Genomic DNA, 57,671 nt, shown 5'->3' with positions numbered 1-57,671 from the left:
TATGAATCCTTATATGAAGTTGTAATCGAGATGGGAACTGAGGCCCCGTCCGGCGCTGTTATGCTGATATTTTTAAGAGTTTCTTCCGGCGAAACATAATTACTGAATTTTATGTATCCGGTAATGCGGACTTTTTTAGCTGATCCGGGGACAGGTTCGGTCCTGAGCTCTGATTTTAATATGGAAAAATGGCCTGTTCTGATTTTAAAAGATTTTTTACCGCCAAGTCGCTGTTCTTTACCCAGAAAAGTTTCGGGCTTCATAGTTATTTCAAACTGGGTATCGGGAGGAAAGGACGGCTCTGCGGTAAATTTCAGGCCATAAGGATTTATCCATATCCATTGTCCTTTTATATCCGGTGAAATTGTTGCCGGAACCGAAACAGGAGTTATCAGCGAACCCGGTCCTACTGGTTTATCAAAGGCTATCAGCAGATGGTTGTATCCTTGTGAATCAAGACTGACTTCCGTTACATTTATGGTTGCATTTGCTCCGCCGAGAGCAGTGGAACGCTCATATTTGTTTTTCATGAGAGCTGCGGCCTGAATAATACAAAGCATAAGCAGCAGGGCTATAATGATATTTTTTTTGTCTTTAAGAGGCGTGGGAGTCTGATTCATCTATGATGTTTCCTTTCAGAAAATATGGGGAAGTAATAATTGTTGTGCCATGTGATTATTTTTATCAGGATTCATTTCCGACAGTTGAAACCTGCGGGGCACAAGCAGTACAGGTATACGCTTTTTTGAGAAAAAATAAAATATCTCCTGCAGGCTGTTTTTATATACCATCCTTGAAATAAGGGCTGATCTGGAATAGGTAGTTGTACAGGAATATTCTTTTCAGTCATCATGTTGAATCAGTAAGTCTACAGCTAAAGGAAGGAAGCAATGTCCATAGATACTCATAATGTTGCCATTGTCGGTCTTGGAAGGGTCGGCTCCATATTTCTGCAAAAAATTTCTGATGATTCTGACGCTTGTCTGCGAATAAAGTGTGTTGTTGAAATTGGTGATACTCCGGGTAAAAAATTAGCCCTCGAAAAAGGTATACCGGTTGTTTCACTGGATGGTGTTGTGGAGATGGGAACAGATGTGGATGTTATATTCAATTTCACCGGTGATCCCAATGTAACTAAATCGCTGAACCAGAAACTGGAAGAGTCGTGTAATCGTCACACAAAAGTTTCTCAGGACAGGGTTGCAAGGCTGATATGGTCTCTTATTGAACCTGAAGACAGTCTTCCTGAGGTTAATGCTACGAAATATCAGGCTTATGCCGATATGGTGCTGGAAAGACAAAAGAAGGGAAAATAGTATTGATTAGAGTGAAATAAGTGAATTATGCCGTATTTTTTTAAATGAATAATTGTATTTACGTTAAAAAAACTTGGCTAAGCTGTCTTATCGCTGTAAATAAAACAGGATGGAATCGGTTGCCGAAAAAGTTTATAGCTTACGAAAGATAAAAAGAATTAAAGCGGTACGGGATGTCCTGCTCTATCTGATCATATTATCCCTTTTTGTCTGGGCTGTTTTGTACGGCTCTGAAAGTATGGGATATGACTGGCAGTGGAACAGGGTTGCCCGGTATATTTATTCAATTGATGACGGGTTCAGATTCGGACCCATTCTTAACGGGCTTGTCGTAACAATTCAGATAACAGCGGTTTCCATGCTGCTTTCACTTGTTCTTGGTATGACGGCAATGCTGTTTGGCCGATCCCGTTCTGTTGTTGCGCGTTTTCTTGCCGGACTTTATATACAGACTATCCGCAATACCCCTCTGCTCATTCAACTGTACATGGTTTATTTTGTCATCGCTCCTGTGCTTGGGATAGGAGCTTTTGTATCTGCTGTAATCGCTCTCAGTCTTTTTGAGGGCGCTTATATGTCTGAAATTTTCAGAGCCGGGATTTCTGCGGTTCCCGAAGGGCAGTGGGAAGCGGCCTACAGTCTGGGACTCAATAATTATCTTACCTACCGCTATGTCATTCTTCCTCAGGCTGTACGCAATGTTCTTCCACCGCTGACAAGCCAGATGATTTCATTGATTAAAGATTCTGCGCTGGTGGCCACAATTTCTGTTTTTGAAATGACCATGGAGGGGCAGACAATTATTGCCGAAACCTTCATGGTTTTCGAAATATGGTTTACGGTTTCCGCAATATACCTTGTCGTAAATTTCAGTCTTTCCATAGCCGTGCGGATGATGGAAAGAAGGCTTAAGGCTACGGCAGGTCCGTATTAAACCGCTTAAGATTAAAGGAGTTTGGTTATGTCCTCCCGTTTATTGCGATTCTTTTTGCTTGCCCTGATTACATTGAGTTTTGTTTCTTCACCTGTTTTTGCCGCGGATTTGAATAATCAGCTGCGTGATTCCAGTGTAATTTCAAAAATCCTTAATGATGGTAAGATAAAAGTTGGATTTTCAACTTTTGTCCCGTGGGCCATGAAGGATAAAACAGGAAAATTTATTGGTTTTGAAGTTGATGTAATGTCCAAACTTGCAAAGGACCTCGGGGTTAAGCTTGAATTTGTTCCAACCAACTGGTCTGGAATCATCCCGGCACTGCTGGCTAAAAAATTTGATGTAATTATCGGCGGAATGGGAATAACCACCGCAAGAAATTTAAGGGTCAATTTTACAATCCCATACGATACCTCCGGTCTGGCCATAGTCGCCAACAAAGCCAAAGCTTCCGGTATGACCTCTCTTGAAGATTACAACAAGGAAGATGTTATTCTCGTTGCCAGAATGGGATCAACTCCAGCTTCAGCGGCTAAAAAGTTTTTCCCGAAAGCCCGGGTAAGACTTTTTGACAAGGAGGCCCAGTGCATTCAGGAACTGCTTTCAGGAAGAGTTCACGCATTTATCTCCAGTGCTCCGCTTCCGGCTCAGACAGCTTTAAAACATCCTGACAAGCTCTTTATTCCTGTAGCGGGTACTTTTACTTCAGAACCCATTGGGTTTGCCCTGCGTAAAGGAGATCCTGATACTTTGAATGTGCTTAACAACTGGATTCTGCTCCAGACCAGCAACGGCTGGCTGAAAGAACGCAAACATTACTGGTTTGAAACCCTTGATTGGGAATCGAGCCTTAAATAATGGATAACGATGCCGCGGGGGCTGTTTGTTCCCGCGGCTTACTTTTATAATAATGAATAAAAAATACAGCTTATGTTCCTTGGACTGCATTTTATCCGTTCTGATTCTCGGTGCGGTATCTTTTTTTGCATGGCGGGTCACTGCCAGGTTTGATTACGATTGGAACTGGTCGTCAATACCACAGTTCTTTTTTTATAATTCTCCTGACAAAGGATGGCAGCCCAATGTTTTGATAAATGGACTGCTGACAACCATCAGGTTAAGTGTCTGGACGATGATATTTTCGGTTCTGGTAGGATTTTCCGCCGGTATGATGAGTGTCAGCCGCAGTCTGCTGGCCAGAATGCTTGCCAGGACCTATGTGGAAACAGTCCGCAATCTGCCCCCGCTTGTTTTAGTTTTTATCTTTTACTTTTTTATATATTCACTCATTTCGCCGATAATCGGCCTTGATGATGCTATTAACAAGATGCCGGTGTGGCTTTCTGACATCGTTACAATACTTTGCGACAGTCCTTCCAAACTTCCCGGATTTATTTCAGGGGTGATTACACTCACTGTTTATGAAGGAGCCTATATTGCTGAAATTGTGCGTGGCGGGATTGAAAGTGTAGACCATGGACAGTGGGAAGCGGCGGCCTCGCTCGGCTTTCCCAACCGTGGACAGTTGCAGTTTGTTATCATGCCTCAGGCATTTAAAGTCATAATCCCTCCTCTTGCCGGACAGTTCATCTCAATAATCAAGGATTCAGCTATAGTTTCTGTTATTTCCGTTTCAGAGCTTACCTTTCAGGGACTGGAGCTGATGGCAGCAACGGGGCTGACATTCGAAGTCTGGATCACCATAACCGTCCTTTATTTCTTACTTACAGTCAGTTGTGCTTTTGTTTCAGGATATATAGAGCGTAAAATCAGCTGGATGTCCTGATGGCTTCGTTTATTGGATTTTCTATTAATAAATCGTCCAGATGATAAAAAGATAATAATTATATATCTAAAATTAGTCTGTCATATTAATATTTACGGATTATATCTTATGATCAATCCGGTTCATTTTTTTAGTGTTTCAGTTGTGTAAATATGTTATGGGTGGAGTCGACGTTTTGTGGAGAGGGGACTAATCTGCAATTAAGGAGTGTTAGTGAAAAAGTTTAAAGTGTTGGTATTCGTATTTTGTCTGTTGTCTATGCTTACTCTGGTTGCCGGTTGTCAGGATCAGGAAGGTCCTGCTGAAAAAGCCGGTAAAAAAATCGACCAGATGATCGATAAGTCAGGAGATATGGCTAAAGATCTTGGAAATAAAGTTGATGAAAGTATAGATGATGCAAAGGAAAGTATGGATAAATAGTCCGTACAGTCACAGTGCTTAAACTGGTTTGTGCCGCAGGATTTTTTGGCTGACAATCGCCGGACTCTCCCTTTTTCTTTTTGGAGGCTTTGTTAATAAAGCTTGAGGGAGATATTCAGGAAGGTACCCGCAATACCATTATGTGCGGTTGTTACGAAGCTGACTGATTCCGGCACTGACCATTACATCGCCCCGCTGTTTACAGCCGGGGCGATTTTTTTATTTACTAACAGCGCAAAAAAAAGGACTTACATCAGTTGATGTAAGTCCTTGTATTAGCGTGGTGCGCCTGAGAGGATTCGAACCTCTGACCTACGGATTCGTAGTCCGGCACTCTATCCAGCTGAGCTACAGGCGCGCTTCGAGAGAGAGAACTATGTTGATTCCGCTTTCTCGTCAAGCATTATTTTAAATTAAATGAAACTTTTTTTAAATATTTTTTGCAAACAATATGCTGCATTTTTTAATATATTGAATTTATTAATTAAAATTTTTATTTGTTGTGCTGTTAATAAAAAGTAGGAAATGTGAAATGAATCGGCTTTAAAAAGAATTCAAAAAATTTAATTTTTTAAAAAATTAATTTTATTCATAATCAACGGCATGATGGCTAGGGAAACAGGAATGAAAACCCAGATTCGTCCTTTAAAAATATTATAGTCGTTCAAAATTAATTCCCAGCTGTGTCCTGCAATAAAGTGGCCGAAAGAAAATTCAAATAAGATCGTCAGTATCATCCAGACAAGACCGCCTGAAAGGGACTGAAAATCAGTTGGCTTGAATCTTTTAATTAAAAAATGTGTGTAAACAGCTAAAAATAAAATGCAGGTCAGTGTTGAGAGCTGATGTGCCGCAAGTTCATTCATGTAAGGCTGAAACAATAATACCCGCAGAAGTCCGTTCAGAATTGCTATCGGAATCATGGGAATCCAGAAAATAGTAAATGCGGTTATGGTGCGCAATGTCAGTTTCCTTGCTGCTCATCAGCCTTGTTTGAAATTGCAGGAAAATTTTCTGTTTTTACTACGGACATATCAGGCAGTACCCACATTGCGGAACATTTGGGATATAATTTTTTCAGAAGTCTGCCTCCCTGATCCGGTCCCATAATAAACATGGATGTTGCCAGAGCGTCGGCTGTTTCAGCATCAGGAGCCAGAACCGTTGTTGCTATGCTTTCATCTGCTGATTCCATTGAGTTAATGTCTATTATGTGATGCCTGCGGACCTGATCACCATTTTTATCGGAAATTATAAACTGGCGGTAATCTCCGGAACCGCAAACAGCCTGATTGCGGACTCTTATCGTTCCAAGCATTCCTGCTCCGCGCGGATTTTTGAGTCCTATCACCCATTCGCGTTCTCCAAAACAGGCAAAATCTCCGCCACCTTCAATCATCCCGTTTTTTATACCGGACTTTCGCAAGTTAAGGGCGGCTGCATCAAGGATGGTTCCTTTGGCGAGTCCTCCCATATCCAGAGCCATACCTTTAACCGGCAGAAAAACTTTATTTGAGTCCGGAAATAGTTTTACTTTGCGGTAATCCACCAGATTTTTTTTCGATCTGATTAGCTTATCGCTTAAAGCATAATAAAATGGGGCATCTGTAACCGCTCCAATAGTGATATCAAAAACTCCGGAAGTTTTTTTGCCGAACTCAAGGCCGTGCGAGATCAGGGTGTAGGCTCTTTCACTTACTTCTACCGCTTCCTTTCCCGCTTCTTTATTTACCCTTCCAATGGAGCCATATCTGCTTCTGTGGTCAAAATCTTTTTGCAGGAATCGCATTGTCTTTATTGCCTTGCGGGCAGACTCTTCAGCCTTGGAAGGTGATTCCGCTTCTATCGTTATATTGACCACCGTGCCCATGGCCGCATCAGTATAACGGTATGTTTGCTCCATATTTTCAGCATGTTGTGAGAAAGAAGAAATGGAAAACGGGCTAAGGGCAAGAATCAGCAGGCATATAGTAAATGAAGCTGTGCGGATTTTTTTTGTAGCAACAGCTGAACATTTAAAACCTGAGGAAAAGCTTTCCCCAAGGAGGGGGATGCAAAAAGCTGCACCGATGAGTCCCCCTGACTGCAATGCCGCCTCGGTAGCTCCAGACATTCTGACTGCAAAACCGGCCGCAAGAGGACCGGCAAAGAAGCCGATATTGGCTGCCAGATTTGCTTTTCCGTGGCTGTGTCCCTGCTTATTGTTCAATGCTGAGCTCAAGGTCATTGATGCCGGTATGGATATGGCTGAGCCAAGCCCGGTTATGATGCCAAAGAGTATAAATATCGGGGTTGAGTAGGGCATACTGAGCAGGTAGAGACCGGCAGAGCTGATGAGCATCCCTATGGCCGCAGTTTTTTTGCAATCGTATGAAGCAAGCATCCTCCCAGCTATTGGAAGCAGCAGCACTGCTGTCAGATTGGGGACGGTAAAAATCATTCCGGCTTGAATCCCACTCACCGAAAGTCTTGTTTTCAGCAATACCGGATAAAAAGTCATTAAAGCTCCGATCCCTGCCGTCCGCCCGGCAATGGAAAGCAGCAGTGGCAGTTGAAACCAGAATGTTTTTTCTTCTCTCGTATTGTTTATGAGAGGTGCTGGACATGCGGTTGAAGTTGATACCGGAATTGAAAACAGGAAGAGGGCGAATGAAACGGCCATCAGAATTGAGACGCCGCAGAGAACATGCACGAAGTCACGTTCCATATACAGCCACCCGCCGAGAACAGGACCAAAGAAAAAGGCCGCGTTGAATGCGGTTGAAAGCATGGAAAAACGGTGGTGCATTTCTTCATGGTCTGAATAGTTTCCTATTACAGCCATGGTGACAGTCCGTATCATGCCCGAGGTAAATCCAAGCCCGAGCTGAATGGCATAGGTCATGCTCAGTGATTGCACTGGCAGATATAGCAGTGGCAGTAAGGCCGACAACAGTGACGCCGGAATAAGAATAGCTCTGGGACCGAATTTGTCGGAAAGAATCCCGGAAACAGGAGCCGTAATCATCTTTGCCAGATAGTATCCGGCAAAAGCTGTTCCAAGCCATGCTCCGCTGGCCCGTTCATCAAAATTCAATAAAGGCAGAGTGAAAGTAAAAATGCCAAGTCCTACAGCTGTTATAAAAGCTGCTGAAATAAGGACTGCTATAGCCGGGTTGCTTACTGTTTGGCGATGCTTCGTATTATGAAGTGACATGCTTCCTCAAAGACTCCTTTGGAATCATAGGGGGCAAGGAAAACGGTCCTGACTGCTCCGACAATGTGTCCGTACAGTAGGAAGGACGTTTGAGTTAGAGGCAGTTCTTCAATAGATCCGTCCGCCATTCCCTTTTCAAGATAATTGCTGATCTGGTCTATAAGCTTTTTGAATTTACTGGCAACCTGATGGCGGTCTAGGTCGGGATAATCATCGCTGAATGGTGAACAGCGTAGAAGGGTTGGAAATGTCTCTTTGTTCTTTAAAGTGAAATCAAGGTAGGATTTTACGAATATTCCTATTGCTTCCAGCCCTGAGGGTGCTTTCTGGGCTTTTTCCGTTACAAAAACAAGCATTTTGTCAATGAGGTCGTCACCGGCTTCAAGGAAAAGATTATCTTTAGTTCCATAATAGTGGGAGACCAGCCCTGACGCGACTCCGGCTCTGTCGGCAATCATTTTCATGGTTGTATTGGCATATCCGTGTCTGCCGAACATTTCCTGTGCCGCATACAATATTTTGTCTTTTTTACTCATAATTGTCCGTCCCCGGACCGAAATCCGGGAGAATGTACTGAAATCGGGGAGGATAATGTCAGTATGATCTGCTTAGTATGTGAATAGTATTAATACAAGCAAAAACTGAACTCCATGATTTATAAAATTATTGCGTTTATAGGTTCTACCTAAATTAATTGGATTTTGCTTTATCCTGATATGCGAAAAACGTAAAATGATTATATATGAAACTTACAACCTGGTGTTACGTTTTGTGAATTTAGTAACAATATATTCTAATTTTGAAAATTAAAAAGATGTCAAGTTTTTTTTAAAATTGATTGACCAACCAATTAACCACTGTTAGAACTAATCTCAAGAGTTCTGAATAAAGACTCCGTGAACGCAGGTTTCTTTATTAAGAATTTTATTAAAAGTTTTGTTATTCCACAATATTATATAAACGGCAGGTTTTTGCATGCTGCTTTGGAATCAAAACATAATACCTGTAAAAATTGTTTGTTGCGAACGTTTTTCAGGTCCCGGAAAGCGGAATTTAAAATTAGATTCTGCCTTGATGAATAATTTGGGTGAAAAGCAAAATGATCACATTGTATTGATAAAATTTTTGTTTTGTATCCAAAATATCTATGACAAAAGTGTAGCTTTCTTCTGTTGCGCTTTCAATTTTCTCCTTCCCGACATGGCGGGCTCTGCTGCCGGAACGGTGCATACGCATCCTGTTTTCTCCGGCTGCAAATTGAGTTGCCCGAATACCACTATGAAATTTTCGGTTAAAGATCTGTGTGTCTTTTCAGATACGGATTCGGCTGTGATTTTGAGTTCTTTCCTTTTCAAGGGATGTGCTCCGTTTAAGCCGGGTATTTGAATCGCGTCCGATGCCCTTAAGCATCGGATGTAAAATGCCGGATTGATGCCGTTCATGCCCAGAGGGGGTAAGTGCGGCTGGTACATAGCTGGGATTTAGCTGATACGGCTATGTTGCAATTCCATTAAAGCGGGTGCGCCATGCCCGTGAAAGGAGGAAGTTATGACTGTAGATGCGACCATGCATGTGGATCTTCCATCCAGACGCGATGCCGTTCTGGACTGGATACAGATGCTGACCGGAGCAGGGCTTGTCCTGTTCATGTGGTGTCACATGATCCTTGTGTCCTCGGTAGTTGTTTCCCCGAACGCCATGAACGCCATAGCCGGTTTTTTTGAAAGCACTTATATGGCTCAGCTTGGCGGACCTCTGATCTTCCTTGTTTTCCTCATCCATTTTGTAATTGCGGCCCGTAAAATTCCGTTTCGTTCCAGAGGTCAGCAGACTATCTGGAAACACGCCAAAATGATGCAGCACCGCGACACCTGGCTCTGGGTTGTTCAGGCTGTAACCGCAATGATTATTCTGGTGATGGGAGCCGCCCACATGTGGGTTGTGCTTACTGACCTTCCTATCACCGCAGCAAAGTCAGCAGCCAGAATTCAGACCGGCTGGTGGTTCCTGTTCTATATGGTTCTGCTGCCCTGCGTCGAACTGCATGTAAGTGTCGGCTTCTATCGCATCGGCGTGAAGTGGGGCGTAATTAAATCTGACGGGCGTAAAAAGGCCAAGAAGTTCGAATCGGGACTCTTCACTATATTTATAGTTATCGGTGTGATTACCCTGATTCGTTTTTTCACCTTAAGTTAAATGGGGTTTTAAATGCAGACTTACTACTCTGATCTTCTTGTCATCGGGGCCGGACTGGCCGGAGAACGCGTGGCTGTGGAGTCGGCGCAGAAAGGTTTCGATGTCATCTGTCTTTCCATAGTCCCTGCCCGCAGGTCCCATTCTTCGGCTGCTCAGGGAGGCATGCAGGCCGCACTTGGAAACTGCGCCAAAGGTGAGGGAGACAATTGTGATATTCATTTCGGCGATACGGTTCGCGGCTCGGACTGGGGCTGTGATCAGGAGGTCGCAAGACTTTTTGCGGATAATGCTCCTATAGAAATGAGAAGGCTGGCTCATTGGGGAGTTCCGTGGAACCGGGTTGTTCCGGGTAAATCTTTCTATTTCAAGGGCGGAGAAAAATTTGAAAAGGTTGAAAAGGAGGAGAATGAAGGTCTCATAACCGCGAGAAGTTTCGGTGGAACAGCAAAATGGCGTACCTGCTATACTTCTGACGGCACCGGGCATGCGGTAATGTGTACCATGGACAACCGTTGTGCCGAACTCGGCATTAATGTTTTTGACCGTAAGGAAGCCATCTCGCTTATACATGACGGCGATACCTGTATGGGTGCCGTGGTCCGCTGCCTGCGAACCGGAGAGCTGGAAGTTTATCTTTCCAAGGCTACAGCAATCTGCACCGGCGGTTTCGGCAGAATATACAAGGCTACCACAAACGCCGTAATCTGCGATGGCGGAGGACATATAATTGCCCATGAGACCGGAGTTGTTCCCATAGGAAATCCTGAATCAATCCAGTTTCATCCCACCGGAATAGTTCCCACTGATATTCTTGTTACTGAAGGCTGCCGCGGTGACGGCGGAACCCTGCTTGATGTCAATGAAGAACGCTTCATGAATATTTATGAGCCTGAAAAGGCCGAACTTGCTTCACGAGACGTTGTTTCACGCTGGATGACCCATCACATGCGTCAGGGAAAAGGGGTCAAGAGTGCCTACGGTGAACATTTGTGGCTTGATATCCGTCATCTCGGAGACAAGCATATTTCAACGAAACTCCGTGAAGTTGATGAAATATGTCATCATTTTCTGGGTATTGACCCCAGAAAACAATTGATCCCGGTCCGTCCCACACAGCATTACACCATGGCCGGTATCCGTACCAATAAAGACGGTGCGGTTTATGGGCTCAAAGGCCTTTTCTCCGCCGGAGAAGCCGCCTGCTGGGACATGCACGGATTCAACCGGCTTGGAGGTAACTCACTTGCGGAAACGGTTGTTGCCGGTGGCATTATTGGTGGAAAAATTGTAGAATTTCTTGAAGGTTATGAAACACGGTTTAAAACCAGTGTTGTTTCTGAGGCTGTGAAGAAGCAGCAGGAACGAATCGATAATCTTATCAGCGGACGCAACGGAACAGAAAATGTTTATGCCGTTCGTGCGGAATTGCAGGAAGCCCTGATGAAAGGCTGTTTTGTCTTCAGGAACGGTCCTGATCTCGAAGAGTGCGTAGAAACATTGAAAGGTGTTCTTGAAAAGTCCCGTAAAGTAGGTCTTGTCTCCAGCGGAGCAGGAGCCAATTTCGAACTTGGTTCAGCTTTAAAACTGGAAGGCCAGGTCAGACTCGGGCTTTGTATTGCCACCGGTGCGCTTAACCGGACAGAAAGTCGCGGAAGTCACAACCGTGAAGATTTCCCGGCAAGAAATGACCGCGACTGGTTGAACCGCACACTGGCATACTGGCCTGAAGGAGCTGATGAACCTGATCTCAAGTATGAGGAAACAACCCCTTACTTTGAGCTTCCCCCGGGAGACAGGGGATACGGCGGCGGGTCTATAATCGAGGCCGATAAAACTGAAATTGAGGCCAAGACTATCAAGCGTTAACCTTCGGGGATAAATTTAAGGATTTAAAATGAGTAGAAATCTTGAATTTGAAATATTCCGCTATAATCCGCAGGAAAAAGATTCGGTTCCTCACATGCAGAAGTTTATTCTGGATGAAACTGTAAATATGACTTTGTTCATAGCCCTTAACCGTCTGCGCGAGGAGCAGGACCCCGGTCTTATTTTCGACTTCTGTTGCCGGGCCGGAATCTGCGGAGCATGTGCAATGGTTGTCAACGGTCGGCCAAGGCTTGCCTGCCAGACAAAAACCAAGGATCTGCCGGACAAAATTACCCTTTTGCCTCTGCCTGTCTTTAAATTGATAGGTGACCTTTCAGTTGATACCGGAGTCTGGTTCAGGGAGATGTACCAGAGTACCGAATCATGGATTCACACTAAAAAGGTCTTTGATCCCAAGGCTCAGGAAGAACGCATGGATAATGATGTCGCTGAACAGATATACGAGCTTGAGCGCTGCATTGAATGCGGCTGCTGTGTTTCCGCCTGTGGAACAGCCCGTATGCGCGACGATTTCCTCGGGGCCGCTGCCTTGAATCGAATCGCCAGATTTGTGGTAGATCCGCGTGACCAGCGATCAGATAAGGATTACTTTGAGATCATTGGTAATGATGAGGGTATCTTCGGATGTATGGGCCTGCTGGCCTGTGAAGATGTCTGCCCTAAAAACCTGCCCTTGCAGAACCAGTTAGGCTTTCTGCGCCGTAAAATGGGCATAACAGCTATAAAGGAAATATTCGGGAAGTAATCATGCGTACTATCAAAGCTCAAGATGTTGTCGATGCCGTGGCAAAGATGTGCATCAGTGCCAATCGCTATCTGCCTGCTGATGTCCGCAAGCGTTTTGACGAATGCGAAGCTCAGGAGGACTCTCCGGCTGCAAAAGAAGTTTTCCGCCAGATTAAGGAAAATTATGAACTTGCAGAAAAAACAGGGATTCCACTTTGCCAGGATACCGGATTGGCTGTGTATTTTGTTGAAATGGGAGAAGATTTAAGAATTGACGGCATGAATATTAAAGATGCCATCGATGAAGGAACACGCAAAGGCTATAAGGAAGGATTTCTCAGAAAGTCTTCCTGTGACCCTTTGACCCGAAAAAACGTAGGAGACAATACTCCTTCTGTTATTCATCTGGATGTTGTTCCCGGTGATAAACTCAAAATAACGTTCATGGCCAAGGGCGGAGGCTCTGAAAATATGAGTCGAGTCACTATGTTAGCACCTGCTCAGGGCTGGGAAGGGATTAAAAAATTTGTTATAGAACGTGTAGCTGAAGCCGGACCCAATCCGTGTCCCCCCACCATGGTTGGTATCGGTGTCGGCGGAACCTTTGAGTATTCCGCTATACTCGCCAAAAAGTCGCTTATGCGCAAAGTGGGAGATAAAAATCCCGATCCTAAACTGGCTGAACTTGAAGCCGAACTCATGGAAGATCTCAATAAGCTCGGTGTAGGCCCTATGGGTCTTGGTGGAAAAACCACTGTTTTCGATGTCAAAATCGAAATGCGCCCCTGTCATATTGCCAGCCTTCCTCTGGCAGTGAATATCCAGTGTCATAGTGCAAGGCATGAGGAGGTGGAACTCTAATGGCTGAATACAAAATTGAGACACCGCTTACTGATGACGATATGGTCAAGCTTAAGGCCGGTGACGTGGTCAAGCTTACCGGAACTATCTACACCGCACGCGATGCCGCTCATAAAAAATTATGTGATCTGCTTGATGAGGGAAAAGAGCTTCCGTTCGATCTGAAAGGCGCAGCCATATATTATGTAGGCCCGAGCCCCGCCCCGGAAGGACGCCCGATCGGCGCAGCCGGACCTACAACAAGCTACCGCATGGATTCTTATGCTCCGCGCCTGCACAGCCTTGGACTCAAGGCCAGTATAGGCAAAGGCAAGAGAAACGATGAAGTCAAAAAAGCTCTCAAGGATTACAAAGCCGTGTACTTCGGTGCAACCGGCGGGGCCGGTGCTCTGCTTTCCATGTGTATCAAGGAAGCCGAGGTTATAGCTTTTGATGAACTCGGTCCGGAGGCCGTTCGCAAGCTGACTGTCGAGGATTTTCCTCTGCTTGTCATAAACGATTCGCATGGCGGTGAACTGTATGCAGTTCCTGACCGTAAAGCTGCCGGGCTATAGCGGATTTTTAACGGTAACATTTTAAATGCAGGAGATTATGAATGGCTCTTTTTACTAAACAGGAAGCTCTTGATTACCATTCCGAGGGTGTTAAGGGTAAAATTGAAGTTGTTCCAGTAAAACCATGTGCTACTCAGAAACATCTTTCCATGGCTTACAGTCCCGGCGTAGCCGAAGCATGTCTTGCAATTGCTGAGGACAAGGACCTTGCCTACAAATATACCGGCCGTGGAAACCTTGTCGCCGTTGTTTCAAATGGTACTGCTGTTCTCGGTCTTGGCAATATCGGTCCCGAAGCAGGTAAACCGGTAATGGAAGGCAAAGGCGTTCTTTTTAAAGTTTTCGCTGATGTTAATGTTTTTGATATCAATCTGAATGTCACCGATCCTGATGAACTGTGCTCTGTTGTTAAAGCTCTTGAGCCGACTTTCGGCGGTATCAACCTTGAAGATATCAAATCACCTGAATGCTTTTACATTGAAGAAAAGCTTAAAAAGGAAATGAATATTCCCGTATTTCATGATGACCAGCATGGAACGGCTATCATTTCCGGTGCCGGACTTATCAACGCCGCTGAAATTGCAGGCAAAAAAATTGAAGATATGCGTCTTGTCGTCTCCGGTGCCGGAGCTGCGGCAATTTCCTGCACAAACTTCTACAAATCTCTTGGAATAAAGGCTGAAAATATCGCTATGTTCGATTCACGCGGACATATCAACAACAGCCGTACCAATCTTAATGATATGAAGAAGCAGTTTGCCACTGACAAGGAATATAAAGACCTTGCCGAGGCAATGAAGGGTGCCGATCTTTTCCTCGGACTGTCCGTAAAGGGTATGGTCACCAAGGAAATGGTTAAATCCATGGCTGATTCTCCTATCATTTTTGCCTGCGCAAACCCCGACCCTGAAATCACTTATACTGAAGCCAAGGAAGCCCGCCCTGATGCAATTATGGGAACCGGCCGTTCCGATTACCCGAATCAGGTGAACAATGTTCTCGGTTTCCCTTTCATTTTCCGCGGAGCTCTGGATGTTCAGGCTACTGCTATCAATGAGGAAATGAAAATTGCCGCAGCACACGCTCTTGCAGCTCTGGCTAAAGAGCCGGCTCCGGATTATGTCTGCAAGGCTTACGGTGTTGATAAACTTGAATTCGGTATTGATTACATTATTCCCAAACCTCTTGATCTGCGTCTTATTGAGTACGAATCCGCCGCAGTGGCCAAAGCCGCTATGGATACCGGAGTAGCCCGCAAAAAGATTGATCTTGAGGAATACACAAAAGAACTGCGCGCTCGTCTGGAAAAATCCAAAGAACGTGTAGGCGCTTTTATCGATTCTTATCATCTTGATTTTTAGCCGGTAAACACCGCTTCCGGCTCGAAACCCGGAAGCGGATTTACATATGACTGGATCTGGTTTTGTGTGTGAGAACACCGGCAGTTTAACAAGCAGGACGGGGCGAAAAATTATTTGCGTTGACAACCCGGTTTCGTGAGGGAGAACGGGGCAAATTAAATTTTATTAGTCCTGCCGTGCAGGCTGCCAAAGCGCAAAAGTGAGGGACTATGAGCGCTCAAACTGATTCTGGCAGTGGTAGAAAAATCGGCTTTTTTTTAGGACCCGCAGTCTTCGTGCTGATGCTCCTTATGCCGGTTCCAAGTGGGATGGAGCCGGCCGCATGGAAAGTCGCAGCTGTAACGGCATTGATGGCGGTCTGGTGGATTACCGAGGCGATCCCCATTCCGGCAACATCACTTATGCCTATCGCACTGTTTCCGCTTCTTGGTGTAATGAAATCAAGCGCGGCCTGTGCTCCTTATGCTAACCATTTAATTTATCTGTTCATGGGCGGCTTCTTTCTTGCCGTAACCATGGAGAGATGGAACCTGCACCGCCGTATAGCGCTTCACACTATTAAAGCGGTGGGAACCAGCCCCGGACGTATGATTCTGGGATTTATGATAGCCACGGGATTTCTTTCCATGTGGGTATCCAATACCGCTACAACCATGATGATGGTTCCAATCGGTCTTGCTGTTATTCATCAGGCCACAGGATTTGCTTCTGATGATATCAGAGAACATGTCGGATCAAGTGCCGAAGCCAACTTCGGCAAGTGTCTGATGCTTGGTATTGCTTATGCTGCCTCTATGGGTGGTGTAGGTACCATCATCGGTACTCCTCCGAATACCGTAATGGTCGGTATGGTGGACAAAATGTACGGTGTACAGATCAGTTTCGGCGAATGGATGATTTATGGTGTCCCCATTGCTGTAATTATGATCGGTGTTTCATGGTGGATTTTAACCAGAGTTCTATTCCCTTCCAAAGGGCTTGAGCTTGCCGGTGGTGAAGCCATCATAAACAAGGAAATTTCCAAGCTCGGACCTATGAGCAAAGAGGAAAAGTACATCGTAATAGTTGGTTGTTTTATCGCAGCTTTCTGGCTTTCCAGAGGTTTCCTTAAAAAAGCTGACTTTATCCATGCCATCTGGCCCAACTTTGGTTACATCGCTGATGCCACTATCGGTATTCTCGGTTCACTGGTTCTTTTTGCCATTCCTATTGATTTCAAGAAAGGCAAGTTCCTGCTTGACTGGAAGACGGCTGTAAAAATTCCATGGGATGTAATCCTGCTTTTCGGTGGCGGTCTCGCCATTGCAAACGGTTTCTCAAAGACTGGCCTTGCTTCATATGTTGCTTCACAGCTGTCTTTGTTGAACGGAATGACTATTCTGATGTTTGTCGGCGTAGTAGTCGTCATTACCATCTTCCTGACTGAAATCACCTCAAACACTGCAACTGCGACATTGCTTGTTCCTATTATGGGTAGCGCGGCTATCGCGATGGGAGTTCATCCTTTCGCCACCATTGTGGGAGCATGTGTTGCCGCTTCATTTGCCTTCATGCTTCCTGTTGCCACGCCGCCGAATGCGGTTGTTTTCGGCAGCGGGTGTGTAACAATCAGGCAAATGGCGGCAGCCGGGTTCTGGCTGAATATTTTCGGAGCTGTTCTGATTACAGTTTCGGTGGTTTATTTCCTCCCGCTTGTATGGGGGATAGATCTTAATGTTCTGCCGAGCTGGGCTGTTATGCCTAAGTAAAGCACTTCCTGGTTCCCGGACGGTTATTCAATCGTCCGGGACAAAAATAAAACTGATCATGGAATTAGATACCTATGCATGATAACCTGAGGTTGAAAAACCGCAGGGAGGTCTTATGCGCTCAAAAAACAGATATTTCCCGGTCATTGCAGCAGTTGCTGTACTCCTGATTACAGCGGTTTTAGGCTACTCTGGCAGTGATGAAAAAAAAGAAATGCCGGTGCGCATCCTGTTTAATAACAATGGTGGAAAGGTTGTGTTTTCACACCTCGTCCATCATCGGGATTATCAGATTGCCTGTGCCGACTGTCATCACGACAGAGCCGGACAAAAATTTAAAATCAATGCCCCTGAAAAAAAAGAAGCGGTAAACGAACAGGATCAGCACAGTGGACAGCTTGCCTGCGGGACCTGTCATCCTGTCGAGTTTAATGAAGATTTTGTAGAAAACCACATCGATTCATTTCCTGATGAATCATATTGTGTCCGCTGCCATCATACCGAATTTGACAGAGTCAATTTCGATCATGATGAGCATATGTCCTATGCGGATGACGATTGCTGGTCCTGTCATCACGGCAGGGACATAGAGCCAGAACCCCAGAAGTGTTCCAACTGCCATAAAGAAAAAGAAGAGAACGGTATTCCCGGAATGCGTGAGGCCGCTCATGAAAGTTGTGCAAACTGCCATGATGATATGTTTGATAAGGGGCTTTCAAGCTGCAACGACTGTCATATTCCGGTTGATATGAAATCATGGTCCGGTGATTTCTCTTCCTGCGGGAACTGCCATGATAAAAATGTCCGTAATCTGGTTGTGCCCCGTATGAATGCTTTTCACGAGCAGTGCATGAGCTGTCACCGCAGGCTTCAGAAAGGTCCTTACAAGGAAAATGACTGTTCAAAATGTCATATCAAGTAGAGGCGGAGTATGATTTTGCAAAAGAAAATGAACATTGAAAAAGATCTGGTGGAAATTGATCCGGCTCCCGAGTTGAGCCTGCTCATTTCCGGAAGATGTACCCGAGTTTCCTGCGGGCAGAAGTTGGCTCCGGGTGATCTGATTGCTGAATCAGGTTGTCCTGAGCAGGGTGATCTGCTTGCACCTGTAGCCTGTGAAATTACTGAACTGGACAGCTGGCACATTGTTCTGCGGGTTCTGGATTCTGCTGCGGAAAATGATAATCAGGAAAAGTTTATAAAATTTGAAGGTCTTTCAAGAGAAGAAGTTCGGGGAAAACTTTCCCGGATGGGAGTTTCGCTGCCGGAGACCGGAAAAATTAAAACATTGATAATAAATGCCTCCCGCGAAGAGCCGGAGATTTTTTATAATGAGAAACTGCTCAAAGAATATGAAAATACGCTTTCAGCCGGAATGAAACTGGCGGAGTATATTTATAAGCCGCTTGAAACAAGGCTTGCCGTGACTGAAGGGTTTAACGGATCTGTAGACTGGTGCTCCGTTAAAATGGTCCCAATGGCTTACCCCGGCGGCCTTGATCCTATGGTTGTGAAATCCGTTACCGGAAAGGAAATGCCGGATGATGTGGTTGTTCTCAGTGCTTCCCTCCTGTTTGAGCTTGGCAGAGTCGTCCAAAGCGGACTGCTACAGACCGATACGATAGTTCAGGCCGGGGATGATTTTTTCAGGGTGCGGGTCGGAACACCAGTAGGAGTGGTTCTATCTGCTGCCGGTATAAAAACCGGAAACCGTGGTAGAGTCGTACTTGGAAGCAGAATGCGCGGAATGGCCGCCTATTCATTGCAGCAGGGAGTTGAAAAAGACACTCAGGCAGTCTTTTATCTTGAAGAAACGCCGGAACCGATTGCTGAGGATGTTTCATGTGTCGGTTGCGGGGAGTGTGTGCGCAATTGTCCGGCAGGAATAGATCCGTCCTATCTTTCCGGCTGTGCTGAATTTGGATTTTATGAAAAAGCTCGGGATAACCATATTGCATCATGTATAGACTGCGGCATCTGTAGTTATGTCTGCATAGCCCGCAGACCTGTTCTTCAATATATCCGTCTTGCCCGGCGTGAGCTGAAGCTGATTGACGGGGCCTGCGAGCAGCTCCGTAAGGAGGGAGAGGAATGAAAACATTGAATCCTCTTATGCTGACTGTGTCGTCTCCTCCGCATATTCATTGCGGCAGAACCCTGCGTGGCAGAATGTTGTCAATTCTGCTTGCCATGATTCCGGCGGCACTATTCGCTGTGGCTGCTTTTAAAATGGAAGCTCTGAGGGTTATGGCTCTTTCTGCTTCTGTTGCAGTTATAACCGAATATATCTGTAACCTGATGATGGAAATCAGGCCGAAAGTTGATGACCTGAATGCTTTTGTGGTCGGGCTTTGTTTTGCTTTTCTTCTGCCGGCCTCGGCTCCCTGGTGGCTGGTGGCCTCAGGCAGCGCTATCAGCATTGCTCTTGGGAAAATGGTTTTTGGCGAACTTGGTGGCAGTCCGTTGTGCGCACCACTGATAGGCTGGGCTGTCTGTACGGTTTCATGGCCGCATCAGATGGATGTAAATGCCAGCATGCTGACCGTGGAACTCAACTATCCTCTTTTGCAGCTGAAAATGTTCGGTGCCGCTGCTGCTGATCAATATAAATATTATGATCTGCTGATGGGACGCCAGCTCGGAGGTTTAGGCTCTGTTCAGATTTTAGGCGTTCTTATAGGGGGCTTGTGGCTGGTCAGCCGCAGGATTGTTCAATGGGAAATCCCGGCCGGTTTTATCTCAGGGGTTCTCATCGCCGGTTTTATCTTTCATCTTTTTTATGTTGAGTCGCAACCCTCTCCTGTTTTTCATCTTCTGACCGGATCGGCGATGTTCGGGGCTTTCTTTCTGGCTCCTGATATGCCGTCTTCCCCTAACCGCAAGCTGCCGATTCTTTTGTTCGGCCTTTTTGCCGGGACGATGACCATAATAATCAGAGTCTACGGTATATATCCGGACGGAGTTCCTTTTGCCATCCTGCTGGCTAATCTCTGCACTCCGCTTTTTGAGCGCATTCGTCCGAAGCCTTTTGGATGTGAGGTGAAAAAATGAATGAAATGATCAAGATGGTAGTTGTTTTATCACTCATCTGTGGAATTTCAGGAGTAACTCTAGCTTCGCTGCGCGATGTCACCCACTTGCGTATTGAAGAGCAGGTTCTAACCTACGTTCAGAGTCCGGCCATCAATCAGGTTATAGGTGATCATGATAACGATCCTGTTAAAGATAGGCACAGCTTTAAAGTTGCTGCCACCGGAGAAGAGGTAATGGTTTTCCCGGCAATGAAAGACGGCCGGCTTAAAGGAATTGCTTTTGAAACCTCAGCCAAAGGTTTCGGTGGCAACATCGGGGTTATGGTCGGTTTTTCAATCGATAGCGAGGCTTTTTCAGGAATCGGCATAACTACAATGAAGGAAACTCCGGGAGTGGGAACACGAGTCGCTAATCACGGCTTTACTTCCCAGTTCAGAGGTCATTCTTTCAAACAGGTGGATCTGAAATCCCGTGGTGGTGATGTGGATGGAGTTTCCGGTGCGACAATATCTTCTACAGGAACAGTCAATGCTGTCCGAAAAGCTCTGGATGTATTTAATTCCATCAAATCTGAAATAAATAAAAAATGGTCCTGAACGTTCGAAGAATGATCACTGTATGTTCGAGTAATGAACACCGTCCCTCATAAAGGGAAGGAGGAAAGTATATGAACAGATTGTGGAAGGAATTCTCAAAAGGTCTCTGGACTGATCTGCCGCCTTTTAAACTTGTGCTTGGATTATGTCCTACTCTGGCTGTGACCAAATCTGCAAATAACGGTCTCGGCATGGGGCTGGCGGTTATTTTCGTACTGACTCTTTCAAATTTTATTGTTTCTCTGGTCAGAAATATTATCCCGTCGAAGGTCCGTATCGCCTGTTATATTGTAATTGCAGCATCTCTGGTTGTTGCTGTTGAGCTGCTGATGCAGGCTTTTGCTTATCCTCTTTATCAGCAGTTAGGAATTTTCGTTCCCCTCATCGTGGTCAACTGCATCATTCTGGGACGGGCTGAAGCCTTTGCTTCGAGAAACGCCCCGCTCCTTTCCATTGCTGACGGCCTTGGAATGGGCATTGGCTTCACCATGTCGCTGACTTTCCTCGGGTCTCTCAGGGAACTGCTTGGCTCGGGGAAAGTCTTCGGACATGCGGTTATGGGGGCATCCTATGAACCTTTTTCGTTTATGATCGAGGCTCCGGGGGCTTTTGTCTGTCTCGGAGTTCTGCTTGCGGCTATGAACTGGGGTACCAATCTTCAAAGGCGCAGAAAAGGTCTGCGGGCCATAGAAGGTCCCGGACATGACTGCGCATCCTGCGGAGCATGCTCCCGCAGTCGTGAAGCATAGGAGGACATGGTTATGCAGGATTTTTTCTTGCTCTTTATCTCTGCTATATTTGTAAACAATATCGTACTGGCCCAGTATCTCGGGAACTGTCCTTTCATCGGCACTTCCAAGAATACCGGGGTAGCCTTCGGAATGGGCGGCGCGGTTGTTTTCGTGGCCGTAATGGCAGCCGGATTTACATGGCTGGTCCAGAAATATCTGCTTGAACCATTCGGCATAGAATATTTACAGACTCTGACTTTTATCCTTGTTATTGCCGCGCTGGTTCAATTTGTTGAAATGTTTTTAAAAAAGACAGTTCCACCACTTTACAAGGCTCTTGGTATCTTCTTGCCGCTGATCACCACAAACTGTGCCGTCATGGGTATTGCCATTATCTGCCAGCGTGAAGAATTCGGTTTTGTAAAAGCGGTCTCATTTGCTTTTGCTTCCGGTCTCGGTTTCATGCTGGCCTTAATACTTCTGGCTGGTATCAGAGAACGGCTTGAAATCAGAAGAATTCCGGTTGCTATGCGTGGAACACCGGCAGGGCTTATTATGGCAGGGTTAATGTCACTGGCGTTTTTCGCTTTTAAAGGAATGATTTAAGACCTTCATTTACGGAGGACTGGATATGATTTTTTCATCAGCTTTGGTTTTACTGGGATTGGGCTTCGGAGCAGCGTTGATTCTGGCTGTGGCTTCAAAGGTTTTGTATGTGAAAGAGGACCCGAGAATTGCCAGAGTGGAAGATCTTCTGCCTGGAGCAAACTGTGGAGGTTGCGGATATCCCGGTTGTGCCGGAGCCGCCGCAGCTATAGTTGCCGGAAAATCCGGGGCTGATGTCTGTGTTGTTTCTGATCAGGAAGGCATAATGGCTATAGCCGCCCTGATGGGACAGACGGTTGAAGAACGTGAACCGGAAATTGCCGAGCGTGACTGCACCGGAGGCTCCAGAGCCGAAGAGCGTTTTATATACGAAGGGGTTTCCGACTGTAGAGCTCAGGCACTGCTTTATGAAGGTTCTAAAACATGTCCTGAAGGATGTCTGGGACTTGGCAGCTGTGTCCGGGCCTGCCCGTTTGATGCTATCCACATGGGACCTGATAATCTTCCTGTCATTGATCCTGATGAATGCCGGGCTTGTGGCAAATGTGTTGAAATATGCCCCAGAGGAGTAATCGGCATAACCGGAATGACCGCAGGACTACTGCATCTTAACCTTACATCCGACTGCCTTGCTCCATGCCGCCAGAAATGTCCGGGACAGATAAATATTCCAAGATATATTGAACAGATTAAAGCAGGGGATTATGATGGTGCTGTTTTGACTATCAAAGAACGCAACCCTCTGCTGCTGGTATGCGGAAGAGTCTGCCCGAGACCCTGTGAAGAAGTCTGCCGCAGAGGATATGTGGATGAGCCTGTGGCGATTAACATGCTCAAGCGGTTTGTAGCTGACAGAGAGCTTGCTCTGAAAGAACACCTGCCGATTCAATGTGCCAGAGAGACCGGAAGAAAAGTTGCTGTAATAGGCGGTGGACCCGCCGGTTTATCCTGTGCATATTTTTTAAGGCGGCTTGGTCACAGTCCTAAAATTTTTGAAGCAATGCCAGCCCTCGGCGGTCAGCTGAGGTACGGAATTCCTGAATACCGGCTGCCTAAGGCTGATCTTGACTGGGAAATTCAGGGCATACTCGATTTGGGGGTAGATGTTGAGCTTAATTCATCTTTCGGCAAGGATTTTGATTTGAATAGCCTGAAAGCCGAAGGTTACGAAGCCGTATTTATGGGACTTGGTGCATGGCTTGCCGGGTCCATGTATGCGGAAGGGGAAGACCTCAAAGGAGTCTGGGGCGGTATAGAATTTCTGACGGCGCATGCTCTCGGGCAGAAGATAGATGTCGGCAAGCGGGTTATAGTTGTCGGCGGCGGCAATACGGCGATTGATGCCGCCAGAACCTGCATCCGTCTGGGAGCTGAAGTTATAATGATGTATCGCCGGACCAGAAAAGAGATGCCGGCTAATAATGAAGAAATTATCGGAGCCGAGGAAGAAGGTGTTAAATATAAATTTCTGGCAGCACCTAAAAAGGTTGTCGGTGATGAGAATGGAAGAGCTCTCGGAGTTGAATATATAGAAATGGAGCTTGGCGAGCCGGACGCATCCGGTCGGCGCAGACCGGAACCTATTGAAGGTTCGGAAACATTTATGAGAGCTGATCTCATAATAGCTGCAATAGGTCAGAAGCCGGATCTGAGCTGTCTTTATGATGAAAATTCAACAGAGTGCGCTATTGAAACAACACGCTGGAAAACCATAGCCGCTGATCCTGATACTTTTCAGACTGCCATTCCCGATGTCTTTGCTGCCGGTGATGTGCTGACTGGTCCTGATCTTGTTATTTCAGCGGTCGGCGATGGCAGGAAAGCTGCAAGGTCGATTCATTATTATATTACACAGGGGAGTATTCCGGTCCCTGAAAAATTACAGCGCAACCTTATTTCCTACACTTTATTTAAAACAGTGGAAGGGGTTGAGCTTAAGAACAGGGCCGTTATGCCACACCTGTGTCATGGTGATGACCGGACCTGTTCGTTTAATGAAGTGGAAGGAGCACTTGATGAGACGGAGGCATTGAATGAAGCCGGTCGCTGCCTCAAGTGCGGATTAATATGTTATGATCATCAGAAACCCGTGGATTCTGTTGCATTAGAAACAGAAGTCGGGAAGGATTAATGTTCACGGGTTTCTGAAAATCATGGGAGACGCGTAGCATAGTTGGTAGGATTATGCTTTCCCCGGTGGGGCACATACGTTTGCTCGGACCTCGCAACCCGGTTAATGGCGTTCAAAAATAACCGGAAGTCATGGCAGACAAAATCAGCACCTCCGTGTGCAACTGCCGGGGGTCTCCCTAAAATTTATCTCGAATTAAATCTCCCGAATAACGAAACGGGACAATAAATCTTTGGAGGATTGAATGTCAAAAAGTCTGTATATAGCCGCCATGGAGTCAAGAAGCGGCAAATCTGCCGTGGTCCTTGGTGTTATGCAGCTTCTACTGACGCGTTTGCGCAAGGTGGCAATTTTCAGGCCGATAATAAATGATAATTTTAAAGGCGAGCGTGATCACGATATTGATCTTATACTCAGGCATTTTAAATTGTCACAGGAATACGAAGATACCTACGCTTACACTCTTTCGGAAGCGATGCGGATGCTTAACGAAGGCAAGCAGTCTCTTCTGCTGGAAAATACTCTGGCAAAATTTAAAGAACTTGAAGAAAAGTATGACTTTGTTCTCTGCGAAGGCACAGATTATCTCGGCGGTGAGGCTGCTCTGGAGTTTGAAATAAATTCCGATATAGTAAGCAATCTCGGCTGCCCTGTGATGACCGTTGTTAACGGCAGACGGTCCGGAGATAATGAAATACGTGAATCTGCTCAGAGAACAGTGGAGGTTTTTGAAGAAAAGGGACTTGATGTTGTCTCAGTCATAGTCAACCGCGCCGGAAAAAATGTTTCGCCTGATCTTGCGGAACAGATAAAAAGTCAGACCCGCAGCCGTAATCCTCTGCTGGTTTATGTTATTCCCGATGACAAGCGGCTTGGCAATCCTTCTATAAAGGATGTTATCAAGTGGCTTGACTGCGAGGTTCTGTATGGTCACGGCAGACTTGATACCCCCATTGATGATTATGTTATTGCGGCCATGCATATTGATAACTTTCTAAAGTATATCAGTGAAGGCAGTCTCATCATAACTCCGGGAGACCGCTCGGATATTGTGCTGTCGAGCCTTGCCTCAAGGCTGTCCGATTCATATCCCGATGTCTCCGGGATTCTGCTCACAGGCGGCATTAAACCTGCGGTCTCACTGCACCGTCTGATAGAAGGCTGGACCGGGGTTCCACTTCCTATTTTGAGTGCTCCGGCCCATACTTATAAAACCGCCCATATCCTTCAGAGTTTACACGGAACCATAGACCCTGAAAACCATCCCAAAATAATGTCCGCCCTCGGTTTATTCGAAACCTGTGTTAATGCGGAAGAGTTGCAGACAGCCCTTGTTTCAAGAGCTTCCACGAGAATAACCCCGTATATGTTTGAGTATAACCTTCTTCAGAAGGCCCGCAGCAGCAAACAGCGTATAGTGCTGCCCGAAGGTGGAAGTGAGCGTATTATTCAGGCGGCTGATATTTTATACAAACGTGATGTTGTCGACCTCACCTTACTTGGAAAGGAAGACTTTATCCGTAAAACGGCTTCTCTGCTAAACGTTGATCTGTCGGGGATAAACATAATAGATCCGGAAAAGTTTCCTCGGCTGGAGGAATATGTTGAGACCTATTATGAAGCAAGAAAGCATAAGGGTATTTTGAAGGAAGATGCCAGAGACAGAATGACTGATCCGACCTATTTCGGAACAATGATGGTTCACAAAGGTGACGCTGACGGAATGGTTTCCGGCTCTGTTACAACCACAGCCCAGACCATACGTCCTGCTTTTGAATTTATCAAAACAAAGCCGGAAGCTTCCATCGTTTCAAGCGTTTTTCTGATGTGCCAGAATGACAGAGTCCTTGTTTACGGAGACTGCGCTGTCAACCCGAATCCGGATGCCGGACAGCTTGCGGAAATAGCGATCAGTTCAGCCGAAACCGCAAGAATATTCGGCGTTGAACCCAAAGTGGCAATGCTTTCATATTCAACCGGTGATTCCGGTGCAGGCAAGGACGTTGATAAGGTTATTGAGGCTACAGCCATACTCAGGAAAAAAGCTCCTGATCTCATGGTTGAAGGACCAATTCAGTATGATGCTGCAATTGACCCTGTTGTTGCTGCTGAAAAGCTGCCGGGGAGTGAGGTTGCAGGACATGCCACCGTGCTTATTTTTCCTGATCTCAATACAGGTAATAATACTTATAAAGCTGTTCAGAGATCGGTTGCCGGTTCAATGGCTATAGGTCCTGTGCTTCAGGGTTTGAACAAGCCGGTGAATGACTTGAGCCGTGGCTGCCTAATCCGGGATATCGTTAATACCGTGGCCATCACCGCTATTCAGGCTCAGGCTGAGAAAGGTAAATGCGATATAGGGACAGATGGACATGTGGGCTGCCTCTAAAAAAAATTATTGAGATAAATATTATTTTTTTTGTATTTTGTCATAATATATTGAAATTTAAGATGTTAATTTTAATATATTAAAATATGAAATTAATGATTGATCTCCGGGTTATTTAATGAAGTTTTGAAATATTATTATTTCATGCGCATTCCCGAGCTTCATTTAGTTGTGTTCATGATGCTTTCAAAATGTGTCCGGGTAGGAAATCTTTGGATGTTATGCTAATAAGATCCACTGCACACCTTCCCAACCAAAATACATGGAGTAAATGTAATGGCTAAAAAAATGAAGACGATGGACGGCAATCAGGCGGCTGCGTACGTGGCATACGCACTAAGTGAGACCGCCGCCATTTATCCTATCACACCGTCATCCCCGATGGCAGAGCTGGCCGATGAATGGGCCACTCAGGGAATGACAAACATTTTCGGGACCAAAATGGAAGTCCGGGAGCTTCAGTCAGAAGGAGGAGCCGCAGGAGCTGTACACGGTTCACTTGCCGCAGGTTCCCTCACTTCGACTTTCACCGCATCTCAGGGACTTCTGCTGATGATTCCGAACATGTATAAAATTGCCGGCGAACTTCTGCCGACAGTTTTTCATGTTTCGGCCAGAGCAATTGCCGGACATGCCCTTTCTATCTTCGGCGATCATCAGGATGTCATGGCCTGCCGTCAGACCGGATTTGCCATGCTGGCATCCAACTCTGTTCAGGAAGCACAGGATTTAGGTCTTGTAGCCCACCTTGCAACTATTGAATCAAGTGTCCCGTTCGTTCATTTCTTTGATGGATTCCGTACCTCTCACGAAATTCAGAAAATTGAGCTTATTGATTATGATGATATGGCTTCCATGATCAATTTCGATAAGATCAGTGAATTCCGTGAAAGAGCTCTCAACCCGGAACATCCGCATACCAGAGGAACCGCTCAGAACCCGGATATCTATTTTCAGGCTATTGAAGCGGCAAATCCTTTCAGGGATGCTGTTCCCGGATATGTTGAAGATGCAATGAAAAAAGTCGGTGATCTCACCGGTCGTAAATATAAGCTCTTTGATTATGTGGGACATCCGGAAGCTGAGAATGTTATCATTGCTATGGGTTCCGGCTGCGAAACAATCGAAGAGTATATCAATACCATGGTTGCTGAGGGCGAAAGAATCGGTCTGGTCAAAATTAGACTTTTCCGTCCTTTCTCTGCTGCACATCTGGGCCGGGCTCTTCCCGCAACTACCCAGATGATAACCGTGCTTGACCGGACCAAGGAAGGCGGAGCCCTCGGTGATCCGCTTTATCTTGAGATCTGCACCGCGCTTAAAGAACTCAACATCTCTCTGCCTGTTGTCGGTGGAAGGTACGGCCTTGGCTCCAAGGAATTTACTCCTGCCATGGCTAAAGCCGTTTACGACAACATGGTCTCGATAGTTCCCAAGAATCATTTCACAGTAGGTATCGAAGATGATGTTACCCGTACTTCTCTTGAAGTTGGTGAGACTATCGATACTTCACCTGAAGGAACTGTTCAGTGCAAGTTCTGGGGCCTCGGCTCAGACGGTACTGTCGGAGCAAACAAGCAGGCCATCAAAATTATCGGTGATAATACTGATATGTATGCGCAGGGATACTTTGCCTACGACTCCAAAAAGTCCGGTGGTATCACTGTTTCCCATCTGCGTTTCGGAACTTCTCCGATCAAATCTACATATCTTGTGGAAATGGCAAACTTCATAGCCTGTCATAATCCCAGTTATGTTACCCAGTATGACCTGCTGGACGGCATCCGTGATAACGGAACCTTCCTGCTTAATACCAGCTGGACTTTAGAAGAGCTCGAAAAAGAGCTTCCAGCCGCACTGCGCCGTGAAATTGCAAGGAAGAACCTTAAGTTCTACACAATTGATGCGGTTAAGATTGCTGCGGAGATAGGCCTTGGAAGACGCATTAACATGATAATGCAGACTGCGTTCTTCAAGCTTGCTAATGTTATTCCTTTTGAACAGGCTGTAGAGCTGCTCAAGGAATCCATCCAGAAGACTTACGGCAAGAAGGGCGAAAAAATCGTCAACATGAATAATGCCGCAGTTGATCAGGCGGAAGCCAACCTCAAGCAAGTTGACTATCCTGATTCATGGGCTGACGCTGAGAGTGAAGCTGCTGAAGCAAATGATGATCCCGCATTCATTACCGAAGTTGTCAGGCCCATGCTTGCACAGAAAGGTGATGATCTTCCGGTAAGTGCTTTTGAACCTGACGGCCGTTTCCCGCAGGGAACTTCCAGATATGAAAAACGCGGCGTTGCCATCAATGTTCCTGAATGGATCGTTGATAACTGCATTCAGTGCAACCAGTGTTCTTTTGTCTGCCCTCACAGTGCTCTGCGCCCGGTTCTCTGTTCTGACGATGAACTTAAAGGTGCTCCTGAAAGTTTCGCCACAGCAGAAGCAAAAGGAAAAGGTTTTGAAGGACTGCATTACCGGATGCAGGTTAATACAATGGATTGTCAGGGTTGTGGAAACTGCGCTGATATCTGCCCGGCCAAAGAGAAAGCTCTGGTCATGAAACCGATTGCTTCTCAGGTAGGTGAACAGGTTCCCAATTTCGAATTCTCTGACGATATCTCTTATAAAGATGATTTAATGTCCCGCACTTCCGTAAAGGGAAGTCAGTTCCATCAGTCTCTCATGGAATTTTCCGGTGCATGTGCCGGATGTGGTGAGACTCCGTATGTAAAAGCCATCACCCAGCTTTTTGGTGAAAGAATGATAATTGCGAATGCAACAGGTTGTTCTTCCATCTGGGGTGCTTCCGCTCCTTCCACCGTTTATTGTGAAAACAAGGATGGACACGGACCGGCATGGGGTAACTCACTCTTTGAGGATGCCGCTGAATATGGATACGGTATGGAAATGGCTATATCCAACCGCCGTGAACGTCTGGTGTTCATGATGCAGAAAGCCATGGAATCTGACATCAGCTCCGAACTGCGTGAAACAATGCAGGAATGGATTGATAACCGGATGGACCCTGATAAATCAAAGGTTGCCGGCGACAAACTGCGTGGCCTGCTGCCTGAACAGTGCTGTCATAATCCTCTGCTTGCCGAGATTTATGAGCTTGAAGACGTCTTTACCAAGAAATCCATCTGGGCTTTCGGTGGTGACGGCTGGGCTTATGATATCGGCTTCGGCGGTCTGGATCATGTTCTTGCTTCCGGCAGAGACATCAATGTCTTTGTCATGGATACAGAAGTATACTCCAACACCGGTGGTCAGTCTTCAAAAGCTACCCCCCTCGGTTCTGTTGCTAAATTCGCAGCAGGTGGAAAGCAGACCGCCAAAAAAGACCTTGGCCGTATGATGATGAGCTATGGCTACATCTATGTTGCCTCTGTTTCCATGGGAGCCAATAAAAATCAGTTTGTTAAAGCTATTCTGGAAGCTGAATCCTACCCTGGACCTTCACTCGTAATAGCTTACGCTCCCTGTATCAATCAGGGAATACGCAAAGGTATGGGGAAAACTCAGCTTGAGAGCAAGCTGGCTGTTGATTGCGGATACTGGCCTCTGTACAGGTTTGACCCTCGCAGAGAGGAAAACGGGGAGAATCCCCTTGTCCTTGAATACAAGGAACCTGATGGAAGCCTTCAGGAATTCCTTACCGGGGAAAACCGTTACGCCATGCTTGAGCGCATGATGCCTGAACAGTCCAAAATTCTGCGTGAAGGAATCGAAAAGAACTGCCAGAAGAGGTATAAACTCCTCAAGCAGCTTTCTGAACTTGATTATTCCTAGCAGCGGTTTCTGACTGAATTAAATGCCCCCGTGCAGGACCACCTGCGCGGGGGTTGTTTTTTTGGGCGTGCAGATTTAAATGTTTGCGCCCGTATTCATAATGTCGGTAATATTTACAGGAGATAGCAGCTATGGCTTCAGCAGAATCGCTCGATTCTAAAGTTGAACGAACTGTGGAACTTATGAAGGATGTGTTGAACAAACACGATCCTCATAAAATTGCGGTTGCGTGGACAGGAGGAAAGGATTCCACGGTTGTCATGGCAATCTGGATTGAAGTTTTGAAAATGGAATCCTTAAAAATGAATCCCAGAGCTTTATCCATCGATACCGGGGTAAAATTTCCTGAAGTACTTTCTTTCAGGGATTCTCTGGCTTCTGACTGGAATATCGATGTTGATATTGTCAGACCGGATATTGATCCTGATGCTTATCCTTATGCCGTTGATGTGCTAAAGTGCTGCCGGGAGCTCAAAGTTGAGCCGCTTATGAAGGCTGTTGAGAAGGGAAAAATAGAAGTGCTGATTTCCGGCATTCGCAGGGACGAACATCCATCACGGCAGAACCGTGATTATCTGGAGAAGCGTGAAGCTCCGGAACATCTGATGCTCAACCCTGTTCTAGACTGGACGGAGATGGATATCTGGTCATTCATAACCATGAATGATCTTCCGTTTTGTGAACTTTATGATCAAGGCTACCGTTCTCTGGGGTGCAGACCGTGTACAGCTAAAAGCGATGCCGGTGGTGAGCGCGAGGGACGAAATTCTGCCAAGGAACAGAAGTTGGAGCTGCTGACTTCATTGGGATACTTCTAAATTTCAGGAAAATAGATGAATATATTTTTTGCGGGTAAGAGTCGGAAAATACACCCTTCATGGGAATGCTTTTTTACTAATGAAAAAATAAATGAGCTGAAAGAGATAGAAAAGAAGCTAGGGTCCAGCTATACTCCTGAAGCTCAAAATATACTCCGTTTTGCTGCAACTGATCTTTACGGGGTAAAAGTTGTCATACTTGGCCAGGACCCCTATCCGCAAAAGGGAACAGCTACAGGGCGTTCTTTTGAAGTCGGCGGAATTTCAAGCTGGCACGATTTGAAACGAAATGCTTCTCTGGTGAATATTTTAAAACTGCTGCATAAAAATTATCTGAAATCTCCTGAAGTCTCTCCCATAAAAAAAATCCGTGAAGATATTGATGCTGGAATTTTTCCGCTTCTTCCCCCTGATAAACTGTTCAGACATTGGGAGGAGGAGGGCGTGCTTATGCTTAATGCCGCTTTGACCTGTGAGATAGATAAACCCGGAAGCCATAAAGATATCTGGTCTGATTTTGTTCGGGATGCTTTGAAATTCACAGCAGAAAACAGCCGGGCAGCCCGCTGGTTCTTATGGGGTAAAAACGCCTGTGATTTTTGCTCTTTTGTATCTGAAGAAAATAAATTCGAAAGTCATCATCCCAGATTATATAACCGCACTCCCGGATCGTTTCTGGCTGAAAATCATTTTGCAAGGGTTCCGGAGGTCAACTGGTTCGGTTCATAAATTCTTCCGCTTTGAGCGGGGGGAGAATAAATCTATTTTTCCCCTCGCCTCTTGTCTATATTCCCTATAATTAAGTAGCTAGATTTTGAGTGGCCCAGATATTCTATTATAACACATTGGTATTGATTTGTTATATATGGACATGTAATGTCACTATTATTTTTAATTGAGGCAGCCAGCAAAAGTTTCAATCTTGGGTGGGTTTATTCTTAACGGGTAACATGGAGGTAATGTCGTGAGTAAGTTTGTCAGTATTTTGGGGATTGTCCTTATCACAGTTTCTTTCAGTTTTTCTGCTGTGGCCGGTTCAGAAGTTGGAGTTGTAAGTACCAGAACCAGTACCGGTAACGTAGTGAACTCCGCAGTCGGCAAAAATAACAAAGCCAAAACATCAATCGGCGGTGTTAGTGTTAGTAATTCCAAGATCGGGGTTGTCAGTACAAGGACAAGAACCGGTAATGTAGTCAACTCAGCCGTTGGTAAAAACAATCAGGCAGAAACCCTGATTGGTAGCACAAGCGTCAGCAATTCCAAGGTTGGAGTTGTCAGCACTGATACCCAGACCGGAAACGTGGTTAATTCTGCTGTAGGTAAGAACAATCAGGCTAAAACCCTGATCGGTAACACCGCTATTAAAAATTCCAAGGTTGGCGTTGTAAGTACCAGAACCAAGACCGGAAACGTAGTAAACTCTGCAGTCGGTAAAAATAACAAGGCACAGACTTTAATCGGCAACGCCGTTGTCAGCAATTCCAAGGTTGGAGTTGTCAGCACTGATACCCAGACAGGAAATGTAGTCAACTCCGCCGTTGGTAAGGGCAATGTCGCTAATACCAGCATCGGTAATGCTTATATCTCCAATTCCAAGGTGGGAGTTGTCAGCACTGATACCCGTACCGGCAATGTAGTCAACTCTGCTGTAGGTAAGGGCAACAGGGCCAATATTAATATCGGCAATATTCATGTAACCGGTTCCAAAGCAGGGGTTATTTCCACCCAGACCAGAACAGGTAATGTTATCAACTCTGCCGTAGGCAAAGGTAACACTGCCGATACTAATATTGGTTCCGTAAATATCAAATAATTATATCCATCCCGCAGCCTGATTTCCGGCTGCGGGAGGAGTTATTATGAGAAAATTTATTTTTTCCATTCTTTTGTTTTTTATAGTTACAGCTTCACTGCCAACTTTTGCTGATGATTATGATGACGGCATTGACCCAGGAGACGGTATACATACTGGTAATAATGACCTGCAAAAGGTCACTAATATGCGGTTTTATAATGCCAAGGTCAGAGCTAAAACATACAGAGTCCGTAAACAGAATAATTCTGACAGCAGTATAGCTCAGAGCAATAGTGGTGGAGGTGTTAATATTGCCAGTCCGACTATAGACGGACCTGTTCATGGAGATGTTATCATTCAGTTGAACACTGATGATATAAATATCCTTCAAGGTAAATAACTGGGATTACATCCGGTTTTTCGTGTTTGATTCAGATCAGAAAAGGAAATGTTAATGAGGAAAATTTTTATAATTTTTATACTGCTTTGTGTTTCTTCATTGGGGGCTTGTTCAGGAGCCAAACACATGCAGGTCAATCTTCCGGAAAAGGCCCCTGAAAAAACCGTAACAAACTATTCCGATGCTTTGCTTAAACTTGGTGAAATGACCGAGATTTTTGATCCCGGTCACACCATATATGTTCAAAGTAAAGATATTGTTGATAAAACAGGTACTTCAATCTCTGGCAAAGCTGGTGAAATTCCGTTTGATATTACTGAAATGACCCAGAGTGCCGTCAACAGTATCGGCGGAAAAATAGGTTTTGTTCCTTATGATCCTTCATATGTGCAGAACCAGCAGGCCTATATTTCCGGCGGACTTACACCTCCTGAAATAGTTATTTCCGGTGCTATCACCGAGTATGACCGTTCTACCGAAGTTACCGGTGACAGCGCGGATTTCGGTGGAGAGTTCGGCGCTGGCGGGGCATTCGGTGCTGATGCCGGATTTTCCAACAAGCTGTCAGTTTCAAGTATTGCCCTTGATATGAACGTAATAGACTTTTCAACCATGGCTATGATTCCTCAGGTTCAGGCCGTAAATACAATTAAAGTTTATAAAGGCGCCAAGGAATCAGACGTAGGATTCAGTATTTTCGGGCAGTCTTTCGGTCTTAAGGGTCTTGTTAAGAAAATTCAGGGAAGGCATGCTGCTGTTCGTACTTTAGTCGAGCTGTGCGTATTGGAATGTATCGGTAAGTTCATGGATATTCCTTACTGGAAATGCGTGGACGGAGCCAACGTTGACAGGACTGTTCTTAGAAACAGAAAAAATCTTTTCAAGAAACAGAATGATCCTAATAGAACATGGTTGATCCAGCGTCTGATGCCTGCTTATGGAATTGAAGGAATCAAACCAAACGGCGTTTACGGTCAGCGCACCAGGCTTGCCATGCAGACCATTGCCGAAGCTTATAAAATCTCAAGGCCTGGTTTAAATACCTCTTTTTATATAGAGCTCTTTAGGAATGCTCCTTTTTTTGAGGAGCCTTCATTTGATGTTGATAAACTTAACTCTAAAATAGCCTCACTGCCTGTTGAAGAGGTTCCGCAGGAGGCTGCTGCTCCGGTTCAGTCTCAGACTCAGGCTCCAGCTCAGGAACAGGCTCCAGCTCAGACTCAGACTCAGGCTCAAGAACAGGCCCCTGCCCAGAGTGCTCAGCCTGCTACCCAGCCAGCGGTAGTCCCGCAGGTCTCGAAAGAGCAGTTGAATGCTGATTATAAGCAGTTTATGGATGCAGGTAAGAGTGCATTTTCTTCAAAGGATTTTGCCACAGCACGCCAGAACTTCATTGAAGCTTCCAAAATTGCTGTTCAACTCAAGGTTGCCGATCCGTTTATTTACCTTGCCTATACCTATCAGGGCCTTGGCAATAACGATAGTTCTGGTAACGTCCTGAAAGTCGGTCTGAAATATCTACCATACAGTATTCCGCTTTACAGGGCATATATCAGGTATCTTATTGGTCTTAATAAGTTTGATGAAGCCGAAGCTTACCTTAATCAGGGTCTCGGTATTGATCCCGAAAGCAAGATTCTGCTTTCACTTAAAGATTACTTGAAAGCAATGCGTAAATAAGATTGTCTCTACCAGTTTATTATGGCCGGGCATTTTTTGTTCGGCCTTTTCTTATACGAATTGCATATCTCTGCCTCCAACATTCCCTTGTTGGCTATCTTCATTATATATATTATGGTCGCGCAAATTTGATGTTTTCAAGATTATGTCCGTGTATATGGCGGGCTTTATTTTTTGATATAATTCAACGGTAAAAACGTTTTTAACGCTGGTGAACAATGATAAAAAGAAGAAAAACCCGTGAAATAAAAATCGGGAATGTCGGAATCGGCGGAGATAATCCTGTCAGGGTTCAATCCATGTGCAATACCGATACCCGCAATGTCGACGCAACCGTCGCCCAGATAAACGAACTAGCTGGTGCCGGCTGCGAAATAGTGCGTATTGCCGTTCCAGACACTGCTGCGGCAGCGGTTCTTTCCGATATTCACGAACAGGCTAAAGTCCCGCTTGTTGCTGACATTCATTTTGATTACAGGCTGGCTCTTGCAGCTGTAGAAGCAGGGATTGAAGGTCTTAGAATCAATCCCGGTAATATCGGCGGCCCTAAAAAGGTGGATGCTGTTGTCTCTGCTGCACTGGAACATGGGGTGCCTATCCGTATCGGTGTAAACGGCGGTTCTCTGGAAAAGTCGCTGCTGTCAAAGTATGGCGGTCCTACACCCGAAGCTATGGTTGAAAGTGCTCTTGGGCACGTTGATATGCTTGAAAAGCGTGGTTTCAGCGATATTAAAATTTCGCTTAAGTCTTCTTCGGTTTTAAATACTGTAGCCGCCTACCGGCTGCTGGCTGAAAAAGTTGACTACCCCCAGCATATAGGCATAACCGAAGCCGGAACTCTGGTCCGTGGAACAGTTAAATCTTCCGTCGGCCTTGGTATCCTGCTCTGGGAAGGACTTGGAGATACCATGCGCGTTTCTCTGACTCATGATCCTGTTGTTGAAGTCGGTGTGGCATGGGAGATTCTGAGATCTCTTGGACTGCGTGAACGCGGACCTGAAATTGTCTCCTGCCCGACTTGCGGACGCACTGAGATTGATCTCATCGGACTTGCGCAGCAAGTTGAAGAAGAATTGCGCGGAATAGAAGATGTTTTTACAGTTGCGGTCATGGGTTGCGTTGTGAACGGTCCCGGTGAAGCAAAAGAAGCTGATATAGGAATTGCAGGCGGTAAGGATCTGGGAATTATATTCCGCAAAGGTGAAGTTTTACGCAAAGTTCATGGCAATGAGAATTTACTGCCCGAATTTATGAAAGAAATAGAAAAGTTTTTAGAAGAAAAGAGAGGAAAATAGATGCGTCTGAGCCGTTATTACATCCCGACTCTGAAAGAAGATCCCGCCGAGGCGGAAGTTGTTTCTCACAAGCTGCTGATGCGTGCGGGAATGATCCGCAAACTTACAAGCGGTATCTACAACTATCTCCCTCTGGGGCTCAAGTCGCTTAATAAAGTGGCGGGTATTATACGCGAAGAAATGAACAAGGCCGGAGCCGTTGAGGTCCTGCTTCCAATGGTTCAGCCCGGCGATCTCTGGAAGGAATCCGGACGCTGGGACTATTACGGCAAGGAACTGCTGCGCATAAGTGACAGACACAGCCGTGACTACTGCCTCGGACCTACACACGAAGAAGTCATGACTGATCTTATTCGCGGTGAAGTTAAGTCTTATAAGCAGCTGCCTATTAATCTTTATCAGATTCAGACTAAATTCCGTGATGAAATCAGACCCCGCTTTGGACTCATGCGCGGCCGTGAATTTGTAATGAAAGACGGTTACTCCTACGATAAAGATGAGGCCGGTGCTGAAGAATCATACCGCATAATGTTTAATGCATATAAAAAATCATTCGAACGTATCGGTTTGCGTTTTCGTGCTGTTCAGGCTGATTCCGGTGCTATCGGTGGTAACTTCTCTCATGAATTTCATGTTCTTGCCGATACAGGCGAAGATACAATTGCCGTCTGCTCCAATGAAAAATGTGGTTATGCGGCAAACCTTGAAAAGGCCGCAGTACACGCTCCCAATGGTGAATGTGCCTGCAATGCCGAGTGTGCTCCGGTAGAAGAAGTTGCCACACCGGGCAAACATACCGTTGAAGAAGTCTGTGAATTTATGGGTATTACGGCTGATAAGCTGGTCAAAACCCTGCTTTTTGAAGTTGACGGTGAGCCTGTTGCAGCCCTGATTCGTGGTGACCGTGAACTTAATGATACTAAATTACGTAATCTGGTCGGCGGAAATGAAATTAATTTTGCTTCCGAAGAACAGGTTCGCGAGTGGACTGGAGCTCCTGTCGGTTTTGCCGGTCCTGTCGGTCTTAAAATTGAAAGAATTTTTGCGGACCACGAACTTTGTGTTTCAACTGACTGGGTTGCCGGTGCCAATAAAGGGGATACCCATATCAAGCATCTCTCACTCGGTAGAGATTGTAAGATTGAGAAGTTCGCAGATCTGCGTGTCATTACCGAAAATGACCCCTGCCCTGAGTGTGGAGCTTCCATAGAACTGACCAAGGGTATTGAAGTCGGTCATGTCTTCAAGCTGGGAACCAAATATACGGAAGCAATGGAAGCTACTTTCCTTGATGAAAACGGAAAAAGCAAACCTATGGTAATGGGATGCTATGGTATTGGAGTTTCCAGAATTGTTGCTTCTGCAATAGAGCAGAACAATGATGAAAATGGGGCTGTGTTCCCGCCGTCTATCGCTCCTTTTGAGGTCTGCCTGATTTCACTCGGTGGCAAAGATGAGGCTGTTAATGAAAAAGCCGGCGAACTGTATGAAACTCTGCTCGAAATGGGCGTTGATGTTGCTTATGATGATCGTAAGGAACGTCCCGGCGTCAAGTTTGCTGAAGCTGACCTGATTGGATATCCCATGCAGATTGTTCTTGGTGGTAAAGGTCTCAAGAACGGAATTGTGGAAGCCAAGAACCGCAAGAGCGGTGAAAAAATTGAGCTTCCGCTGGAAGGATTTTCAGAGGCTTTTTCCGCATGGCGCGCCGACATCTGGCATTCATGGGGGCTTGCTCTTTAAGCCTCGCTTAGTAAAATAAATGGATAACATTATATAAAAATAAGGGCCTGACATATCTCAAAACATGTCAGGCCCTTTGTTTTCAGCAGAAATGAATTACTGATTCCATTTTTTTAATTGCTAACCAGCTCGGTTAACGGTGATTTTAACTTAGTTATTGAACTACAGGCCGGTTGAGCTTACCCTGTCGTACCATGAAAATATTTTCTGTCAGTGACATAACCCGAGCAGTCAAGGATGTTCTTGAGACCGAGTTCCCTTTCGTCTGGATAAAAGGGCAGGTTACCAATTTGTCCAGACCGGCTTCAGGTCATATCTATTTCACGCTGACCGATGGTGATGCCGGTATAAATGTGGTCTGGTTCAAAGGAAATCAGGCCCAGTCCTCAGGCAGTGAAGAAAGCAGAGTCAATCCCCTTACAGGTGAAGTTGAAACAGGGAATCCGCTTGTTCTGGAAGACGGCATGGAGGTCCTTTGTGCCGGTCATATCAATGTTTACCCGCCAAGGGGAGTTTATCAGCTCATAGTGGAGCTGGTACAGGAGCAGGGCGTAGGTGACCTGCGTCTGGCTTTTGAAGCCATGAAAAAAAATCTGGCTGAACGGGGATATTTTGATGAAGACCGTAAAATGGAGTTACCTCGCTCTCCGGGCAGAGTTGCTGTTGTCACAGCGAAAACGGGAGCGGCAATTCACGATTTTCTTCGCATTGCTGATGAACGGGGAACAGGGACCGAAATAAGAATTTATCCAAGCCTTGTTCAAGGTGACCGTGCTCCCGAGCAGATCGCCTCAGCAATTGACCTTGCCTGCGATGATGGCTGGGCGGATGTTCTGGTTCTCATTCGAGGTGGTGGGTCTCTGGAAGATTTATGGGCCTTCAATACTGAAAAAGTTGCTGAAGCGTTGTATAGGGCTACTATTCCCGTTGTCTGCGGAGTCGGACACGAAGTTGATGTTTCCATTGCTGATTATGTTGCAGACAAAAGAGTTGCAACGCCGAGCCATGCCGCACAGCTTCTATGGCCCAGACGGCAGGTGCTGATGCAGTCTGTTGATGAGATGGAATTTCGGCTGGTTAAAGAGTTTAAAAATTTTATTGAGACCCGTAGTTCAAGGTTTGAATCCTTGAAAAAAGGTTTGATGTGGCTTTCACCAGTCCAGCGCATGGAAAGGCTGGGGGCTGCCTTTGATACCGAATTGATGAGACTGCAAAGTGCTTTTAAAATCGGGATGGCCCGCAAAGAATCTGAGCTGGAAAGGCTTAGAGAAAGATTGTCTCTTTCTTTTGGTCCCGGCAGCATCGACGCGCTCTCATCTTCTGTAGAGCTTTTTGAGAATCGTCTTTTGATGGCAATGGATCACCGCATGCTGAAAAGTGAAAACAGTTTGAATTCGTTGTCGGAATCATTGCGGCTTCTTGATCCTGAAAAACCTCTGGAGCGTGGTTACAGTCTGGTCCGCATTGAAAAAAGTGGAAAATTCCTGCGTGATCCGGATGAAGTTGATAACGGGGAAATGTTGGCTATCAGAGTGCGTTCCGGAGAAGTTCGCGCCAGAGTTAAGAAAAATGAATAATATTTTTGTTTAAGTAATTTGCCAAATTTAATTCATTAAAATATGGTTTTGACAATTTAGTTTTCTCTTTATTAAAAAAATAGGGCCGGATTTGTACGGCTAAAAAAGATGGATGAATTTTATGTTTTTAAAGCGTCTTAGTAATGTGTTTGTTTTTGCCCTTATGCTTGGCCTTCTTTTCAGTGCTTCTGTTGCGGAAGCAGCAATTACACTTGCCTGCCCGAAAGCTGTTCCGCTAGGACAGGCTTTTCTGGTTCGCGTTACCTCAACAGATCCTGTCAGTAGTGTGAGCATAGGCTGGATGTCTGGAGAATTCTCTCCTGAAGTCTCCAAATGGAATGGCAGAGATGTTGCTGTCGAAATGTTAGGGACAGATGTTCTCAGTGATAAACCGGGAAAGAAAAAAGTTGTTATAAAAGTTACCGCAGCGGGAAAAGAGCAGGAGTTTAAAAGGACAATAAGAATTGTTGCCAAAAAATATCCGGTTCAGAAGCTGACACTGCCTAAGAAAATGGTAACCCCACCAACTGAAGTTTATACTAAAATCAAACAGGACCGCAAAGAATCCGGTAAAGCTCTCTCGACCTATAGTACCAGCAGAGAATGGTTTCTTCCATTTGAGCGTCCTGTGGCAGGGTCTCTGTCAAGTACCTACGGCCTGCGTAGAATTTTAAATGGTAAGCCTAAGAATCCTCATCGAGGTCTTGATTTCAGGGGAGCCAAAGGAACTCCGGTAAAAGCTGTTGCCGGTGGAAAGGTTCTTTTAGCCAGAAAACATTATTATGCTGGTAATTCCTTATACATAGATCATGGAAACGGGGTCATTTCGTTATATTTCCATCTTTCCGAATTCGATGTTAAGGAAGGCGACACGGTTGAGCGGGGACAGGTTGTGGGCAGGATAGGCTCTACTGGTAGAGTCACTGGCCCTCACCTTCACTTGAGTATAAGTGTGAACGGAAAGCTTGTTGACCCGAAACCATTGCTTGAAAAGAATGCGGACGCCCTTCTGGGAGCAGCCGGTTAATTGCGGCTTATAAAATTCTTTAGGGGTCTTAAGTCTGGCCCGGAGTCTGATTATGCAGGAAGACAATAGAAGTTTTGAGGAAAGACTGGAAAGGCTTAAAGAGATAGTGACCGGTCTTGAGCGCGGAGACCTGCCTCTTGAAGATGGTGTTTCTCTGTTCAAAGAAGGTCTTGAACTGGCAAGAGGATGCTCTGTTCAGCTGGAAAATGCCAGAAATGAAGTTAAAGTTGTCAGCGATGGTTTGCTGAAAGACTTTGAAGATATAGATGATGAAAGTGAGGAATCCGTAGATGACGATTAAGGAAAAACTCGCGGTGCATGCCGCCGAAGTTGAGGAATATCTGGGAATATGCCTTAAGGACAGAAATATTCCTGAGACTCTTCTTGAGTCCATGGAATACAGCCTTATGGCCGGTGGTAAAAGGTTGCGTCCTGTTCTGGTTCTGGTCTGGGCAAAAATGCTCGGTCTGGAGTCGAAAGAGGTCATGCCCTTCGCCGCAAGTCTTGAGCTTATTCATTCTTATTCACTGGTACATGATGACCTTCCGGCAATGGATGACGATGATCTGCGCCGTGGTAAACCGTCCAATCATAAAAAATTCGGTGAAGCCACAGCTATTCTTGCCGGTGACGGATTGCTGACAGAAGCTTTCGGGCTTATGACCAGAGCTGCTGTTCCTGCTGAAAATGTTTTGCGCGCTATTTCCATTATGGCCGAAGCCGCCGGTGCTGCCGGTATGGTCGGAGGTCAGGAAGTGGATATGGAATATACAGGAAGGGATGGAGTCAGTCTTGAAGAATTGCGCGCTATGCACGCAATGAAGACTGGAGCCCTGATTTATTCTTCATGTAAATGCGGAGCTGTCCTTGCTTCAAAAGGCAGTGATGCTGAAAAGCATGTCAGCTGTGCTGAAGAGTACGGCAGGCTTATAGGTGTTGCTTTTCAGATCGTTGATGATGTCCTTGACGTTATCGGAGATGAAGCAGCTCTTGGTAAACCTGTCGGAAGTGATGAAGAACAGGGCAAAACGACTTATCCCAGCCTCATCGGACTTGAAGAAAGTAAAAAGCTTGCTTCCGGATATGTTGAAGATGCTGTTAAGCTTCTTGAGCCTTATTCCGGGGATGAAGCTGACTTTCTCCGTGAGCTTGCCAGGTATATTGTAGATAGAGTTTATTAATCATAATAACCAGCGCCTTAGCCGGAAATATGCGTTGGTCATTTATGTTAGAACATAAGTTAACACTGTTAACTTATGCAATGGATGAGTCTTGGGCTGTACTGAAACGGACTGTTATGGCAATAAGTCCGCTTTAATACATTTTACTATTTTGCCTTTGGCGAAGCAGCGGGCCCGGCTGTATAGGGGGACTATGAAAAAAGTTGAAAGTTTTTGCGGGAATGAAGACTTCCCGATTCTTAAAAATATAAAACATCCTTCTGAAATAGCTTCCATGGATAATGAGAAGCTGACGAAGCTGGCCAAAGAAATCAGGGATTGCATCATCACCACTGTTTCCAAAGGCGGAGGCCATCTGGCTCCCAGCCTCGGAGTTGTGGAGCTTACTCTTGCTCTTTATTCCTGCTTTGATTTTCAACAGGATAGACTTGTCTGGGATGTTGGTCATCAGGCTTATGCCCACAAACTGCTTACCGGAAGATTCGATAAATTCCATACTCTTCGCCAGAAGGGTGGAATCAGCGGATTTCCCCGTATGGCTGAAAGTTGCTGGGACCATTTTGGAGTGGGACATTCCAGCACTTCAATTTCAGCTGTTCTCGGTATGGCGGTCGGCTCATCACTTGAAGACAGCCACCGTAACTGTATAGCTGTAATCGGTGACGGATCGATGACCGCCGGTGAAGCATTTGAGGGACTGAATCAGGCTGGTGATTTTGGCAAGAAAATGGTTGTTGTCTTAAATGATAACGAAATGTCCATTTCATCCAACGTAGGAGCACTATCGTCTTTTCTCAGCCGTAAACTTTCCCATCCCGGACTGACCCGATTTAAAAAAGATATTGAAGGAATTTTAAAACAGATTCCTAAAATTGGTGATGATCTGGCTATGTATGCCAAACGCACTGAAGATTCCTTCAAAAGTTTCTTTACTCCGGGAATGTTGTTTGAAGCATTGCATTTCACCTACCTTGGCCCTATCGACGGTCATAACGTTGATGCTCTTAAAGATGTCTTTGAGCAGGTCAAGAAAATGGAGACTCCATGTCTGGTTCATGTCCTGACAAAGAAAGGTAAGGGCTATGCTCCGGCAGAAGAAAATCCGACCCATTTCCACGGTGTTGGAAGCTTTGTTCCTGAGACTGGGCGTGCTGCGAAATTTAAGGGCGGTCTGCCGTCATATACTAAAATTTTTGGTGACATCCTCTGTCAGCTGGCAGAAGAAGATAAAAAGATTTTTGCCATTACCGCCGCTATGCCTGAAGGGACCGGTACAGACTGTTTTAGAAACCGTTTTCCTGAAAGATTTGTCGATGTCGGTATCTGTGAGCAGCATGCTGTAACATTTGCAGCAGGGCTGGCTACAATGGGCTTCAAGCCGGCAGTGGCAATTTATTCAACCTTCCTGCAGCGGTCTTATGATCAGGTCGTTCATGACGTCTGTCTACAGAATCTCAATGTGAACTTTTTCCTTGATCGCGGCGGCCTTGTGGGGGCTGACGGTGCAACCCATCACGGCGTTTTTGATATATCCTTTTTGAGGCATATTCCGAATATGGTTTATATGACTCCGAAAGATGAAGCTGAATTATCCAGAATGATCGCCACCGCTTTTGATTATAACGGTCCGGTTGCTGTCCGCTATCCCCGTGGAGTGGGAATAGGTGCTATTCTGGAGCGTCATCCTTCGGTGATTCCTTTAGGTGAGGGTGAGCTTTTGCGTGATGGATTTGACGCAGCTATAATTGCTCTCGGTTCCAGAGTCTGGCCTGCTGTAGAAGCAGTGGAAGAGATAGATGAGGAAACTGGTAAGGCTGTGGCTGTGTATAACGCCAGATTCGTCAAACCTCTTCCTGAAGAAGGACTGAAGGACATCTTTAAGCGCTTTAAAAATATTGTGATAGTTGAAGAGAATGTCAAAGCAGGTGGATTCGGCTCAGCCATCCTTGAATTTGCTGTGGAGAATAATCTGCTTAACGGCCATAATTTAAAGATGCTGGGAATACCGGATCAGTTTGTGGAGCATGGAACTCAACAGGAACTCCGCGAAGAACTTGGCATTGATAAGAATGGCATGAAGAAAGCTCTTAAGGAAATTATGAATCTAAAATAGCTTTCAGTATAATATCTCTTTAAATAATTAAAAAATAAAAACCTCTCCGATTTTTTTCGGAGAGGTTTTCTTTTTATTAAGCTGGCACTGATTTTATCAGTTTTTACATGATTTTTTCTGTTCCTCTTCGTCACGCAGCGCACGCCTGAGAACCTTGCCAACCATGGTTTTGGGTAGTGAGGTCCTGAATTCAACCTGTCGGGGAACCTTGTATCCCGCGAGCTTTTCACGGCAGTAGGCTATAACTTCGGAACGATCCATGGCTTCGCCTTCTTTGAGGACAATATAAACCTTGATGATTTCACCTCTGGTTTTGTGAGGCAGGCCAACTGTTACAGCTTCCATAATTTTAGGGTGCTGGTAGAGCACTTCATCAACTTCGCGGGGGTAAATGTTGTAACCGCTTGAAATGATCATATCTTTTTTACGGTCAACAATGAAGAAATAACCCTCTTCATCCATATACCCGATATCACCGGTGTAAAGCCAGCCATTGCGGATTGCTCCGGCTGTTTCATCCGGCCGGTTGTAATAACCTTTCATTACCTGAGGGCCTCTGACAATTAGTTCTCCGAGCTTTCCGGGAGGCATGGGAACGCTGCCAACCTCCATGTCAACAATAGCTGCATCGGTTGATGGAATGGGAACTCCGATGGAGCCGATTTTCTTTTTGCCTTCGAGGGGGTTGAGGTGCGTTACGGGAGAAGCTTCCGTAAGCCCGAAACCTTCAACAATTTCAGCTCCGAAAACCTTTTTGAATTTCTGTATACCTTCAACAGGCATCGGTGAGGAGCCTGACAGACAGTATTTTACCGTTGAAATATCGTATTTATCGAGATTTTTCTGTTGCAGCAGTGAGATGTAAAGCGAAGGTGCTCCCGGAAAAATAGTCGGCTTGACCTTGTGCATGGCTTTTAAAACGTCAATCGGGACATAGCGCGGAAATGGAACCTGTGTAGCCCCTAAAGAAGTTGGAAAGTTCAGACAGACAGTAAGCCCGTAAATATGAAAATACGGCAGGATTCCCAGAAATGTTTCTTTATCCCTTCCCAGCTTATGCAGCATGGCGTGACACTGCTGCACGTTGGCCCCAAGGTTGGCGTGGGTCAGGCTACAGCCCTTGGAAAGACCGGTTGTGCCACCGGTGTATTGCAGTATTGCAGTGTCTTCTTTCGGGCGCACCGTTGTTGACGTGTAGGTCTCAGTCCCTTTGGTCAGAGTATCCCACTGAATTATAGTATTTCCGTCATATTCTATATGAGGACGATTTTTCTCTCTGAGGCTTTTGAAATTGTAAAGCTGCTTCAAAGGAAACCGGAGGGCATCACTTATGCGGGTCACAAATATTTTGCTGAGATTGAGCCTGTCTTTAAGAGTGGATATTTTTTTCCACAGGAGATCAATGGTTATAAGAGTTTTGGTCCCGGAGTCTGTAAGCTGGTGGACCAGCTCTGTTTCCATGTAAAGCGGATTTATCATGGTCACCACCGCCCCGGCCCGCAGCACGGCCCAGTATGACATTATAGTCTGAGGAGAGTTGGGAAGCATCAGTGCTACCCGGTCTCCGGGTCGAACTCCGTGGCTGCGCAGGTTGGCGGCCATTATTTCGGTTGTCTTTTTGAGCTTTTCGTAGGTCACCGACCAGTTCTGGAAGACAATGGCCTTTCTTTTGGGCCATCTCTGTGCGGTGCGGTCAAGCAGTTCAAAAAGAGGAATTTCTTCGAAATCAACCTCGGGAGTAACTTCAGGGTCGTAATGTTTGAGCCATGGGCGATCCGGTTCCACTCTTGTCCATCCATTATAGCTGAATTTTTACCTTCGGATGTAATAACAGCACGGCTCTTAAGCACGCAGGTCTGCTGAAATATTCCGATCGGTTTGAATAAAGGGCATCCGTTTCCATTCCCCATCACACCCGGAGGTGAAACAGAGCAGGGAGGGGGAGTATATGAAGGGGCAAACATTCTGGCAAGTATGAATGTTTACTACCGTATTAAATCCCTGCAATTTCAGTTTACTGTGACTTTAACGGGACTGTTTTTCGGCAAAAATGTCCAGAAGACTGCCTTTCAGTTGGGCAATTCCTTCTTCTGACAGTTCGCTGAAAGGGCAACCCATTGTGTATGATGCCGCACGCGGATGCGGGAAGTTTTGAAATACAATTCTGCTTTTACCGTCGTTCTGCTCACGGATAAGCAGTTGTACTGCTGTAAGGCATGCAACAGGGCCGCTCTTGATACGCTGTATCTCAGGGGACCATTCTTCTACCATAACCGGGTAGTCGTTAAAATCATCAATTCCCCAGTCAATTCCACTCATAAGCCCTATCTGCTGTTCTTCAGGAAGTACCGCAAGCTTAGGATCAATACTGCCGAGCCTTGCTTCGATAATATATCTGGCTTCAGGGCCGGGAGCATAAGTGTATCCCATTGCTTCAAGTGCGCTGATAATTTCTTTCTCAATGGGAACGGTTCCAGATTCAAGCTTTTGAGGCAATCCGTTATCGTTAAGCTCGAAAAGTGTGACATGGAAGTCAAACGTTGCAGGGCTGGGGGAGAAGTTGTTGTTGATGCTGACAGACTGACTGCTCTGCGCTGAGCAACCACAGATGAGCATGGTTGAAAGAATAACCAAAATTGCTGTAAGTCGTGATGATTTCACAGGGATTCCTCAAATTTTAGCAGGTTGATTTTCGTTTTTCTTAACACTCCTTATGATGAGTAGTAAATATGCTTGTTTTTGTGTGCTTCTTTAAATAAAAGAATGTATAGTATCTTAACATGTTTTAGCTGTTGTAAAATTTTAACGGAGTGTGTGGTGGATAAACCTGCTTTGAAAATAATGGATGGAAGTTTTTCCGTCTGCCGGTTGAAAGCGGATGATGAAGTTCCTGAATGGTCTCACCGGGATGGTTTTTACAGTATCTCAAGAACAGATGAAGAACTCTCAATTGTCTGTGAACAGAAAAATGTTCCTGAAAGTGTTAAAAGCGAAGGTGATTTCAGTATAATAAAAGTTCTAGGCCCGCTTGATTTTTCTTTGACCGGAATACTGGCCAGAATCTCCACGGTGCTGGCTTCGAAAAAAATAAGTATTTTTGCTATTTCTACTTTTGATACGGATTATATTCTGGTCAGAGTTGTTTCATTGGGGAGGGCTGTGGATGCACTGCGCCTTGATGGCTATAAAATAGTTTGAAAAGTAAGATAAATAAAACCAGAGTGGGCAGTCGAGATGAGTAAAAGTGATATCCTTCTTGAGACCGGTACAAATGAATTTGAATTCATCGAGTTTTATATTGATGATGATTCCCTTGATGCTCCCCGGCGTGACTATTTCGGGGTGAACGTTGCCAAGGTTCTTGAGGTTGTCGAAGCCCCGGCCGGGCTTGAAGTTTCAGAAGGAGCACCGCATCCCAGTTATCTGGGGACGATACCGTTGCGAGACCTTATTCTGCCGGTAATAGACCTTTCGGTATGGCTTGATATAAAAAAAGAGATAAAAGAAACAGACCTTATCGTGGTAACTGAATTTAATGGAGAGGTTACCGGGTTTCTTGTTTCCGGAGTGACCCAGATTCACAGGGTCTTCTGGGGTGATCTTGAAGCTCCCAGCAAATATATTTCCGAAGTTGAGACAAACTGCATCACCGGGACACTCAGTCTGGGAGAACGCTTTGTTTTAATGATTGATCTTGAGAGCATCCTTGCCGAACTTAATCCGGGAATGATGAAACTTGATGAAGAGAATACATATCACGGAGATGAGGTTTATAAAGCCGTTATAGCTGATGATTCAACTTCGGTACGGGCTCTGCTGCTTAAAAATTTTGAAAATGCCAATTTTGAAGTAAATGCCTTCTCCGATGGGGAACAGGCCTGGCAGGGACTACTGGAAATAAAGAGAAAAGCTGCTGAAGAAGGCCGTGACATCACTGAAGTTCTTGATATTGTTATAGCTGACATTGAAATGCCCAGAATGGATGGCTATACCCTGACAAAGCAGATCAAGGAAGATAAAGAACTTTCAAAGCTTCCGGTTATTCTCTTTTCATCTCTTATTACAAAGGGACTCTTTCACAAGGGTGAGCAGGTAAAAGCTGACGATCAGGTTACCAAGCCTGAATTCAGTGCGCTTACTGAAAGAGCCATTGCCTTAATCGAAAAGTATCGTCAGAAATCTCTGGACGTTTAATTTTCTAGCTGTTTGCAAAGTTAAAAAAGCAGTCTTTTTCTTAGTGAAAAAGACTGCTTTTTTGTTGGTCTATTTTTTTGTCCAGCCCCGATCATTCATACAGCGTTCAAACGCATTGGCTGAAGTGTAGTTTTCTGAAAATTCAGCTTCATAAGTTGTCGGTTCCAGAGCTTTGGTTACTTATTGACCTCAGGTCTGTTAAACTGGAAATGTTCTGATTTTATTCACAGATACTCGATACATTGTATTATAAATAAAAAAACGATATTGAGTTCCACAGTATATGTCAGTTTGTGTGGGCAGCCATCTAGTTATATTCAGGAACAAAATAAGGTAGAATTTGGAAGAGCCATGTATAAAAAAATAAATTTTGGAAAAGAAGATAAAATATTTCTCATACTTCTTACCGGATTGATAGCACTATATTTTCTTCCTTTTTTGACTTCTTATCTTCCTTACAATGATGATTTTTATAGAATTTTCAAAGGAAACTCTTGGGATGATGATGGCAGACTTCTTCCATCACTAATAATAAGGTTTCTTGGTCATTCTTCAAGCATATACAATCCAGCACCGCTGCCGATGGTTCTCAGCATAGTTACCTGCGGTTTCGGCAGCTTTTTGTTGAAGAAATTGTATATCGATAATCATGATCCATATTCTGCCGCATTAATGGCGTTTGGTTTTGTCTTTAATCCTTTCCTGCTGCTGGCTATGTCATTTCAGATGGATTGTCTTGGTTTTTCTTTAAGTCTTGTCTTACTTATAATTCCGTTTATTTTTGCTGTCCCAGATTGTACCAGACAAAAAATTAAGTACCACTGTTACTCCGCTTTGTGCATTTTTCTGAGTCTCAATTGTTTTCAGACTTCATTGGGCTTTTTTATGGCTCTAGCCACTATAGAAGTCGTCTACGGAGTCTATAAGAATGACAATAATATTAAATTATTGTTTGGAAGGATGTTTCAGCTAGTTCTAGGTTTCGTGGTGTATAAGCTGTTTTTGAAACTTCCATTTATAGCCAATATCGCACGTAGGCCTGGAAGAACAGAATTTGTTGAATTCTCTACAAAAGGTTTAAATGACTTAGGTAATAATTTTTTAAATATTGTTAGAGCTATTTTAGATTCGTTCAGCCAGATGCAGATCATAATTCTGGGGATACTTGTTGTTCTGAGTTTACTTTTTATTTTAAAACTCTATCGTTGCAATCGCAGAGCAGCAAAAATTAAAAATGCTGACAGATTATTATTTTATATAGCAATCTTTTCTCCATTCCTTATTTTCCTATTTTCATTCCTTCCTATGTGTTTCATAAATTTCCCGATTTTAGGAAAACGCTATATGTTAACTTCGTTTAGTGGATTTACGTTTTTCTTATTCATTACTGCTGGTTGGTATTTAAAAAAGCAGAGGCGGATTTTGTTGGTGTTAGTGCCGATAATTATTTCGGCATTCGGGTTTAGCTATAATATGTTTAATCTTCTTGAGTGCGAATATGAGTTTCATAAGCCCATTGTCGCTGCAATAGCTCAGGATATAAATTCTGCCTCTTTGGATAATAAAGCTACGCTGTATGTAGGTGGAAATCTTGGTCGCTCTCGTTATTTCAAGAGAGTGGAAAAAAATTTCCCAATTGTGAATGACTTTAGAACCAATCATGCATGGGCTGTTGAGTATCAGTTGTCATTTTCAGGATGTTATCTGGAAAGGTATAAGCGGTTTACCAGTATGACTGATGTTACGGGTAACGATCTTAAAAATATGCCGATTCTTACACAAAGCCATTACTATAAAATATATAGGCATGGTAGAGATTTGATACTGATTTTAAATAATTAGTATTAGAAGTTCTTTAGAATATTAGAGGTAATTATGTTTAATGATTCAAAAAATTCTAACATTTCAGGAATTATCAGTACTCCTCCTGAAGCCCGGGAAAATTTAAGCCTGATAAGCATTGTTATCCCTTTATATAATGAGAGAGAAGGACTCGATGCGTTGTTTAAAGCCATATCCAGTATACAGAATGAGATTTCTATCCCTATGGAAGTCGTTTGTATTGATGATGGAAGTTTTGATAATACATATGAAGCATTGTGTCTTAGGCCAGAACCATACATAAGAGCCTTTAAGTTTTCGCGTAATTTTGGAAAAGAGGCAGCTCTATCAGCAGGGCTGGATATGTGCAGGGGAGACGTTGTTATTCCTATTGATGCTGACCTGCAAGAGCCCCCGGAACTTATCTTAGAAATGATTGAAGAATGGAAAAAAGGATACGATGTTGTCTTTGCTGTTCGGAAATCGAGAAAACATGACAGTTATGCAAAACAACTTACTGCCGGTCTTTTTTATAAACTTTTCAATTTTATCAGTGAGTCTAAAATTCCAGAAAATTCAGGAGATTTCAGACTGATGGATAAAGCTGTTGTTGATGCCATTAAAAAAATGCCTGAACGAAACCGTTTTATGAAAGGTCTGCTTACATGGCCAGGTTTTTCTTCAACAAGAATTTATTTTGATAGGCCTGAACGTTTTGTAGGTGAAAGCAAATGGTCTCCGATTAAACTCTTAGGACTAGCCGCAAACGGATTGATCTCATTTTCTACAATTCCTTTGAGGGTTGCATTGATATGCGGCATATTGACTTCATCCATGGCATTTATCTTTGCCGTGTACGTTGTTGTCAGACATCTTCTTTATGGAGACCCTGTTCAGGGGTATGCTTCACTCATGACCGCAATAGCTTTTTTTGCGGGAATGCAGCTGTTGGCTCTGGGAGCTTTGGGTGAATATGTAGGAAGAGTTTATATAGAAACTAAGATGAGGCCTTTGTATATTATATCCAAAGTTCATGAAAAATCAGAAGAAAAAAATGACGCTTTATGATTCGTGAATATCTGCTTTTACCAATCAGGGAAAAGGGGCGCTTCGCTAGATTTATTGTTGCCGGAGTAGTAAATACAGCTGTTCACATAGGTATATTTACTCTGCTCATTAAATATTTACCCGTAGCGTATGCTAATGTTTTAGGTTTTCTGGTTGCCAATTTTTTTTCCTTTTTTGTCGCTTCATATTTTGTTTTTAAGGTCAGATCCAGATCATTACGGCAGTATGCATGTTTTCTTATGGCTTCCAGTCTTGGAGTTGTTATCAGTTATTGTATTGGACTTATCTGTGAACAGCTTAATTTAACCGCTATAGCTGCACCTTTGCTAACAGCCTTGATTCTTCCATTTTTTAGTTATCTTTTACAGCGGTTTGTTTTCATTGGAAATATAGGATGTAAAACGCAAACCAAAGTTGACTGAGCTTATGCAAAATTTGTAGATAAGAATTAAATTAGCTTACTGAAAGAGCCATTGCCTTAATCGAAAAGTATCGTCAGAAATCTCTGGACGTTTAATTTTTTCAGCTGCTTGCAGAAATTAAAAAAGCAGTCTTTTTCAATAAGAAAAAGACTGCTTTTTTGTTGGCCTATTTTTTTGTCCAGCCCCGATCATTCATACAGCGTTCAAAGGCATTGGCTGAAGTGTAGTTTTCTGAAAATTCAGCTTCATAAGTTGTCGGTTCCAGAGCTTCATCGTCGGTTCCAGCTCCTATGGGGACTTCTTCTGCTGCGACTTTATTGCAATATTCCTTATCCCGTTGCAGATATTCATCCCTTTTTGACTGGTCGACAAGATCCGGGTTCTGCCATGTGGCACATCCTCCAAGAATGAAAAACAAGAGTGCCGTTAAAATAATTCTTTTCATCATTTTCTCCTGAAACAGTTTTTATTCCTGCTTTAGTTCACGTGACATAAGATCAAGCACAGCTTTTACCGGGTCTTTGTCTTCGTATAAGATCCGGTAGATCTGTTCTGTAAGCGGCATATCCACACCCATTTTTTTTGCCAGCTCATGAACAGATTCAGTCGTTTTTACGCCTTCCGCGACTTTGCGCATTTTTAAAATCTCTGAAAGTTTGATCCCTTTTCCAAGCTTCAGGCCTACCTGCCTGTTTCTTGAGAGGTCTCCGGTACAGGTCAGCACAAGGTCACCCATGCCTGAAAGCCCCATGAAAGTTGCCGGGTTTGCCCCCATTGCCACTCCAAGCCGCTGCATTTCTGCCAGACCTCTGGTTATCAGCGCGGCTCTGGTGTTGTGTCCGAAATTGAGTCCATCGGCAATACCTGTGGCTATGGCCATGATGTTTTTTATTGCTCCGCCTATTTCAACGCCCCTGAAATCAGGATTTGAGTAAACTCTGAAGTAATTTGTTGAAAAAACTTCCTGTAAATTTTTACCGAGATTTTCATCTTCACATCCTAATACAACCGTTGTCGGCATTTCCGCGCTGAGTTCAAAGGCGAATGAAGGCCCTGAAAGGTGGGCGTATCTTGGAGAAAGTCCGGCAAGCGAATCACTGATCACTTGGGACATAGGCGCACCTGTATTCAGCTCAATACCTTTACTGGCGCAGACAACTACAGGTTTTTCCGGGAAAAGATGTTTAAAATTTTTTAAATTGGAGCGGATAAACTGGCTCGGGATAACTATCATGAAAATATCAGCACCGGACATGATCTTTTCCGGATTGCTGTCACACACAAGTCGTCTATCCAATTGGCATTCGGGCAGGTATTCCTTGTTAACTCCGCTCTGATTTATTTCTGCGGCCAGTTTGCTGTCTCTGGCCCAGAGTCCCGTTTCTATGCCTTTTTTGGCAAAAGTGTTGGCAAGAGCTGTTCCCCATGCTCCAGCTCCTATGACGGCTATTTTCATGAAAACTCCTTTAAAACATACGACTTAATTTTGAAAATATGTGGTATCATCAGGAATAGATTTGATTTTTTTCAAGCTTTGATCCGGCAAGATAACTACTATTGCGCCTTTGTAATGGCAACCTTGTTTCATTCTGGTATTATTTTGTAATAGTCATTTTACAAAACGCTCATGCTACTTGAGGATGAACCGATATGAAGGTAATACCCCATCATTGATCATGGCAATTGTTTTAGTAAAGATCTTTACACCGCACTCTTAAATATTGTCTGCGGTGATCGGGAGTTGTTTTTATGGCTATTAAATTCAGTGAAGTTGAGGAAAGACTTCTTGCCTATGCCGGGGGAAATCTTCCTGCAAGTGCCACCCCTTATGCGGATATAGCCGCAAAGGCCGGAACAGATGAAGCCACTGTGCTGGAACTTTTAACCAGACTTAAGAATGAAAAAATAATTCGTCGCTTCGGAGCAACTCTACGCCATCAGAAAGCCGGATACGGTGCTAACGCCATGGTTGCATGGCGTGTCAGGGAAGAGGAAAACCCTGAAAAAATTGGCGAGATAATGGCTGCCAGAATGGAAATAAGTCATTGCTACATACGGAAAACTTATCCCCAGTGGCAATATAATCTATATACTATGATTCATGGTAAAGGCCCTGAAGACTGCAAAAAAGTAGTGCAGGAACTTATCAGTGAAACCGGTATTGAAGATTATTGTATTCTGCGCAGCTTAAAGGAACTCAAAAAGACTTCCATGAAATATTTTCATGCGGAATAAAAGGAGCTAATCTAATATGACATCATCTTCAGATCTTTTTAAAAAAGCACAGGAAGTAATGCCCGGAGGTGTGAACAGCCCGGTCAGAGCCTGTAAGAGTGTCGGCTGCGATCCCTGTTTTATTGAAAAAGCCAAAGGCAGCCATATGTGGACTGTTGACGGTGAAGACCTTGTCGACTTCGTTATGAGCTGGGGACCCATGATGCTTGGTCACGGCTATGATGAAGTGGACAATGCCGCTATTGAAGCTGTTAAGAAAGGAGCCAGTTTCGGTGCTCCTTGCCCGGATGAAGTCAATCTGGCCAGCGAAATTGTGGAAATGGTTCCCGGTATTGAGATGGTCCGCATGGTAAACTCAGGGACTGAGGCTACTATGAGTGCTCTGCGTCTGGCACGCGGCGTTACCGGAAGAGATAAGGTCCTTAAGTTTGAGGGCTGCTATCACGGACACAGCGATTGTTTTCTGGCAAGTGCCGGTTCCGGATTAGCTACCTTCTCCATTCCCGGCACTCCCGGTGTTCCCGAAGATATTGTTAAACATACTCTGCTTGCCCCGTATAACGATCTGGGTGCAGTAAAGGCCGTGTTCGAAAAACATGGCAGTGATATTGCCGCTATTATTGTTGAGCCTGTTGCCGGGAATATGGGACTTGTTCTTCCCGGAGAAGGTTTTCTGCAGGGACTGCGTGATATCTGCGATGAATACGGAGCTCTGCTGATTTTTGATGAAGTTATTTCAGGTTTCAGAGTCTGCCTTGGTGGAGCTCAGAAACGTTTTGGAATAACACCTGATCTTACCACCATGGGAAAAATTATCGGTGGTGGATTTCCTGTCGGCTGTTATGGTGGAAAGCGTAAATATATGGAACGCATTTCTCCATGCGGAGACGTGTATCAGGCCGGGACCCTTTCAGGAAATCCTGTTGCGATGGCCGCAGGTCTTGCCACTGTTCGCGCTCTTGCAAAGCAGGATTACAAGGCTCTTGAAGAAAGAACCCTCAAATTTGCAACCGCGCTTAAAGAAGCCCTTGCTGAAAATGGTTTTACCACCACTCTCAACCATATTGGATCAATCTTCACTCTCTTCTTTACCGATAGTGAAGTTGTTGATTTTGAATCGGCCAAGAGCGGTGACACTGAACTTTATTCCAAATTTTACAGGCACATGCGTAAAAATGGAATCAATCTCGCTCCTTCAGCATTTGAATGTACTTTTACTTCTTTTGCGCATACCGAGGACGATTACGAAAAAGCTCTTAATGCTGTTAAAAGTTTTAAAGGCTGATTTAGCTATCCGGACCGCTTATCTTTGGCGGTCCGGATTTTCTCCTGTAATAACTCGGAACAGGCATGGTAAATAAAAGAATTGCAATATATGCCTTGACCGCAAAGGGTGCTGAACTCGGAATCCTTTTAAGGTCGTTATTTGATGCAGACCTGTTTGTGCTGTCCCGCTATTGTGATGCTGAATCGATAAGTTTCCGAAAACTTTCTGAAATCTTTCCTGATAATTTTAAAAAATACGATTCCCATGTTTTCATATCCGCCTGCGGCATTGTTGTGCGCTCCATTGCTCCGTTATTAGAGTCAAAGTTGAGTGATCCTGCTGTCGTTGTTATTGATCAGCAGGCAAAATTTGTTATCAGCCTTCTTTCAGGACACTTGGGCGGAGCTAATGAACTGACTGAAAAGATTGCCGCTAAAATAAATGCACAGGCGGTAATAACAACGGCAACGGATGTCAGTGGACTGCCTTCAATTGATCTTGTTGCTAAGGAATCAGGATTGTACGCTGTAAACCCCGCTGCTTTTAAGCATGTGAGTTCAGCTGTGCTGGATGGAGAGGATATTTGTATTTACGATCCTCATGAAATATTTTGCCCGGCTGCTAAATTTCCCGCAGTCAGAATTGATTCATTAGAAGATTTTACCAGAGACAAGACCGGGATATATATAGGCACCGGCAGAGCACTAAATAATAAAAAAATATTGTGTCTTCATCCTGAATCCCTTTATATCGGTATAGGGTGCCGGCGGGGTGCCTCTGAAACTGAAATTATGGAACTGCTTACGCAGGTTCTGTCCTCAGCTGATTTGAGTTGTGAGCGTATTGTAAAAATTTCATCGGTTGATTTGAAAAAAAATGAAGCCGGACTTCTCGCTGTGGCAAAAAAACTGGGAGTTGAAACAGCTTTTTATTCTCCTGAAGATTTAGAAACTCAGCATGTTGAATCCCCGTCTGATTTTGTCCTTCAGACGGTTGGAGTAGCCAGTGTCTGTGAAGCCGCCGCTCTTAAAAGTTCCGGCGGAAAACTGATAATAGGCAAAAGAAAAACTTCTAAAGTAACTGTGGCGGTGGCTGTAAAATGTTAAGTGTTGTCGGTCTCGGACCGGGAAGTAAAGAATTGATGACTGTTCGGGCTGTTGAAACAATTGAACAAGCCGAAGTTGTAGTCGGTTATACCGGATATATAGATTTGATTTCTAAAGCCATGCTTGAAGGTAAAGAAGTTCTTTCAACTGGAATGCGGGGTGAAGTGGAGCGGTGTAAACTGGCTGTAGAAAGAGCTGCTGCAGGCAAAAATGTAGTTGTTGTATGCAGTGGCGATCCCGGAATATATGCTATGGCCGGTCTTGTGATGGAAATTCTGGAGAAAAGAGATGATGCTAAGGATATAGAGTTTGAAATTGTACCGGGGGTTCCGGCTTTCTGCGCGGCTGCGGCACTTCTTGGAGCACCGCTTATGCATGATTTTGCATCAATAAGTCTTAGTGACCTGCTGACGCCATGGGAAGTTATCGAAAAGCGTCTGGCAGCAGCGGCAGATGCAGATTTTGTGATAGCAATATATAATCCCAAATCCAGAAAAAGAAGTGGTCATTTGCGCAAAGCCCTTGATATTGTGAGCAGATTTAAAAAAGATGATACTTTTGTCGGGATTGTGAATAAAGCTGACAGAGAAGGTCAAAATGTAATTATTTCTAAACTTGGTGAAGTTGATGAAGATAAAATCGATATGCAGACTGTGCTGCTTATAGGCAATAATTCAACCAGAAAATGGAACGATAAAATGATCACTCCACGGGGATATGCGGCAAAATATGACCTTGATGATTAGCCGAATCAGGTTCTGATACCCGTGATATTTAAGGCTTGTTTTTCTTCACCATACTTGACAGGCTAACCTTTCTCAACTAGATGTTTTGGGAAGACTGTAACTAGGTTAACGTTATTTTTAAGGAGGATTCTGAGGATGAAAAAGACCCTGCTTATCAGCATGGTAACTGCTGCTCTGGTATGTCTTTTCGCATTGCCTGCTCTTTATGCAGTTGATGCTCCCGGCGATTTGACTATTAAAGTCCCCGCCGGTGCAAAAGCTACCAAGACTCCTGTAGCATTTTCCCATAAGGGACATGCTGCAATCGACTGTAAAACCTGCCATCACAAATGGGATGGATCTGGTGCTATCAAGAAATGTGCTGCCGAAGGCTGCCATATTGACGCCAGCAAAAAAGGTAAAAAGAAACCCACTTCTTTCTATAGTGCTTTCCACGCTAGAAAGAGTGAAAACAGCTGCGTAGGCTGTCATAAAGCTCTTAAGAAAGCCAAGAAGGCAACTGGTCCTACTAAATGTTCCGCTTGCCATCCTAAGAAGTAAGTTTATGAATTCAAGGGGGCTTATAGCCCCCTTTTTTCCAATTATTACAGAGGGTACGCTATGTCTCCGGATACACCGGATAAAAAGGCCAAAGAAGAGTCCATCAATCTTGATGAAGTGATGCAGGAAGCTGCCACCGGAGAAAGTTCCGGAGGTGTGGCCTCAAATATTGATGAAAGCTTTGAGAAAGAACTTGAAGACCTTTTTTCCGAAGATCTGAATCTGACGGAAGACACCAGTCCTTCCGGTCAGGAAGAATTGGTCTTGGACGATATCGTTGAAGATGACGATGTTGATCTGGTTCTTGATGACGTAGCTGAATCAGATGACGATGTAGACTTGGTTCTCGATGACGTAGCCGAAGCTGGTGACGATGT

The 57,671-nt window shown here is 44.7% G+C and carries 52 protein-coding genes, 1 tRNA gene and 1 pseudogene (1 of these 54 running past the window's edge); 44 read left to right on the top strand and 10 right to left on the bottom strand.

What is annotated here, in order from left to right:
• Positions 1-620: the 5' end (the start) of an alpha-2-macroglobulin family protein gene (locus G496_RS0116915; RefSeq protein WP_027180308.1), read on the bottom strand. 4,774 nt of this gene lie to the left of the window's left edge; the window shows 620 of its 5,394 coding nt (coding positions 1-620); it begins with the start codon at positions 618-620; the stop codon falls past the left edge of the window.
• Positions 621-890: 270 nt separating this feature from the next.
• Between G496_RS0116915 and G496_RS20205 the strand changes: the two genes are divergently transcribed.
• From G496_RS20205 to G496_RS0116885, 5 genes are all read left to right on the top strand, one after another.
• Positions 891-1,316 (top strand): Gfo/Idh/MocA family oxidoreductase, encoded by a 426-nt coding sequence (locus G496_RS20205; RefSeq protein ID WP_034633720.1) that lies wholly within the window; start codon positions 891-893, stop codon positions 1,314-1,316.
• Between the two features lie 109 nt (positions 1,317-1,425).
• Positions 1,426-2,250: an amino acid ABC transporter permease gene (locus tag G496_RS0116900; protein ID WP_034633718.1), complete on the top strand. Its 825-nt coding sequence runs from the start codon at positions 1,426-1,428 to the stop codon at positions 2,248-2,250.
• 27 nt (positions 2,251-2,277) lie between these two features.
• Positions 2,278-3,108: a transporter substrate-binding domain-containing protein gene (locus tag G496_RS0116895; protein WP_051295124.1), complete on the top strand. Its 831-nt coding sequence runs from the start codon at positions 2,278-2,280 to the stop codon at positions 3,106-3,108.
• Positions 3,109-3,187: 79 nt separating this feature from the next.
• Positions 3,188-4,036: an amino acid ABC transporter permease gene (locus tag G496_RS0116890; RefSeq protein WP_245577948.1), complete on the top strand. Its 849-nt coding sequence runs from the start codon at positions 3,188-3,190 to the stop codon at positions 4,034-4,036.
• A gap of 213 nt (positions 4,037-4,249) precedes the next feature.
• Complete coding sequence (locus tag G496_RS0116885) at positions 4,250-4,456, top strand: Rv0909 family putative TA system antitoxin (protein WP_027180303.1); 207 nt, start codon at positions 4,250-4,252, stop codon at positions 4,454-4,456.
• Positions 4,457-4,737: 281 nt separating this feature from the next.
• On the opposite strand, the gene G496_RS0116880 is transcribed toward G496_RS0116885, so the two are convergent.
• The 5 genes from G496_RS0116880 to G496_RS21225 form a co-directional block, all read right to left on the bottom strand.
• Positions 4,738-4,814: transfer RNA gene (locus G496_RS0116880), tRNA-Arg, on the bottom strand.
• 205 nt (positions 4,815-5,019) lie between these two features.
• A complete protein-coding gene (locus G496_RS0116875) occupies positions 5,020-5,418 on the bottom strand; it encodes a hypothetical protein (RefSeq protein WP_051295123.1) in 399 nt (132 codons plus the stop codon).
• A gap of 2 nt (positions 5,419-5,420) precedes the next feature.
• Positions 5,421-7,652: an MFS transporter gene (locus G496_RS0116870; protein WP_027180301.1), complete on the bottom strand. Its 2,232-nt coding sequence runs from the start codon at positions 7,650-7,652 to the stop codon at positions 5,421-5,423.
• Positions 7,616-8,188, bottom strand: coding sequence for a TetR/AcrR family transcriptional regulator (locus G496_RS0116865; protein WP_027180300.1), 573 nt, complete (start codon positions 8,186-8,188; stop codon positions 7,616-7,618). Before G496_RS0116865 ends, G496_RS0116870 begins: the two co-directional genes overlap by 37 nt.
• A gap of 609 nt (positions 8,189-8,797) precedes the next feature.
• A complete protein-coding gene (locus G496_RS21225) occupies positions 8,798-9,007 on the bottom strand; it encodes a hypothetical protein (RefSeq protein WP_156900689.1) in 210 nt (69 codons plus the stop codon).
• Between the two features lie 193 nt (positions 9,008-9,200).
• On the opposite strand from G496_RS21225, the gene G496_RS0116855 reads away from it, so the two are divergent.
• The 28 genes from G496_RS0116855 to dxs all read left to right on the top strand — a co-directional run bounded on the left by G496_RS0116855 (position 9,201) and on the right by dxs (position 43,895).
• Positions 9,201-9,848 (top strand): succinate dehydrogenase/fumarate reductase transmembrane subunit, encoded by a 648-nt coding sequence (locus G496_RS0116855; RefSeq protein ID WP_027180299.1) that lies wholly within the window; start codon positions 9,201-9,203, stop codon positions 9,846-9,848.
• Between the two features lie 12 nt (positions 9,849-9,860).
• Positions 9,861-11,714: a fumarate reductase flavoprotein subunit gene (locus tag G496_RS0116850; RefSeq protein WP_027180298.1), complete on the top strand. Its 1,854-nt coding sequence runs from the start codon at positions 9,861-9,863 to the stop codon at positions 11,712-11,714.
• A gap of 28 nt (positions 11,715-11,742) precedes the next feature.
• A complete protein-coding gene (locus G496_RS0116845; RefSeq protein ID WP_027180297.1) occupies positions 11,743-12,480 on the top strand; it encodes a fumarate reductase iron-sulfur subunit in 738 nt (245 codons plus the stop codon).
• A gap of 2 nt (positions 12,481-12,482) precedes the next feature.
• Positions 12,483-13,322 carry a fumarate hydratase gene (locus tag G496_RS0116840; protein ID WP_027180296.1) on the top strand — a complete coding sequence of 280 codons (840 nt, stop codon included), beginning with the start codon at positions 12,483-12,485 and terminating at the stop codon, positions 13,320-13,322.
• Positions 13,322-13,876, top strand: a complete 555-nt coding sequence (locus G496_RS0116835) for a Fe-S-containing hydro-lyase (RefSeq protein ID WP_027180295.1) — start codon at positions 13,322-13,324, stop codon at positions 13,874-13,876. Before G496_RS0116840 ends, G496_RS0116835 begins: the two co-directional genes overlap by 1 nt.
• A gap of 41 nt (positions 13,877-13,917) precedes the next feature.
• Positions 13,918-15,237 (top strand): malic enzyme-like NAD(P)-binding protein, encoded by a 1,320-nt coding sequence (locus G496_RS0116830; RefSeq protein WP_027180294.1) that lies wholly within the window; start codon positions 13,918-13,920, stop codon positions 15,235-15,237.
• A 209-nt stretch (positions 15,238-15,446) separates the two neighbouring features.
• Positions 15,447-16,985, top strand: coding sequence for an SLC13 family permease (locus G496_RS0116825; protein ID WP_027180293.1), 1,539 nt, complete (start codon positions 15,447-15,449; stop codon positions 16,983-16,985).
• 115 nt (positions 16,986-17,100) lie between these two features.
• Positions 17,101-17,907, top strand: a complete 807-nt coding sequence (locus G496_RS0116820; protein ID WP_027180292.1) for a cytochrome c3 family protein — start codon at positions 17,101-17,103, stop codon at positions 17,905-17,907.
• A 15-nt stretch (positions 17,908-17,922) separates the two neighbouring features.
• Complete coding sequence (locus tag G496_RS0116815; RefSeq protein WP_169725775.1) at positions 17,923-19,080, top strand: 4Fe-4S dicluster domain-containing protein; 1,158 nt, start codon at positions 17,923-17,925, stop codon at positions 19,078-19,080.
• Entirely contained in the window at positions 19,077-20,036 is a 960-nt protein-coding gene (locus G496_RS0116810; protein WP_027180290.1) for an RnfABCDGE type electron transport complex subunit D, read from the top strand. The genes G496_RS0116815 and G496_RS0116810 overlap by 4 nt, the downstream gene beginning before the upstream one ends.
• Positions 20,033-20,614, top strand: a complete 582-nt coding sequence (gene rnfG / locus G496_RS0116805) for an RnfABCDGE type electron transport complex subunit G (RefSeq protein ID WP_027180289.1) — start codon at positions 20,033-20,035, stop codon at positions 20,612-20,614. Before G496_RS0116810 ends, rnfG begins: the two co-directional genes overlap by 4 nt.
• 71 nt (positions 20,615-20,685) lie before the next feature.
• Positions 20,686-21,363, top strand: a complete 678-nt coding sequence (gene rsxE / locus G496_RS0116800) for an electron transport complex subunit RsxE (protein ID WP_027180288.1) — start codon at positions 20,686-20,688, stop codon at positions 21,361-21,363.
• Between the two features lie 12 nt (positions 21,364-21,375).
• Positions 21,376-21,951, top strand: a complete 576-nt coding sequence (locus tag G496_RS0116795) for an electron transport complex protein RnfA (RefSeq protein ID WP_027180287.1) — start codon at positions 21,376-21,378, stop codon at positions 21,949-21,951.
• A gap of 25 nt (positions 21,952-21,976) precedes the next feature.
• Positions 21,977-24,082, top strand: a complete 2,106-nt coding sequence (locus G496_RS0116790; protein ID WP_027180286.1) for an FAD-dependent oxidoreductase — start codon at positions 21,977-21,979, stop codon at positions 24,080-24,082.
• A gap of 244 nt (positions 24,083-24,326) precedes the next feature.
• Positions 24,327-26,471 carry a phosphate acetyltransferase gene (pta, locus tag G496_RS20200; protein WP_051295122.1) on the top strand — a complete coding sequence of 715 codons (2,145 nt, stop codon included), beginning with the start codon at positions 24,327-24,329 and terminating at the stop codon, positions 26,469-26,471.
• 276 nt (positions 26,472-26,747) lie between these two features.
• Positions 26,748-30,266, top strand: a complete 3,519-nt coding sequence (gene nifJ / locus G496_RS0116780) for a pyruvate:ferredoxin (flavodoxin) oxidoreductase (protein WP_027180285.1) — start codon at positions 26,748-26,750, stop codon at positions 30,264-30,266.
• 131 nt (positions 30,267-30,397) lie between these two features.
• Positions 30,398-31,084 carry a phosphoadenosine phosphosulfate reductase family protein gene (locus G496_RS0116775; protein ID WP_034633713.1) on the top strand — a complete coding sequence of 229 codons (687 nt, stop codon included), beginning with the start codon at positions 30,398-30,400 and terminating at the stop codon, positions 31,082-31,084.
• A gap of 15 nt (positions 31,085-31,099) precedes the next feature.
• Positions 31,100-31,813 (top strand): uracil-DNA glycosylase, encoded by a 714-nt coding sequence (locus tag G496_RS0116770; protein WP_027180283.1) that lies wholly within the window; start codon positions 31,100-31,102, stop codon positions 31,811-31,813.
• A 235-nt stretch (positions 31,814-32,048) separates the two neighbouring features.
• Complete coding sequence (locus tag G496_RS0116765) at positions 32,049-32,897, top strand: hypothetical protein (protein ID WP_027180282.1); 849 nt, start codon at positions 32,049-32,051, stop codon at positions 32,895-32,897.
• 46 nt (positions 32,898-32,943) lie between these two features.
• Positions 32,944-33,279: a hypothetical protein gene (locus G496_RS0116760; RefSeq protein WP_027180281.1), complete on the top strand. Its 336-nt coding sequence runs from the start codon at positions 32,944-32,946 to the stop codon at positions 33,277-33,279.
• A gap of 54 nt (positions 33,280-33,333) precedes the next feature.
• Positions 33,334-34,959 carry a tetratricopeptide repeat protein gene (locus G496_RS20755; protein WP_156900688.1) on the top strand — a complete coding sequence of 542 codons (1,626 nt, stop codon included), beginning with the start codon at positions 33,334-33,336 and terminating at the stop codon, positions 34,957-34,959.
• Between the two features lie 218 nt (positions 34,960-35,177).
• Positions 35,178-36,254, top strand: a complete 1,077-nt coding sequence (gene ispG, locus G496_RS0116745) for a flavodoxin-dependent (E)-4-hydroxy-3-methylbut-2-enyl-diphosphate synthase (RefSeq protein WP_034633712.1) — start codon at positions 35,178-35,180, stop codon at positions 36,252-36,254.
• Positions 36,255-37,997, top strand: a complete 1,743-nt coding sequence (locus G496_RS0116740) for a proline--tRNA ligase (protein WP_027180279.1) — start codon at positions 36,255-36,257, stop codon at positions 37,995-37,997.
• A 194-nt stretch (positions 37,998-38,191) separates the two neighbouring features.
• Positions 38,192-39,574: an exodeoxyribonuclease VII large subunit gene (gene xseA, locus G496_RS0116735; RefSeq protein ID WP_027180278.1), complete on the top strand. Its 1,383-nt coding sequence runs from the start codon at positions 38,192-38,194 to the stop codon at positions 39,572-39,574.
• 121 nt (positions 39,575-39,695) lie between these two features.
• A complete protein-coding gene (locus tag G496_RS0116730) occupies positions 39,696-40,601 on the top strand; it encodes a M23 family metallopeptidase (RefSeq protein ID WP_034633711.1) in 906 nt (301 codons plus the stop codon).
• A 52-nt stretch (positions 40,602-40,653) separates the two neighbouring features.
• On the top strand, positions 40,654-40,902 hold the full coding sequence (gene xseB, locus G496_RS0116725) for an exodeoxyribonuclease VII small subunit (RefSeq protein ID WP_027180276.1): 249 nt from the start codon (positions 40,654-40,656) through the stop codon (positions 40,900-40,902).
• A complete protein-coding gene (locus tag G496_RS0116720) occupies positions 40,892-41,782 on the top strand; it encodes a polyprenyl synthetase family protein (RefSeq protein ID WP_027180275.1) in 891 nt (296 codons plus the stop codon). Before xseB ends, G496_RS0116720 begins: the two co-directional genes overlap by 11 nt.
• 193 nt (positions 41,783-41,975) lie before the next feature.
• Positions 41,976-43,895 carry a 1-deoxy-D-xylulose-5-phosphate synthase gene (dxs, locus tag G496_RS20190; protein ID WP_034633710.1) on the top strand — a complete coding sequence of 640 codons (1,920 nt, stop codon included), beginning with the start codon at positions 41,976-41,978 and terminating at the stop codon, positions 43,893-43,895.
• A 96-nt stretch (positions 43,896-43,991) separates the two neighbouring features.
• Here the strand turns inward: dxs and G496_RS0116710 are convergent, their stop codons facing one another.
• Positions 43,992-45,680: a long-chain-fatty-acid--CoA ligase gene (locus G496_RS0116710; protein ID WP_027180274.1), complete on the bottom strand. Its 1,689-nt coding sequence runs from the start codon at positions 45,678-45,680 to the stop codon at positions 43,992-43,994.
• 240 nt (positions 45,681-45,920) lie between these two features.
• On the bottom strand, positions 45,921-46,556 hold the full coding sequence (locus tag G496_RS0116705) for a hypothetical protein (protein ID WP_051295120.1): 636 nt from the start codon (positions 46,554-46,556) through the stop codon (positions 45,921-45,923).
• Positions 46,557-46,712: 156 nt separating this feature from the next.
• On the opposite strand from G496_RS0116705, the gene G496_RS0116700 reads away from it, so the two are divergent.
• From G496_RS0116700 to G496_RS20750, 5 genes are all read left to right on the top strand, one after another.
• Positions 46,713-47,093 (top strand): ACT domain-containing protein, encoded by a 381-nt coding sequence (locus G496_RS0116700; RefSeq protein ID WP_211233855.1) that lies wholly within the window; start codon positions 46,713-46,715, stop codon positions 47,091-47,093.
• Positions 47,094-47,129: 36 nt separating this feature from the next.
• Positions 47,130-48,089 (top strand): chemotaxis protein, encoded by a 960-nt coding sequence (locus G496_RS0116695; protein WP_027180271.1) that lies wholly within the window; start codon positions 47,130-47,132, stop codon positions 48,087-48,089.
• Between the two features lie 351 nt (positions 48,090-48,440).
• Positions 48,441-49,931 (top strand): glucosyltransferase domain-containing protein, encoded by a 1,491-nt coding sequence (locus G496_RS0116690; RefSeq protein ID WP_027180270.1) that lies wholly within the window; start codon positions 48,441-48,443, stop codon positions 49,929-49,931.
• Positions 49,932-49,964: 33 nt separating this feature from the next.
• Entirely contained in the window at positions 49,965-50,978 is a 1,014-nt protein-coding gene (locus G496_RS20185) for a glycosyltransferase family 2 protein (RefSeq protein ID WP_084407603.1), read from the top strand.
• Positions 50,975-51,400, top strand: a complete 426-nt coding sequence (locus G496_RS20750; RefSeq protein WP_051295119.1) for a GtrA family protein — start codon at positions 50,975-50,977, stop codon at positions 51,398-51,400. Before G496_RS20185 ends, G496_RS20750 begins: the two co-directional genes overlap by 4 nt.
• Before the next feature lie 166 nt (positions 51,401-51,566).
• Here the strand turns inward: G496_RS20750 and G496_RS0116675 are convergent, their stop codons facing one another.
• Both G496_RS0116675 and G496_RS0116670 read right to left on the bottom strand, forming a co-directional pair.
• Positions 51,567-51,845 carry a hypothetical protein gene (locus tag G496_RS0116675; protein ID WP_027180269.1) on the bottom strand — a complete coding sequence of 93 codons (279 nt, stop codon included), beginning with the start codon at positions 51,843-51,845 and terminating at the stop codon, positions 51,567-51,569.
• Between the two features lie 21 nt (positions 51,846-51,866).
• Positions 51,867-52,856, bottom strand: coding sequence for an NAD(P)H-dependent glycerol-3-phosphate dehydrogenase (locus tag G496_RS0116670; RefSeq protein WP_027180268.1), 990 nt, complete (start codon positions 52,854-52,856; stop codon positions 51,867-51,869).
• 293 nt (positions 52,857-53,149) lie between these two features.
• On the opposite strand from G496_RS0116670, the gene ahbB reads away from it, so the two are divergent.
• The 6 genes and pseudogenes from ahbB to G496_RS21310 form a co-directional block, all read left to right on the top strand.
• Positions 53,150-53,635: a siroheme decarboxylase subunit beta gene (gene ahbB, locus G496_RS0116665; protein ID WP_027180267.1), complete on the top strand. Its 486-nt coding sequence runs from the start codon at positions 53,150-53,152 to the stop codon at positions 53,633-53,635.
• A gap of 16 nt (positions 53,636-53,651) precedes the next feature.
• Positions 53,652-54,920, top strand: coding sequence for a glutamate-1-semialdehyde 2,1-aminomutase (gene hemL / locus G496_RS0116660; RefSeq protein ID WP_027180266.1), 1,269 nt, complete (start codon positions 53,652-53,654; stop codon positions 54,918-54,920).
• A gap of 65 nt (positions 54,921-54,985) precedes the next feature.
• Entirely contained in the window at positions 54,986-56,008 is a 1,023-nt protein-coding gene (locus G496_RS0116655; protein WP_027180265.1) for a cobalt-precorrin 5A hydrolase, read from the top strand.
• Complete coding sequence (gene cobJ, locus G496_RS0116650) at positions 56,002-56,754, top strand: precorrin-3B C(17)-methyltransferase (protein WP_027180264.1); 753 nt, start codon at positions 56,002-56,004, stop codon at positions 56,752-56,754. The genes G496_RS0116655 and cobJ overlap by 7 nt, the downstream gene beginning before the upstream one ends.
• Before the next feature lie 135 nt (positions 56,755-56,889).
• Positions 56,890-57,294, top strand: a complete 405-nt coding sequence (locus tag G496_RS0116645) for a cytochrome c3 family protein (protein ID WP_027180263.1) — start codon at positions 56,890-56,892, stop codon at positions 57,292-57,294.
• Positions 57,295-57,354: 60 nt separating this feature from the next.
• Positions 57,355-57,671: pseudogene (locus tag G496_RS21310) on the top strand (hypothetical protein); the annotation flags it as partial.

The organism is Maridesulfovibrio bastinii DSM 16055, assembly GCF_000429985.1.
Taxonomy (GTDB): Bacteria; Desulfobacterota; Desulfovibrionia; order Desulfovibrionales; family Desulfovibrionaceae; genus Maridesulfovibrio; species Maridesulfovibrio bastinii.
Note: the sequence above shows the minus strand (reverse complement) of the source record. Positions and strands in the feature narration are given on the sequence as shown.

Coding starts and splice junctions, on each gene's coding strand:
- G496_RS20205 (WP_034633720.1), top strand. CDS start 891: ATGTCCATAGATACTCATAATGTTGCCATTGTCGGTCTTGGAAGGGTC.
- G496_RS0116845 (WP_027180297.1), top strand. CDS start 11,743: ATGAGTAGAAATCTTGAATTTGAAATATTCCGCTATAATCCGCAGGAA.
- G496_RS0116670 (WP_027180268.1), bottom strand. CDS start 52,856: ATGAAAATAGCCGTCATAGGAGCTGGAGCATGGGGAACAGCTCTTGCC.
- G496_RS20185 (WP_084407603.1), top strand. CDS start 49,965: ATGTTTAATGATTCAAAAAATTCTAACATTTCAGGAATTATCAGTACT.
- G496_RS0116840 (WP_027180296.1), top strand. CDS start 12,483: ATGCGTACTATCAAAGCTCAAGATGTTGTCGATGCCGTGGCAAAGATG.
- G496_RS20750 (WP_051295119.1), top strand. CDS start 50,975: ATGATTCGTGAATATCTGCTTTTACCAATCAGGGAAAAGGGGCGCTTC.
- G496_RS0116760 (WP_027180281.1), top strand. CDS start 32,944: ATGAGAAAATTTATTTTTTCCATTCTTTTGTTTTTTATAGTTACAGCT.
- G496_RS0116775 (WP_034633713.1), top strand. CDS start 30,398: ATGGCTTCAGCAGAATCGCTCGATTCTAAAGTTGAACGAACTGTGGAA.
- G496_RS0116900 (WP_034633718.1), top strand. CDS start 1,426: ATGGAATCGGTTGCCGAAAAAGTTTATAGCTTACGAAAGATAAAAAGA.
- ispG (WP_034633712.1), top strand. CDS start 35,178: ATGATAAAAAGAAGAAAAACCCGTGAAATAAAAATCGGGAATGTCGGA.
- G496_RS0116690 (WP_027180270.1), top strand. CDS start 48,441: ATGTATAAAAAAATAAATTTTGGAAAAGAAGATAAAATATTTCTCATA.
- G496_RS0116870 (WP_027180301.1), bottom strand. CDS start 7,652: ATGTCACTTCATAATACGAAGCATCGCCAAACAGTAAGCAACCCGGCT.
- xseA (WP_027180278.1), top strand. CDS start 38,192: ATGAAAATATTTTCTGTCAGTGACATAACCCGAGCAGTCAAGGATGTT.
- hemL (WP_027180266.1), top strand. CDS start 53,652: ATGACATCATCTTCAGATCTTTTTAAAAAAGCACAGGAAGTAATGCCC.
- G496_RS0116795 (WP_027180287.1), top strand. CDS start 21,376: ATGCAGGATTTTTTCTTGCTCTTTATCTCTGCTATATTTGTAAACAAT.
- G496_RS0116720 (WP_027180275.1), top strand. CDS start 40,892: ATGACGATTAAGGAAAAACTCGCGGTGCATGCCGCCGAAGTTGAGGAA.
- G496_RS20755 (WP_156900688.1), top strand. CDS start 33,334: ATGAGGAAAATTTTTATAATTTTTATACTGCTTTGTGTTTCTTCATTG.
- G496_RS0116740 (WP_027180279.1), top strand. CDS start 36,255: ATGCGTCTGAGCCGTTATTACATCCCGACTCTGAAAGAAGATCCCGCC.
- G496_RS0116850 (WP_027180298.1), top strand. CDS start 9,861: ATGCAGACTTACTACTCTGATCTTCTTGTCATCGGGGCCGGACTGGCC.
- G496_RS0116835 (WP_027180295.1), top strand. CDS start 13,322: ATGGCTGAATACAAAATTGAGACACCGCTTACTGATGACGATATGGTC.
- G496_RS0116655 (WP_027180265.1), top strand. CDS start 54,986: ATGGTAAATAAAAGAATTGCAATATATGCCTTGACCGCAAAGGGTGCT.
- G496_RS0116675 (WP_027180269.1), bottom strand. CDS start 51,845: ATGAAAAGAATTATTTTAACGGCACTCTTGTTTTTCATTCTTGGAGGA.
- G496_RS0116645 (WP_027180263.1), top strand. CDS start 56,890: ATGAAAAAGACCCTGCTTATCAGCATGGTAACTGCTGCTCTGGTATGT.
- G496_RS0116830 (WP_027180294.1), top strand. CDS start 13,918: ATGGCTCTTTTTACTAAACAGGAAGCTCTTGATTACCATTCCGAGGGT.
- cobJ (WP_027180264.1), top strand. CDS start 56,002: ATGTTAAGTGTTGTCGGTCTCGGACCGGGAAGTAAAGAATTGATGACT.
- pta (WP_051295122.1), top strand. CDS start 24,327: ATGTCAAAAAGTCTGTATATAGCCGCCATGGAGTCAAGAAGCGGCAAA.
- rsxE (WP_027180288.1), top strand. CDS start 20,686: ATGAACAGATTGTGGAAGGAATTCTCAAAAGGTCTCTGGACTGATCTG.
- G496_RS0116865 (WP_027180300.1), bottom strand. CDS start 8,188: ATGAGTAAAAAAGACAAAATATTGTATGCGGCACAGGAAATGTTCGGC.
- G496_RS0116825 (WP_027180293.1), top strand. CDS start 15,447: ATGAGCGCTCAAACTGATTCTGGCAGTGGTAGAAAAATCGGCTTTTTT.
- G496_RS0116820 (WP_027180292.1), top strand. CDS start 17,101: ATGCGCTCAAAAAACAGATATTTCCCGGTCATTGCAGCAGTTGCTGTA.
- G496_RS0116770 (WP_027180283.1), top strand. CDS start 31,100: ATGAATATATTTTTTGCGGGTAAGAGTCGGAAAATACACCCTTCATGG.
- dxs (WP_034633710.1), top strand. CDS start 41,976: ATGAAAAAAGTTGAAAGTTTTTGCGGGAATGAAGACTTCCCGATTCTT.
- xseB (WP_027180276.1), top strand. CDS start 40,654: ATGCAGGAAGACAATAGAAGTTTTGAGGAAAGACTGGAAAGGCTTAAA.
- ahbB (WP_027180267.1), top strand. CDS start 53,150: ATGGCTATTAAATTCAGTGAAGTTGAGGAAAGACTTCTTGCCTATGCC.
- rnfG (WP_027180289.1), top strand. CDS start 20,033: ATGAATGAAATGATCAAGATGGTAGTTGTTTTATCACTCATCTGTGGA.
- G496_RS0116790 (WP_027180286.1), top strand. CDS start 21,977: ATGATTTTTTCATCAGCTTTGGTTTTACTGGGATTGGGCTTCGGAGCA.
- G496_RS0116895 (WP_051295124.1), top strand. CDS start 2,278: ATGTCCTCCCGTTTATTGCGATTCTTTTTGCTTGCCCTGATTACATTG.
- nifJ (WP_027180285.1), top strand. CDS start 26,748: ATGGCTAAAAAAATGAAGACGATGGACGGCAATCAGGCGGCTGCGTAC.
- G496_RS0116730 (WP_034633711.1), top strand. CDS start 39,696: ATGTTTTTAAAGCGTCTTAGTAATGTGTTTGTTTTTGCCCTTATGCTT.
- G496_RS0116695 (WP_027180271.1), top strand. CDS start 47,130: ATGAGTAAAAGTGATATCCTTCTTGAGACCGGTACAAATGAATTTGAA.
- G496_RS0116855 (WP_027180299.1), top strand. CDS start 9,201: ATGACTGTAGATGCGACCATGCATGTGGATCTTCCATCCAGACGCGAT.
- G496_RS0116810 (WP_027180290.1), top strand. CDS start 19,077: ATGAAAACATTGAATCCTCTTATGCTGACTGTGTCGTCTCCTCCGCAT.